Raw genomic sequence first — 57,671 nt, 5'->3', positions numbered from 1 at the left:
TCCGATACGAGTGCCAGTCCGATACCGGATCCTTCGATGCTGTGGGCACCCGATCGTTCGACTCGATGGAATCGATCGAAGATCAGCGGCAGGTCCTCTGCGGGGATCCCGAGGCCGGTATCCGCAACGACCAAGCGGACGACGTCGCTCTCGGTCCGCAGGCGCACGGAGATCCGACCGACCGGCGTGTATTTGACGGCGTTCGCGACGAGGTTGAACACGATCTTCGTCCACATCTCACCGTCGGTGAGGACGACGACGTCGTCGGCTACGTCGACCACGAGCTCGAGACCCTTGTCCGACGCCACCGCCTCGAACAGCGACGCGCAGTCGCGCGTCACCGCTCCGAGGTCGGTGGGTTCGAGGCGGGGACGCAGCTGACCGGCATCGGCACTGACCACGTCCAGGAGATCGTCGACCAGTCGACGCAGTCGAGTCGAGGCGCGGTGAACGACGTCCAAGGACTCACGATCGACGTCGGTCAGCGTCGAGTCGACACTCTCACGCACCGAATCCAACGGGCCGGCGAGCAAGGTCAGCGGCGTGCGGAACTCGTGTCCGACGTTCTCGAGCAGCCGTGTCTTCGCCTCGTCGGCTTCGGCGAGTGCCGCGACGCGTCGCCTTTCCATTTCGAAAGCATGCGAGGCGGTCAGGGCCGTGGACACCCGCTCGGCCACCGCGATCGAGAAGGACACGACGGAGTCGTCACGGGCGCGAAATTCGTCGACTCCGACCAACAGGGCTCCGATGGGCTGAGCATGTCCCGCGAGCGTCAGCGGAACGATGACCGCCTGCGCGACGGATCCGGCAATCTCGACCGTCGAACAGGGAACGCGTCCGTCACACACTTCGAGAACGTGGGCAAGGTCCCAGGTCGCGTCGTCGCAGCCGAGTGCGCCCGAGGTCGCGATGTGATCGAGCTGCCCGTCTTCGGCGAGGTCGCGGCGCAGGTAGGCCACCACGAGGGGAAACTCGCGGGCCTCGTCACCCAGCGTCTCGACCGCGGCGCGGCAGATGCCTACCGGTCCCTCGGCGCCGTCACCCGTCAGCGAGCCCAGGGCGAGCAGCGCGTGCATGCGGCGTTCGCCGAGTACCTGCATCGTGACCTCGGTCGTGGCGACGAACACGCCGAGTACCGTCCGTCCGGCCCCGAAGATCGGGCTGTACGAGAAGGTCCAGTACGTCTCCTCGGGGTAGCCGAACCGATTCATGACGAACAGCTGCCGAACGCCGTGCACGGGCTTGCGGTCCTCGACCACGTGGGCGCAGAGAACGCCCACGTCGTCCCATATCTCGGACCAGCTCTCGCTGGCTCGCTGACCTGCAGCCTGCGGAAACTTGTCCCCGAGAAAATCGGTGTACGTGTGGTTGAAGATCTGCACCAGATGCGGGCCCCACCAGATCAGCATCGGGATCGTCGACGGCATGACGGTGCGGACGGCCGTCACCAACTCCTGCGGCCAACTCTCCACCGGCCCCAGATCGGTCGCCGCCCAGTCCAGTTCCCGGAATCGCGCGTCGGTGGCGTTGTCACCCGGGAACAGCTCGTCCAGCTGGGCCGAACTGCCATCGGGTTGTGGGGAATTCATCGCCTCGTCCTTCGTACTGTCGTTCCGCTCCAGTCCGGCGGGCGCGATCTCGGCATCGATACTAGCCGAACGACCGGTATGCAGGCGTTTCGCTGATCCCCCACGGGGGTACTGCCGCGAGCATGCCCCTCTCATCAAGTCTCACGTACCCCTTGGGCGTCTCGCGTCTGTCGAACGACGGTGCCAACCTTGCCGTCTACTCCGAAACCGCGGACTCGGTGTCCGTGGTCGTGCTGAACGAAGACGGAACAGAGCGCAGTACAACACCGTTGACGCTGCGTACCGGCCACGTCTTCCACGATCTGGTTCCCGACGTCACGCCGGGTACACGCTACGGACTGCGTGTCGACGGTCCATGGGATCCCGCGTCGGGGCTGCGGCACAACTCCGCGAAGTTGCTCCTCGACCCGTATGCCACCGCCATCACCGGTCAGGTCGACTGGAACGAATCGGTGTTCAGCCACCTCCACGCCGAGCCGGAGACCCGCAACGACGAGGACTCGGCCCCGCACATGCCGTATTCCGTTGCCGTGGAGTCGAACTTCGATTGGTCCGGCGACGAGTCACCGCGCACACCACTCGATCGCACGGTCGTCTACGAGGTGCACGTCAAGGGCTTCACTGCCACCAATCCCGATGTGCCCGAGGATATTCGGGGTACCTACGCCGGTCTGGCGCATCCCGCCGCGATCGCACATCTCAAGCGCATCGGCGTCACCGCGGTGGAGCTGCTGCCCATCCACCAGTTCGTTCAGGACTCGCATCTGCTCGAGGAGGGGCGGCGGAACTACTGGGGCTACAACTCCATCGGCTTCTTCGCACCGCACAACGAGTACAGCAGCAGCGGCGACACCGGCGGCCAGGTGGACGAGTTCAAGGCATTGGTCAAGGCCATGCACGAGAACGGCATCGAGGTCATTCTCGACGTCGTCTACAACCACACCGCCGAGGGCAATCACCTCGGACCGACGCTCTCGCTCAAGGGAATCGACAACGGCTCGCACTACCGTCTGGTCGACGAGGACCGCAGCGCGTACTACGACACCACCGGCACCGGCAACAGCCTCAACGTCGGTCACCCCGCTGCCCTGGCACTGATCCTGGACTCGCTGCGCTACTGGGTGACCGAGATGCACGTCGACGGGTTCCGCTTCGACCTCGCCAGTACGCTGACGCGTCAGGACTCGGACCTGAACGTGCACAGCGCATTCCTGAGCCTGGTTCACCAGGACCCGACGCTCGCACCGGTCAAACTCATCGCCGAACCGTGGGACACCCAGGGCTACCAGGTGGGCGGCTTCCCGGCCCGCTGGTCGGAGTGGAACGGTAAGTTCCGCGACGACGTCCGTGACTTCTGGCGCGGCGAGAGCGGCGCACTTCCGGCACTGGCTCAGCGCGTCACGGGGAGCCCGGACGTCTACGAGAGCACTCGTCGACCCACGTTGGCCAGCGTCAACTTCATCACCGCACACGACGGCTTCACATTGGCCGACTTGAACTCCTACGACGACAAGCACAACGAGGAGAACGGCGAGGACAGTCAGGACGGCGAGTCCGACAACCGTTCGTGGGGTTGCGGAGCCGAGGGCCCGACCGACGACGAGGGCGTCAACGCACTCCGGGCCCGTCAGCAGCGCAATCACCTTGCGACGCTGTTGCTCTCGGCCGGCGTGCCGATGATCCTCGGCGGCGACGAGCTCGGCCGGACGCAGAACGGCAACAACAATGCCTACTGCCAGGACAACGAGGTCTCCTGGTTCGACTGGAGCACAGCCGATCAGGACCTCATCGACTTCACCACCCACTTGATCGCTCTACGCGACGAACACCCGGCTCTGCGCCCCACGTGGTTCCGCCACGACAGCGATTCCGACGAGGAAGGAGCCGGACCGGACACCGTCGACTTCTACCGCGCCGACGGCGAGAAGCTCTCCGACGAGGATTGGTCGGACGGCAATGCTCACAGCATTCTTGTCCTCATGCGTGCCGGTGAGTCCGATGCGTCGTTCGCGTGGATGGTCAACGCCTCGCCCGGCACCGTGGAATTCACTCTGCCGAAGGGACATTGGACTCAGTCGACATCGAGCGACCCCGATCAGGCATACGAGGCAGGCGGGCCGTCGATTCTGATTCGCGAACACTCGTTCACGTTGCTGCAGGGCTGACCCCGCAACAGCCGACAATGGCGGCAGTCCTCGTCACGAGGACTGCCGCCATTGTTCGTTTCAGCTCACCCCGGCGCGCACGTCCGGTGCTCCGAGTCGGTGTCACGCACTCGAATGTCCGCGAGGCTTGCGTAAAGAATTTTCGAGCCACCGAGCCAGCCGGGGAGTGACGGTCCCCAAATCGGGCTCCGCTTCGGTGTCGAGCAAGTCCGACGCGAATTGCCTCACTGCGTATATTGCCCCGATCATCGCGTCGACGGTGATCTCCGAGTCCAGTTCGGAGTCGACCGCAGCCTGCCGCTGCATCTCGTGATGCAGGACGGCGGCCAGCCCGCTGAGGGCCTGTCTACGACGCTCCCTGGCCGGTAGACTAGCCGCATCCATCTCCACTTGAAACGCCCGTGCAACCACCAGGTCCGATCCCAGCGTCGTCAGGTAGGTGGCCAGAACGGCGAACACATCCTCGCTGGCCCGATGGACGAGGCTGTTTGTCATTTTGTTCACCAGGACGGATATGAATCGGGCGTAGGCAGCATCCGCGCACGACTCTTTCGAGTCGAAGCACCCGTAGAACGCCGATCTCGAGACCGACGATCGGTCCACGATGTCCTTGACCCCAACGGCAGCGTATCCGCGCGAGGCGATGAGTTCGGTGAACGCGATCATCAGGCGCTCACGGTGGCTCTCGACCACTTCGTCACGGGCGAGACCGTGCGGTCCGCGTGGCAGCCGGGGCGGGGTGGTGAAGAAAACCCCCTCGACTATTCGCGGGATTTCCGGCATCGATTTCTTGGTCACGATGCTCCTTCGATGTGTAAGGTACGCATTCGTACTTTACTTGCAGACTGCCCTGGGGGGGACATGAGACACACGTCGAGACGAGCGTCGGCATTGATCGCGGCGAGTTTGATTGCGGTCGCTGCTGCGACCGTCGGACCGGTCAGCGCGGCAGCAGAGGAACCGACTGCGCTTTCACCCGACAACATCATGCGGACGATACGCAGTTTGACGGAGATGGCACCTCGGTCCACCGGATCACCAGGTGGTCTCGCTGCGGCGCAGTACGTTGCCGATCGCTACCGCAGCGCAGGTCTGTCGGACGTTCACTTCGAGGAGGTGACCTCGTACGACTGGACTCCGACGGACGCGGGCCTGAGTATCGGGAACGACGACATCGCCGCTTCACCGGTGAATCATTCGTTCATACCGGCCGATGCGGGCCCCGGAAGGCAAACCACCGGGCCGGACGGCCTCACCGCTCCCGTCGTCGACATCGGCCGGGGGAAGGTGGACGGTGTCGACGTCCGCGGACGGATCGTGCTCTTCGATCTCACCTTCCTGCTGCCGACCGCAGGCCTGCTCCCCTTCGCCGAGTTCATTCACGATCCGGACGACGCACGCTTCGACCCCGAGAAAATGCTGTCGTCCAACCCCTTCGTCACCACGCTGGAAGCGACCGTTCGTGCCGCACAGGAAGGCGGAGCGATCGGCTTCGTAGGAGTTCTCGCCGACTACTTCGATTCCAACCGCTACCACAACGAGTACTACCGCCGGCTGGCGATGAGCATCCCCGGGATGTGGGTGACCCGAGACGAGGGAATTCGAGTTCGGGATGCCCTGGCACGCAATGACAACCGCGCACGAATCGATCTCACCGTCGACCGCCGGGCAGTGACGGCGCGGACGGTCGTCGGAATGCTTCCGGGGCGGACGAACGACACCATCATGGTGCAGTCCCACCACGATTCGATCGGAACCGGGGCGGTCGAGGACGCGAGCGGCACCGCGGAGGTCATAGCGCTCGCCGACCATTACGGCCTTGCCGCAAAACACCCCGGGGCACCCCTTCGGGAGAAGAGTCTGATGTTCGTCACCTTCGACACCCATTTCACCGGCTACCAGAGCCACCTCGCCTTCATGAAGAAGTACCTGATCGACCGCGAGACCCCATGGAACATCGTCGCGAACGCGACGATCGAGCACGTCGGCAAGTTCGCGCGAACGACCGACGACGGGCAGCTGCAGACGCTCGACGAGCCCGAACCGAAGGGCATTTTCGAGAATCTCAATCTCCAGTTGAAGTTCGACATGGCAAATATTTTGCAACGCAACAATGTTCGGTCCACGTCGATGCTCAACGCGGTGATACCGAAGCAGTTGGGCGGAATTCCGACCGACGCTTCGTTCGTTCTCCTCGCCGGTGTACCCATCGTGAGCATGATCGCCGGACCGTTGTACATGTACGACGATGCGGACACCCTGGACAAGGTAGATCAGACACAACTCGAACCGGTCGCACACTTCTATCGAGATATCCTCGATCGATTGGACCGCGAACCCTCGCACGCCATCGGTCTGATCCCGGCTCCCATCCGATGAACCATCGACTGTTCGGGTGGGGGACGGTGCTCGTCGTCTCGGTACTGCTGGCCCCTGTCGCACATGCCGATTCGGGTGTAGGCCCGCGAATCGTGGCCGAGTCAGTCGTGATCGACGCACCGGTCGCGCATCCAGGGGCCTCCGTCACGACCGTCTTCCGATACACGTCGGTCGGCGTCGACGGAGGCCCCACCGAAATGACCGGGTCCTATTCGCTGCCGCGCACGCCCCCGCCGCCGGGTGGATGGCCCATCCTCGTGTTCTCGCACATGACGGTCGGCGGCGCGGACAAATGTGCGCCGTCGACAATTCGAGCCGGAGACCCCGAGGTGGTTCGCACCAATACCGGCGACGCTGTCGCCGGTCGGATGCTGGACGCCGGGTTCGTCGTAGTCAGGCCCGATTACGAAGGCATAGGCACTCCGGGGCCGCACCCGTATCTGATGGGTGCATCCCTCGCGCGAGCCGTGATCGACTCGGCTCGCGCGGTGCACGGGGCCGACAACCGAATCGGCTCGGACGTCGTGCTCATGGGCCACTCGGAGGGCGCCGTCGCGTCGCTGTTCGCGTCGGCTGCCGAACTCAGCGAATGGGGCCCGCTGCGACTGCGCGGCGTTACGGCGGTGACACCACCGACGGGGATGCGGCAGATCATCGAGGGGGCCACGGCCATCCCGCTGTCCGGTGCCGGTATCGGCGACCTCGTCAGCCTCGCCGCATTGTTCATCGTGGGGGCAGGCGCGGTCGACCCCGCTTTTTCGGACATTCTGCGGGACGGTGGTCTCTCCGCCGACGCCACCGCACTGCTGCCCGACGTCGAAAACCGGTGTTTCGGCGAGTTGTCGTCGCCGACCTCATTCGGTCGACTTGCGCCATCACAACTACTCGGCCCCAAAGGGAAGCCGGCGTCGGCGGCGCTGGCGAAGATCGCCGACGCCAACGACGTATTCAATCTCAACATCGACCCGGCGATACCGATACGAATCGACGCCGGTGCCGCCGACCCAGTTGTTCCAGTACCGGTCGCACTGGCATTGGCCACGCAATACCGATCCGACGGCAACGATGTCACCTTCGCGGTACAACCCGGGGGTCACACAGCAGTGCCCTCGTCACCCGAAGCGGCCGAGTCGATTGCGAATTGGCTCGTCGGAGTGGCCGGCTGAACTACACAATTCGGTCAGATTCTCGCAATAAGATCGAACAACCTTTCCCGCGGCGTCGACGACGACCGCAAACACAACGTCGGTACGGCTGCGAACGACCGATTCGAAGGCGCACACTGAAATATCGGGAAGAACGACGGGCCCCTCCCGTGGACCACCGAAGTGAAAGTTGCGCCATGGCTCCCTCCGACTCGGCTACCGTTACAGACGCGATGGAAGCGACTCGTGAACTCGAACGTTTACGCGGACTGCTCGATGGAGTGCCGGCCATGCTCGGCTACTGGGACAGGAACCTGCACAATGTCGTGGCAAATCATCGCTACCTCGACTATTTCGGGTTGACCGTGCAACAGATACGTGGCTTGCATCTTTCGGACCTACTCGGCGACACACTGTTCGAGCTGAACAGGCCGTTCATCGAGGGAGTGTTGCGCGGAAAGGAGCAGCAGTTCGATCGGGTTCTGACCGATACAACGGGAACGGACCGGCATACGCACACCACCTACGTGCCCGATGTCGTCGATGGCTACGTTCGAGGCTTCTTCGTTCAGGTAGCGGACATCACGGAGAGGGTCCAAGCCGAGCGCGAGCGCGACGAGGCTGTCGAGCTGTTCCGCGTAGCAATGGAGCACGCCCCTATCGGCAAAGGTTAGCTCGATACCAGCGGACGTTGGATCTATGTGAACACCGCTCTGTGCAGCCTGCTCGGTTACAGCCGGACCGAGCTACTCACGCTGAGTTTTCGAGACTTCGTTCACCCCGACGAAGTCGAGGACTCCGACGATCTCCGGGCGCAACTGCTCAGTGGAACCCGTACACATGTGGAATCCGAAAGGCGGTACGTCCGCAAGGACGGCACCGTGGTCTGGGTGCAGCGAAACGCCACAATAGTGAGGCGAACCAATGGCCCCGACGTATTCATTGCGCAGATCCAAGATATCTCCGCACGCAAACAGACCGAGGAAATGCTCGAACGGCAAGCGTCTACCGATGAACTGACCGGACTTGCCAATCGGCGGTTCTTCATGAGCCGGTTGACCGACCATCCACATCCTGCGTCCGCGTCCGCCATAGGCTTGCTCTTCATCGACCTGGACGATTTCAAAGCAATCAACGACACCTACGGTCACCTGGTAGGGGACCAAGTTCTGATCGAAGCCGGGCGGCGTCTCAGTGCTGCGGTGCGCGACTGTGACATCGTATGCCGTATCGGCGGCGACGAATTCGTCGTGCTCACAGACCTCATCGCTTCACCTTCCGACCTCGATCTCTTGGCATCGCGAGTTCGTCTCGAGCTCACCGGGCGATACACACCACCCGGAATACCAGGGGGCCTACAGGTGTCCGCGGCAGTCGGTTCGAGCTGGACCGACGCAGACACCCGCGATCGAGCCGATCTGCTTCGGAATGCAGACGCCGCCATGTACGGGATGAAGCGTCGCAATCGCGGAATCTAGCCGGACCCGGACCGGAGAGTCGAACTACAAGTGGCCTGGTGGGCGTGATCGAGGCCTAGTCGGTTCGGTGAGGTAGGGCCGACGGTGCGGCGCTACCTCACCGAATCCCTCGACTGACGGTTCAGCTCACCCCGGCGCGCACGTCCGGTGCTCCGAGTCGAGCTGCATCGGCGGTGTCGTCGTCGGGCTGCTCCTGCGAATCCCGTTCTGCCAGAACGCGAAGCCGGTAGTGCTCGATTTCCTCGGCAACATGCTGATCGTCCCACCCGAGGATGGGTGCAACCAGACGAGCCACCTCGATGGCCGCCGCTTCACCACGATCGGGAACCTCGATCGAGATTCGGGTCCGACGGGTCAGAATGTCGTCGAGATGCTGCGCGCCTTCGTGACTGGCCGCATAGACCACCTCTGCCTTCAAGTACTCCGGTGCACTCTCGAGCGGCTTTCCGAGCTCTGCATCGGCGTCGATCAAGTCCAGCAGCTCACCCATCAGAGTGCCGTACCGGCCGAGCAGATGCTCGACGCGTGAGACGCGCATACCGGTGCGTTCGGCCGTCAGAGCGCGGGAGTTGTACGCGCCGAGGTAGCCGTCCGCACCGACGAGCGGAATGTCCTCGGTGACGCACTTCGGTACCGTGCGTTCGAGTCCGTGTACCGCGGAATCGACTGCGTCCTTGGCCATCACGCGATAGGTGGTGTACTTGCCACCGGCGATGACCGTCAGTCCGCGGACCGGGCTGGACACCGCATGTTCCCGGGACAGGGTGCTGGTGGAATCGGATTCGCCGAACAGCAACGGGCGCAGTCCGGCATACACGCCGACGACGTCGGTGCGGTCCAACGGATCGGCGAGCAATTTGTTCACGTGGCCCAGGATGTAGTCGATGTCGCTCTGGCTCGCGGCCGGATGAGCCAGGTCGAGCTTCCAGTCGGTATCGGTGGTCCCGATGATCCAATGACTACCCCACGGGATGACGAACAGCAGACTCTTCTCGGTCCGCGTGATGATGCCGGTGGCACTGTTGATGCGGTTGCGCGGCACCACCAGGTGCACCCCCTTGGAGGCGCGAACCTGGAATTGTCCACGGCCACCGACCATCTGCTGCACCTCGTCGGTCCACACCCCGGCGGCGTTGATGACCTGCTTGGCCCGCACCTCGAAGGAACGGCCCGTTTCCAGGTCGCTCGCCACGACGCCGACGACCTTGTCGTCCTCCCGAAGGAAGCCCGTGACGCGAGTGCTGTTGGCGCACAACGCGCCGTAGGCGGCCGCGGTACGCGCGAGCATCATCGTGTGCCGAGCGTCGTCGACCTGGCCCTCGTAGAACTTCACCGCACCGCGAATCGCCGAGCGCTTGCCCGACGGGAAGGACTCGAGCGTCTTCTTCTTGCCGAGGTGCTTGTGGTGACTCGGGACGCCGCGTCCGGCACCCATGACGTCGTACACGCCGATGCCGAGCCCGACGTACGGACGGTCGATCACCTTCTCGAGCGGATAGATGAACGGCACCGGGCGAGCGAGGTGCGGGCACAGCTTGTTCAGTACCAGCGAACGCTCCTTGAGCGCCTCGAATACCAACGCGAAGTTGAACTGCTCGAGGTACCGCAGACCTCCGTGGAAGAGCTTGCTCGAGCGGCTGGACGTGCCGGCCGCGTAGTCACGCGCTTCGAGCAGACCCACTTTCAATCCGCGGGTCACGGCGTCCAGTGCAGTTCCGGCACCGACGACGCCGCCGCCGATCACCAGAATGTCGAGCTCTTCGGCTTCCATCCTCGCCAGCGCATCTGCGCGTGCCTGAGGACTCATGGCCGTTGTGGTGGAACTCATTCTTCATCAACCCAATCGAGAGTTCGTGTTACTGCCTTCTTCCAGCCGGCGTACAACTTCGCCCGCTGGTCTTCGTCCATGGACGGGGTCCATGTCTTGTCCTCGGCCCAGTTCTGGCGAATGTCGTCTTCGCTCTCCCAATAGCCTACGGCCAGTCCGGCGGCGTAAGCCGCTCCGAGAGCAGTGGTTTCGGCCACGACGGGACGGACCACGTCCACGTTCAGGATGTCGGACTGGAACTGCATCAGCAGTTCGTTGACCACCATGCCGCCGTCGACCTTGAGCACCTCGAGATCGACGCCGGAGTCGGCGTTCATGGCCTCGATCACCTCACGCGTCTGATACGCGGTGGCTTCGAGGACTGCACGCGCCAGGTGCCCCTTGTTGACGAAGCGCGTCAATCCCACGATGGCACCGCGGGCGTCCGATCGCCAGTGCGGTGCGAACAGACCGGAGAAGGCGGGGACGAAGTAGGCACCGCCGTTGTCGTCCACCGACCGTGCGTCGGTCTCGATGTCCGCGGCCGAGGAGATCATGCCCAGGTTGTCGCGCAGCCACTGCACCAACGAGCCCGTCACGGCGATGGAACCTTCGAGCGCGTACACCGTCGGCTGGTCGCCGATCTTGTAGCAGACCGTGGTCAGCAGACCGTTCTTGCTCATCACCTTTTCGGTACCGGTGTTGAGAAGCACGAAATTGCCTGTGCCGTAGGTGTTCTTGGCTTCACCGGGAGACAGGCAGGCCTGCCCGAAGGTCGCTGCCTGCTGATCGCCGAGGATGCCGGCGATCGGCACTCCACTGAACGGTCCACGCTCACGGCCGGTTCCGTACACCTCGGAGCTCGAGCGGATCTCGGGCAGCATCGACATCGGAATGCCCATGTCTGCACAGATGCTCTCGTCCCACTGCAGGGAGTCGAGATCCATCAGCAGGGTGCGTGAGGCGTTGGTCGGATCGGTGTAATGCAGCCCGCCGTCGACACCGCCGGTCATGTTCCACAGCACCCAGGTGTCCATGTTTCCGAAACACAGTTCTCCCGCTTCGGCTTTCGCCCGTGCACCGTCGACGTTGTCGAGGATCCACCTGATCTTGGGGCCGGAGAAGTAGGTGGCCAAGGGCAGACCGGTCTTGGCGGTGTACTTGTTGGCATCGCCCCCGCCCAGCGCGGTGGCGATGCGATCGGTACGGGTGTCCTGCCAGACGATGGCGTTGTAGATCGGCTTGCCCGTTGCGCGATCCCACACCAGCGCCGTCTCGCGCTGGTTGGTGATTCCGACGGCGGCGATGTCCTCGCGCGTCAGATCCGCTGCGGCCATGGCACCGGCCGCAACAGCGCGCACGTTGTCCCAGATCTCCGACGCGTCGTGCTCGACCCAACCGGCCTGCGGAAAGATCTGCTGGTGTTCCTTCTGATCGACCGCGACGACGGTGCCCGCGTGATCGAAGATCATGCAGCGTGAAGACGTGGTTCCCTGATCGATCGCGGCGACGTACTTTCCTGCGAACTCGGTCATGGCTTCTCTCCTGTGGTCTGGGTGTCTGCTGGGAGTCGTGATGGCGGCTCGGGCGTCGAACCTTCTTGTTTGCGTAGGTTCTTTCCGATGAGCAGGTCGTACAGGAACACTCCTATCGGTCCGCCTACGAGAGGTCCGACGATCGGGACCCAGAAGTACAGGCCGCCGTATTGATCTCGCCAGGCTCCACCGTATCCGGTGATGTACGACGCCAGGCGAGGTCCGAAATCTCGGGCCGGATTGATCGCGTAGCCGGCGTTGGTGGCCCACGCGAAACCGATGGCGACGACGATGAGGCCGACGATCAGCGGTGCCATATTGGCCATCGGCGCGGTGCCGAGCGAATCGGTCACGGCCACAATGAGGAACAGCAGGATCGCGGTGCCGATGATCTGGTCGATCAGTGCCGAGGACACGCTGACCGGCAGAGTTCCGTTACCGGGAAGCGTCGAGAAGATCGTCTGGGTGGCGGTGGTGTGCCCGGGGTCCACTGCGTTGATCATGTCGTTGTAGTTCCAGCGCACCAGCAGAGCGGCCACGAAGGCACCTGCGGTCTGCGCGAGGATGTACGGCGCAACCATCTTCCAGCTGAATCCGCGGAAGAGTGCGAACGTGATCGTGACCGCGGGGTTGAGGTGCGCGCCGGTGATCCGACCCGCGACGTAGATGCCGAACATCACGCCGAGCCCCCAGGCCCAGGCGATCGAGTCGTGGTCTCCGAGACTTCCCGATTCACCGCCCGAGACGACCTGCGCGACGACGCCGACGCCGAACAGAATGAGAATCATGGTTCCGGCGAACTCGGCAGCCATGTGCGCCGGTAGTCCCCATTCCGGTTCCTTACGAGCCATTGTGTAGCCTCCGCAAAGTTGGTGATGCACGCCACATTGCGTGCTGTTTGCCACGGTAGACGGCCTGCACTGCGTTGCACAGCTGATGCACATATGTGCAAAGCGGTCGTACACTGGCGATGGTGACGGACCAACGCATCGCACCCGAATCGGATCTGCGGACCGGCCATGCCACCCAGGCAGCGCGCCTCTACTACTTCCAGGACATGACGATGGCGGCGATCGGCCGTGAGCTGGGCGTATCTCGTTCGACGGTCTCCCGGCTCATCACGTTCGCGCGGGCATCGGGACTGGTGGAAATCAAGATCTCCACCCCTCTCGGTCAGGCACCACGAATCGAGCGGGCTTTCGCCGATCTGTACGACATTCGTGCACATGTCGTCCCTGTGTCGGAAACCGTCGACGAATTGCAGCGCCTCGACCGCGTCGCCACCTTCGCAGGCCGATTGCTGACGTCGTTCTTCGAGTCGGACATGGTGATGGGCGTCGCGTGGGGAACCACCGTCAGCGCCGTCAGTCGCAAGCTCGCACCCAAACGGACCCACAACTCGACCGTCGTGCAGCTCAACGGCGCAGCGAACACCCGCACCACCGGGGTCTCCTACGCCACCGACATCGTCCGAACGTTCGCCGACGCCTACGGCGCTGTGGCGCAGGGATTTCCGGTTCCCGCGTTCTTCGACTACCCCGAAACCCGCCGACACCTGTGGCGCGAGCGGAGCATCAAGCGAGTACTGGAACTGCAGGACCGGATGAACCTCGCCGTGTTCAGCATCGGTGTCATGAGCAGTGCCGTTCCTAGTCACGTCTACAGCGCCGGCTATCTCGAGCGCGAGGATCGAGCCGAGCTACAGCGCGACGGCGTCGTCGGAGACATTGCCACCGTGTTCCTGCGCTCCGACGGCAGCCACGATCGAATTGCGTTGAACGACAGATCCAGTGGACCGAGTCTGGACCGACTCAAGGTGGTGCCGCGCCGAGTCTGCATCGTCGCCGGGGCGTCCAAGCTCGATGCCCTCACCGCCGCGCTGCGCGGCGGATTGATCACCGACCTCGTCATCGACGACATCAGCGCGGCCCAGTTGATTCTCCGCTCGCGCGGCTGACCCACGTGAGCGGAACCTCGACCCCTGCTACGAAGTTTCGTGCACGTGCGCCTTGCGCTCACTGGATTCTCGTGTCACTCTTTTCTTCATGACAACCGGAAAGGCGGACACCGCCTCCCTCACGTGAGCGCCGTGCCGATGCCGTCGACATTTCCCCGTCGCGGCACATTCAGTGACAATCCCGAAGATTATGCCGAGAGCATTCGCGCAATCTGCGCGCAGCGCGATCGATGGCTCGCCTACGGCCTGAAGGCCGGCCCCTCCGACAGAACAGCCGCGGAATCGGCTGTGGCACAGCTGTATCGAAGATCGGGGCGTCCTGAGCCGAAATTCGTGTGGGTGGCATCTCCTGCAGCCGCCGCCGAATTCATGACATCTCGACCGATAGCGGACAGCGCAGGTGCAGGCTCCCTCATCGCATCACTGCTGTCGAGTTCACGCCGACGGATGGACCAGCGAATCGATCGACGACAGATCGAATGGCCACAGCAGTACTACTACTCCGACAACAATGCACAGCGTGATCTGCAGGCGCGTATCGATGTCGCACGCCGCTCACCGACAGACGCGGCCCGCGCCGGCATCAGTCCCGATCCGATCATTCGCCGAACCGTGCGAAAGTCTCTGCACACCAGCCTCTTCGATGGAGCGGCCACGGCTGTCCGAACCCTCGCTCCGCACCCCTTCGGCACCGTCAGCTGGTACGGACAACAAGAAGCCCATCGCGTCGCCTACTACGACATCTATCGCTCTTTCGGCCTCATGACGTTCGGCCGCGAGGACAACGAGCTTCTCGACATTCAATCCGCCCTCATCGAGTCGACGGGATGGTGGTGGGCGTTCGACGACATCGCAGTGATGTCCGAACGGCCGACGGCTCTGCACACCGAACCGATTCCCGATCCGGTGCACGGCGAAGTGCGACTGCATCATTCGACCTTCCCCGCGGTCGAGTTCGGCGACGGCAGCGGTGTCCATGTCCTCAACGGGACAGTGATTCCCGCTTGGGTGATCCATGATCCGACGGTCGAACGCATCACCGTCGAACGCAACGTCGAGATCCGGCGAAGCGCCATCGAACGGATCGGCTGGGACTTCTATCTGGACCAGGCCGGTTTACGACTGGTCGACACCGACGACGACCCGGGTAACCCAGGCTGCACCCTGCAACTGTTCGCCACCCCCGCAGGCTGGGGAGACGAGGGTCGAATACTGCTTGCCGTCAACGGTTCTCGCGAACGAGACGGGAAGCGCCGACGCTACGGGCTTCGCGTCCCCGGCGCATTCTCGTCCGCGGTCGATGCCGCGGGCTGGACCTACGGTCTGGCCGGAGCCGATTACGGCCGACTACTCCGCAGAACCTGACCCCAACCTGACACCACACCCCGACCACACACCCTTACAACACACCCAAGGTGACAAAACATGAACTCGAACATCACGCTGTCCGCACTGACCGACCTCACCGGCCTCGACGTATTCGACTATCTCGACAAGGAGATCTCCGTGCCCGTCATCGACGGCCTGCAAGCCCAGGGCGATCTGATCGTCGTACCGTACGTACTGCTCGACGGCATAGTCGTCCCCACCGAGCAGACCCGTCGCGAGGACGTGCCCTTGACGGGAATCGAACTGCTGCGCAGCGCTGCGGGCGGCAACCCGCACAGCCTGGTCGCCGACGGCGGCATCTGCACGTGGCTCAGTCCCGTCCACGACGTCCGAGGTCTCGCCCTGGGAATTCTGGCCAACTCGCAGACGGCGTACCTCATTCACCCCGAACACGGAGCCACCGGAATCGCTCCGGGTCGATACGTCATCGGCCGTCAGCGTGAAGGCGGACAGGGCGGCTGGTTCCATGCGCCTCAGTTGATCGCCGACTGAGAATCAGTGGCTCGCATCACATTGTTGCCGAAGTGCTAGGTCCATCTCACAAAGCAATCTTCGGTAGTAAGTGTGACGTTGTGTACCACTAAGGTTCGCGACATGACTGCTGTCGTCGTTGCGACTCATCCATGACCGGCTCCCCCTCGCCGGTCCAGAACCGACTCCTCGGAATCGGTCTCGTCGTACTCATCGTCATGTTCGTCGGGTGGAGCGTCACCTCGTACAACAAGACGTTCAAGGACGTCGTGACGGTCTCCCTCGAGACCGATTCCGTCGGGAACGCACTTCCCCGCAACGCAGACGTCAAGGTTCGCGGCATGATCGTCGGCGAAGTGCGATCGGCGACGACGGCCGGTGGCGTCGTGACGTCGGAGTTGGCCATCGAACCGGACATGGCCGAGATGATTCCGTCGAACGCCACCGCGCGACTGCTGCCGAAGACACTGTTCGGCGAGCGATACGTCGCGTTGGAGTTGCCGGACGGCAGGCCCGGGTCGCCGATCACCGAGGGAGCGGTGTTGAAGCAGGATCGCAGCGGCAACGCCATCGAGGTCGGACAGGTGCTCGACGGCCTGTTACCGCTGCTCCAGGCCGTGCCACCGGAGGATCTGTCGAACACCCTCGGTGCGCTGGCACAGGGTCTGAGCGGTCGCGGCGAGGAACTCGGCCTCACGATCGACCGACTCGAGAACATATTTGCCGGGCTCAACACCGAGCTTCCGGCTATCCAGGAGGACCTGCGCGGACTCGCCGACTTCTCGCAGACCTACGCCGACGCGGCACCCGAACTGATCGACGCACTCGACAACCTGCGGACCACCGGCAACACCGTCGTCGAGAAGCGCCCGGCACTCGAAACGCTGTACTCCTCGGTCACGTCGGCCTCGAGCACGACCGCTGACTTCCTCGACGCCAATGCCGCCGACATCATCGGACTGGCCGCGAACTCACGCGAGGCGCTCGAGGTGTTCGCCGAGTTCTCCCCGGCTGTCGGCTGCACCGTTGCCCAATTCGCCGAGGGTGCCAGACGCGGCCGAATCGTCACCGGCGTCGGCGACGAGTATCCCGGCATCAACGTCTCGATGCCTTTCGTCAACCCGAAGGGGCGGTACCTGCCGAACCAGGACGAACCGCGACTGTTCGAGCAGAACCGGCCCCCGAGCTGCCCCAGCCCCCTCGACCGTTCGGCGGGCGAATACTTTCCCCAGTACTCGGGCGGCTCGTCCAACGACGGCTCGTACCAGGTGCCGTCGAGAAACCCCGGTCAGCAGGACCTTCCGTCACTTCCGGCTCCGCAGCTCTCCCCCGTACCGGCTTCGTACGCGAACTCGGTCACCGAGCAACAGACCTTGGCCGTCGTCTACGGCGGGGCCACTGGAATCGAGCCCGACGCAGTGCCGTCCTGGACCACGACGGTCGGCGCTCCCGCACTCAGAGGAACGCAGGTCACGTTCAGGTAGGACCTACTGATTGAATGGACCGCAGACCCCGTCGACGAGCGCGGCGGGTAACGATTCAGGAGTACACACATGCCAGCCGATACGAACACCGCCGGATTTTCCATCCAGTCCAGCAACGACGGGCGCGCAGCCGTCATCGCGGTCGCCGGTGAACTCGACGTCACCACGGCCCCCGCGCTGTCGTCCGCGATCGAAGCGCAGATTTCCACCACACCGGCTGCCCTGATCGTCGATCTGAGCAAGGTCTCGTTTCTAGCCTCGGCTGCCATGACCGTGCTGGCGTCGACGCAGAAGGATCACGGAGACACCGTTGCCTTCTCGGTCGTCGCCGATGGGCCGACCACCAGCCGCCCGATCAAACTGATGGGTCTCGATCAGGAATTCGCGCTGCACGCCGATCTCGCGTCAGCTCTCGCCGCTCTCGACTGACGCCACTCCCAGCGCCATCACTGCTGCGTCGTCGGCCAAGCCGTCGCCGAAGCTGTTCAGCAGTACCCGTAGGTCCTCGACGATGACCGCAGGCGACGCCGGGGCATGGGCCGTCGCGAATTCCAACAGCGCGCCCTCGTCGTCGTATCGACCTGTGCCCACCTTGGCCTCGGTGAGGCCGTCGGTGTAGAGCATCAGGGTGTCGCCCGCGCTCAACGTCACGGTGGCAGGCACGAAGCGCGCATGACGCAGAATCCCGACGAGTTGCCCGCCCGTCATGTGGACGTAGTGCGCACTGCCGTCGGCACGCATCACCAGTGGCGGCGGATGACCGCCACTGGCCATGCACACCTCGAATCCATCGGCCGAACGACTGAGCACCCCGAACACCGCCGTGCAGAACTGCGCGTTGTTCTCGCGGAATTCTTGGCGCAGAACCGAATCCAGATTGTGCAGTACAGCGACCGGGTCGTGGTCGTACACCGCGGCAGCGCGCAGGGTGTACCGCGTCAACGACGTCACGGCTGCAGCCGACGCACCCTTGCCACACACGTCGCCGAGAAAGAATCCCCAGCGATCGTCCGACAGCGGGAACAGATCGTAGAAATCTCCACCCACCTCGTCGCTCGATGCCGCGTGATAGTGCGCGGCAGCGGTCATTCCCGACGGCGGCAGCAGGGCAGGCGGCAGCAGCGACCGCTGCAGTGTCTTGGCCAGCAGCTCTGCTCGCGTCCGGGACTCGAGCAACTCGCGTTCGTAGGTGCGACGGTCCCTGGCGTCGAGCGCGGTGATGCGAATGAGCACCGGCGTGTCCGACTCGTCGGTCTTGACGTTCGCGGTCATGAACACCGGCAGCCGACGTCGATCGGACGTCACGAAATCGAGCGCGATGCCGTCGAGCTGACCGTACATCCGCAGAATCGGACCGAAATGGGTCTCGTAGTGGATGCGGCCACCGGCGGTGAGAAGTTGGGTGAAGTCGGTCCCGATCAGGGCGTCGACCTCGAAGCCGAGCCAACCCGCCAGCGTCGCGTTCAGCCTCGCGATCCGCATGTCGGGATAGACCGACAGGTAACCGCACGGCGCGTTCTCGTACAGGTCCTCGATGTCCAGCTCGTGCATTACGCCGGTCTCACGAAGGCCGCAATCGCCTCGGCGGTCTGTTCGGGTTGAGTGACGTGCGGGCAGTGCCCGCTGGCGTCGAGCGTCTGCAGAGTGCTGCCGGCGATGTGTTCGTGCACGTATCTGCCGACCTGCGGCGGAGCCAACGAATCCCGTGCGCAGTCGACGATCATCGTGGGCAGGGTGACCCCGGCCAGATCGGCGCGATTGTCGGACAGAAAGGTGGTGCGGGCGAACACCCGTGCGCACTCGGGATCGGTTCGGCAGAAGCTCGCGGACCACATGTTCTCGAGATCCGGCCGATCCGGCGCATTGACCACGATCGGTGCCATCGAAGCGGACCAGCCCAGATAATTGCTGTCCAACGACTCGAGCAGCTCGTCGATGTCCTCGCGGCTGAAACCGCCGCGATAGTCACCGTCGTCGATGTATCGCGGAGACGGCGTCAGGAGAAAGAGCTTGGAGAATCGCTCGGGTGCCGCCTGAACTGCGAGAACGCCCATCATCGACGCCACCGAATGCCCGACGAACGTGACGTCACGAAGGTCGAGTTCCTCGGCGATGTCGATGATGTCGTCGGCGTAGGCCTCCAGCGGCGCGTACTTGTCGGCATCCCAGGCCGCCGGGTCCGACGCTCCTGATCCGACGTGATCGAAGAGCACGACCGAGAAATTCGGGGCCAGGATGTCGGTCACCGAGCGCCACAGCGTCTGGTCACATCCGAAGCCGTGAGCCAACATCACCACGGGACCGTCGGCAGCCCCCACGACCTTGACGTTGTTCCTGATGCGCGCACTCACCCGCACAGTCTGTCACCTGGCTACGACAGCGGGGAGTGAGACTGCCCCGACCGGGTATGGCCTGTACCTACAGAAACGAGAAATCTCATGCGAGTACTGGTCACCGGTGCAACCGGATACATCGGATCCCGGCTGATCCCGGTCCTTCTCGAGCAGGGCCACGAGGTGCACGCGGCCATGCGCGATCCGAGCAAGAAATCACGTTTCGCCTGGGGCGCGCACGTCACCGCGGTGCACTTCGACCTCGACGATCACGAGACCTTCGACACCGCGACCGAGAATGTCGACGCCGTCGTCTACCTGGTGCACTCGATGGACGAGGGCGACTTCGTCGAAAAGGATCGCCACGCCGCGCAGTCCATGGCCGCCGCCGCCGAGCGCAACGGCCTGCGCCGGATCGTCTACCTCTCCGGCCTCATCCCCGACGACGGCACCCCGCTGTCCGATCACCTGCGCTCTCGCCTGCAGGTCGAGGAGGTGTTCCTCGACAGTTCGGTCGACGCCACCGTGCTGCGCGCGGCGATCATCCTGGGTTCCGGATCGACGTCGTTCGAGTTGGTGCGTCGCATGACCGAGCGTCTACCGCTGACACCGATTCCGACGTGGATGCGCAGGCAGGTGCAGCCCATCGCCGTCGTCGACGTGGTCGCCATCATCGCCCGCGCCCTCGGCGACACCGCACGCCCAGGAACGTTCGACATCGGCGGAACCGAAACGATGAGCTACCCGGAGCTGCTGCAGGCATACGGCAGCGTTGCCGGTCTGCGTCGCGCACAGATTCCGGTGCCGCTGTTGCCGACGGGATTGGTGGGGCGCGCCGTCGCCATCATCACCGGCATGCCTCCCGGCACGGTGATCTCGTTGGTCGACAGCCTCACCCACGACATGGTGGTGCGCCGCGGGAACGCGGCAACGGAGGTGTTCGCCGAGCCCGGTACCTCGCTGATGAGCGTCGAGGAAGCACTGGAGCGTTCGATCACCGTGACCGCCGAGGAGGGCACCGATGCCCACGCCGATCCCCAGGCTGCCGCCGACACCGATCCCGAGTGGGCAGGAGGGGTCGTCGACATCGTCGACGGCCAGGTGCGGCAACGGCCGTCGGGCATCCTCGGGAAGGCTCAGCTGGGGGCTACCCGCTGACCGATATCGGCGTAGTGGTGGGCCCACGGCACGGCTCGTTCCAACTGTCCGGCCAGTTGGACGAGCAATGCTTCGCCGCCCAGCGGAGCGGTGAAGTGCGCACCCATCGGAAGTCCGCTCGGCGTCCAGTGCAGCGGAAGCGACAGCGCCGGGCGGCCGGTGACGTTGGCCAGTTGGGTGTACGGAATCCACGAGATGTTGTCGTCGATCATCTGGTCGACGATGCCGGTGTGCCGAAGCAGACCGGCGGTTCTACTGCGCAACAACAAGTCCGACGCCATTTCCAGTGGCTTCGCGAGATCGAATGCACCGATCTTGGGCGGTAGCTCGGCAATCGTCGGGGTCAGCAGCAGATCGTAGGTCTCGAAGTACGTGGCCAGAGCCCGCACGTGCACGTGGCGACCTTCCACCGCCTGGAGGTAGTCGACGCCACTGGCGGATCTTCCCAGCGCCGCCATGATCCGGGTGTCCCGCTCGAAAGAGTCGTCACCGCAACCGGTTCGACGCTTGACCTCGTCCATCTCGTAGGCCAGGTAGGTGAACCAGGCCAGCAGGAACTCGCGATTGAGGCGGGCATCGTCGTACGGCGGGGCGTCGAGAAGTTCGACGGTGTGGCCGAGTTCGGTCAGTGTCTTGGCGGCAGACTCCATCGCAGCGACGGCCTGCGGATCCGGGCTCGGATTCACCGACGTCGCCGCATACATGCCGACTTTTAAGGCCTTGGGGTCCTGCTCCGTCCGTGACAGGAAGCTCCCGTCCGGCCGGGCGGGCGAGTAACCGGACGTCGCCTCGCCGCCGGCCAACACGTCGAGCATCGCGGCGGTGTCGCGTACCGATCTCGACACGACGCCCTGCACTGCCGCTCCGTGCATCGCCTCACCGAACGTCGGTCCCGACGGCACCAGCCCGCGGCCGGGCTTGAGGCCGACGAGCCCGCAGCACGACGACGGAATGCGGATCGAACCGCCACCGTCGCTGGCCCCTGCCACCGGGACGATCCCGGCCGCGACCGCAGCGGCCGATCCGCCCGACGAGCCACCGGGAGTTCTACTGTGGTCCCACGGGTTTCGAGCCGGGCCGAACACGGTCGGCTCGGTGATTCCCTTGGCACCGAACTCCGGGGTGTTGGTCTTGCCGAAGATGACCAGGCCTGCGTCGAGCCAGCGCTGCACCACCGTTGCGTGCTCGGGCATCGGCAGATTCGTCAACGAGCGGGATCCGCTCGCGGTGGGCACCCCGGCGTAGTCCTGCGAGAGATCCTTGATCAGAAACGGCACACCGGCGAACGGCCCGTCGAGCGTTCCCGTCAATTGCACGTCCGCCTGCTCCGACATGAGGCGCACGATCGAATTGAGCGAGGGGTCGATCGATGTGGTGTGTGCCAGGGCACAATCGAGCAACTCGCGCGGCGTCACCTCACCGTTCGCTACCAGTTCCGCCAGGCCGAGGCCGTCGTACTTGCGATACTCGTCGATACGCATGGCGTCAGCCTAGGTCCCGGGACCGTCGCCGGAGTGCCGAACTCGCAGTTGTGCAGGGATTTCGGCCCGATATCGTGCACAACTGCGAGTTCGACGAGGCGAGGGTCAGAACGGGAACGTATGCGCGTGGTCTCGCACGGTGAGCCACTGCCACTGCGTGAACTCGTCCCAGCTGCTCTGGGTACCGAATCGCGCACCGTTGCCCGAGGCCCCGGTTCCACCGAAGGGTGCGTACGCGTCGTTGTTGAGCGTCTGGTCGTTGACGTGCACGATGCCCGTGGTGAGTCGATCTGCCAGGTGCCTGCCCCGGTCGGCCGATCCGGTCTGGATCGCCGCCACCAGACCGTATTCGGTGTCGTTGGCGACGGCAACGGCCTCGTCTTCGTCGCGCACGACCACGACGGGAGCCACCGGGCCGAAGATCTCTTCGCGGAATGCCGCCATCGACGAGGTGACCCCCGCGAGAACCGTCGGCGCATAGAACAATTCGCGGTGTGTCCCCCCCGGCGCGAACCTCCGCTCCGGCCGCCACGGTCTCGGAGACGATCCGGTCCACGTTCTTCAGCTGCGTCTCGTTGATCAACGGTCCGAGTGCAACCTGTTCGGTGAACGGGTCCCCCACCGGCAGGTTCTTCGCCCGAGCGGCCAGGCGATCGAGATACTCGTCGGCCACGGACTCGAGCACGATGTGCCGACCGGCCGTCATGCACACCTGACCCTGGTGCAGGAACGATCCCCACGCGCCCGCGGAACTGGCCGCCTCCAGATCGGCGTCGTCGAGCACGATCAATGCGTTGTTGCCTCCGAGTTCGAGGGAGATACGTTTGAGCGTGCGTCCTGCTGCCTCGCCGACTTTCCGGCCGACGGCGGTGGATCCGGTGAACGAGACCATGCCGATGCCCGGGTGCTCGGCAACCGCGGCTCCGGGCTCGGCGTCACCCGGCAACACGTGGAACAGACCGTCGGGAACACCGGCTTCCTCGAAGAGACGGGCGAACAGCACCCCACCGGACACCGCGGTCTGCACGTCCGGCTTGAGCACCACGGCATTACCGAGGGCCAGTGCAGGAGCGACAGCGCGAATCGACAGGATCTGCGGAAAGTTCCACGGACTGATGACACCGACGACGCCGATCGGCACGCGACGGCCGATACTCGAACGCCCGGCTTCGCTGGTGGGCAACAGATGCCCGTAGGGCTGAGTGGGCAGAGCCGCCGCTTCCCACAGTTCGCCGAGCACGAGACCGACCTCGAAGGCGGCCTTCCCCGGAACCGACCCACCTTCCCGGATGAGCCATTCCTCGAATTCGCCGCGGTGCGCATCCAGCGTCTTCGCGATCTCCCGGATCACTGCCGCACGCTCATGACCGGGTAGGGCCGCCCACGCCGGTTGCGCGGCGCGCGCCCTGGCCACGGCGTCGTCGACGTCAGTGGCGTTCGCCAGACCGATCTCACCCAAACTCGCACCGGTCGCCGGCTCGACAGTGGTCGTGGTCCCACCACCACCCGCACGCCAACCGCCGCTGTAGATCTGGCCGTGCCATTCGGTACCCAACAGAGTGTTGCTCACGTCGAATCTCTTCTCTCTCGTATTCGTTGTCTCGAAATGCCCTGCAGCTCAACCGATGAGATCGGCGGCCTTCTCGGCGACCATGACCGTCGCAGCATTGGTGTTGACACACACGACCCGCGGGATCACGGATGCATCCACCACGCGTAGGCCGTCGATGCCGTGCACCCGAAGGTCCGGCCCGACGACGGAATCCGGCCCTGTCCCCATGGCACAGGTACCCACCGGGTGGTAGTAGGTCCCCGTGCCCCGAGCGACGTAATCCCGCAGCGCAGCATCGGAATCGACCTCGGCACCGGGAAGTACCTCGGTCAGCTCCCACGCCGCGAACGCATCGGTCGCCGCGATGGTGCGGGCCACCGCAATGGCGTCGACCAGACGATCCACGTCCGACGCCGCAGTCAGATAGGCCGGGTCGATCAAAGGCAGATCGTCCGGATCCGCCGATGCCAGTCGAACACTGCCGCGACTGTCGGGCACGGTGGTGACACCGAACGTGATGCTGTCCTCCGGCGCACGGAGCGACGGTTGATGGAACGGCACATGAATGAACATCAGTTGCATGTCCGGACCGTCGAGCTCGTCGTTGCTGCGCCACAGCATCGACACCTCGGCGTGGTTCGTGGTCGCAAACGGAACCGGTTGCGCTGCCTCGTACACGACACTGCACAGAGGATGGTCGTGCAAGTTCCGTCCCACACCGGGGAGATCGTGCACGACGGCAATGCCCAGCTCCCGGAGCTCCTCGGCCGGTCCGATTCCGGACAGCAGCAGCAGTCGTGGCGAGTCCACGGCTCCGGCGCTCAGAACGATTCTCGTGCCGCGCCGACGCGGTCATCGGCTCGCCGTCACGTCGGTACCTCACCGCGACGCAGCGGCCGTCCTCGACGACGAGGGACTGCGCTCTCGATCCGGTCGACACGGTCAGGTTGGGGCGATGCGCTTCGACCGGTGCCAGGTACGCCGATGCCACGCTGAGACGGGCACCGTCCGAGATCGCCAGATCGTGCCACCCCGCACCTTCCTGCTCGGTGCCGTTGAAATCGTCGGTGATCGGGTGGCCGGCCTCGGCGGCCGCCTCGAGAAATGTCTGCGACACCGGATTCGGCGAGGACGACGGAGCCGGGCGCAGCGGGCCCTTGTCGCCGCGAACCTTGGCGTCTCCGCCGATCACGGTCTCGGACTTCATGAAGTACGGCAGCACCGCGTCGTACGACCACGATTCTCCTGCGACCTGCGCCCAGGTGTCGAAATCGTTGCGATGACCGCGGAGGTGAACCATCGCGTTGATGGAACTGCTGCCGCCCAGAGTGTGGCCCCTCGGCCAGTTGTGGGCACCGCCGCCTGCTGCGTGCTGCGGAACCGTGTCGTAGGAGTAGTCCACGTTGCTGCCCCAGAGCGATGGCCAGGCCGGCGGGACGGCGAGGTCCGGATGATCGTCGCGGCCACCGCTCTCGAGCAGCAGCACTGTCACATCGGGGTTTTCACTGAGCCGTGACGCGAGTACACAGCCGGCGGATCCGCCACCGACAATCACGTAGTCGAATACTTGGTCCATCTCGTTCGATCCTCTCGCAAGTGACCGGCACCACACCGGTAGAGCACCAGTGTGCGGAGCGCGGAGGCGTCGCAGTTGACGATTTCCGCCCTGGTTCTTGCCGATTCGCGTCGAATGTCGGCGGATCCGTTGCCGAACAACCTCGTTCGCGGCCAGAGGGTCAGCGCAGCGCCGCACGTTCTGCAGACGGGCTGCGACCGAACCTGCTCTTGTAGAGCCGACTGAAATGCGCCGCATCGGAGAAGCACCAGCGCCCGGCAACGGCACCGACAGTGGACCTCAGCGTTCGATCCGCAAGCAGGTCCCGCCTGGCACCGTCGAGTCTCATCTCGCGAATAGTTGCTGTCACAGTGGAACTCTCGTCGCCGAACAGGCTGTCCAGACTGCGCACGGACATACCGAACGCACTGGCAACGGACTGATGGCACAGCGCGGGGTCCAGGAGGTGTCGATCCAGGTAGGTGAGGACCGCCAGTTTCCTCGCCTGCTCCCCCGGTTCGTCGAGAACGATCTGTGCGTCCGCAGTGAGGGCACTGCTGATGAGGCTGAGCCCGGCATCGGCGAAGCGCAGAGCCGAGCCGGGATGGATCGAGTCGTCGGCGGCCTGCGTCAGCGCAGCCCGGACGAAGGACTCGAGCACGGCACCGGGACCGGAACCGATGTCGTGCGCATGCTGCATCGCGCCGTCGATCCACCTCTGCGGCAGGCGAAGAGCGTTGGGCGGGAACACCATCACCGCACAGCGCCACTGACCTTCCAGCCGCAGATCGTAGGCACGCCGAGTGTCGTAGATTCCCAGCTGCCCCGGCCGAATGACCAATTCGTGCTCGCCCTGACGCACCACCGCTCGACCCTGCAGCTGCACACAGACTTTCACGGCGTCGGTGGGTAATCTCTTGACCGCCGCACGGGTGCGCCGGACCGTCTGGGGTGAGCCGTTGACCTCGAACGCACCCAGCTCACCGAGCGTGACGCCCTCGATCGACCCGGTCAACGGACGATCGTCGATGTGCTCGGGTACGAGCCCGGCGAACACGTCGCCGAGCTCGTCCCGCCACTGCTCACCCTGCCACACCACGATTCACCCCGCGGCGATGTCCGAAGGGTGCGCGGCGAGCGGAGTCACGTCGATGCTCATGTACGGAAACAGCGGCAGATTCCACAGAATCTCGTGGAGTCGCTCGTTGTCCCGCACATCGAAGATGCTCAGATTCGAGTACTGGCCCACGAGCCGCCAGATGTTGACCCATTCGCCGTCGCGCTGCAACTGCTGCGAGTACGCCTTCTCTCGGGCGAGAGTGTCGGTTCGCACGTCCGCATCGAGATCCTGCGGGAGTGCGACGTCCATCTTCACTGCAAACAGCATGTCGCTCAGGCCTTGTCGAGAACGAAGTCGTAGGTGACTTCCTGTCCGCCGTCGACGTCGTGCGGGTCGAGAATGAGCTCGGGCTTGACCGCACTCGCGACGTCGTCGTCGTTGTGGGCGTCGCCGGGGAAATAGAGCTGGGTGGTGATCTGCTGGTGGCCTGCTGCGGCGACCTTGAGGTGCAGGTGCGCCGGACGCCACGGATGCCAACCGGCAGCGGAGATCAGGTTTCCACACGCTCCGTCGGTCGGAATCTGGTACGGCGCCGGCTTCATCGTGTGAATCCAGAACTGTCCCTGATCATCTGCAGTGACCGTGCCGCGCAGGTTCCACTCCGGGATGCCGGGTGCGAACTGCGAATAGAAGCCGTCGGCGTCGGCATGCCAGATCTCGATGACTGCATGGGGCAGGGCGGCACCGTCGACACCGCGGACCTGCCCTTTGAACAGCAGCGGGGTGCCTTTCTCGCCGTCGCGGGTGGGCAGGATCGCGGCGGAACCGAGTTCGGGTGCATCGGGAACGTAGTAGGGGCCCTCGATGGTGCCCTTGCTGCCCTCGCGGGACTCTCCTGCCACCTCCTCGACGACGTGTTCCACCCATACGTCGAGGAAGAGCGGCCACTCTCCGGTCTGCCCGACGTTGATCAGCCATGCCTTGAGGGCGTTGTACTCGTCGTACGTGACCTTGTGTTCGCGGACGGTGTCGTGGATCGCGGAAATGACCTGGCGAGCAAGCAGACTCACGCGCTCGGGTGGGGTGTCGGCAGCGGCCTGCTTGTCGGAGGTGAAGCGCTGGGTGGCGTTCGCGCCGGACGCGGCGGCGGTGGCCACCTCCGCGGACAGATCTGTCGATGCTGCGTGGTCGATACTCATGGTGAAACTCCTCGTTCTCGGGGCTAGGTGTCGATGCGGTAGGTGGAGAGTTTGTGGGGGTCGATGTCGATGCCGTGACCGGAACCGGTGGGGACGGTGAGTTCTCCGTCGCGGATCTCGAGCGGCTCGGTCACCAGGTCGTCGCTCATGTCGAGGAAGTTCGAAAGTTCCCCGGCTCGACGCGACGTCAGGTCGAAGGCGGCACCGAAGGCAACGGTGCAGGCCGAGCCGAGTTGACCGTCGATCTGGTTGCCCATCACCACATCCAGGCCGAGGCCCTCGCACAGGTGATGGATTCGCGTCGAGTCGGTGAACCCCGTGCGGGCGGTCTTGATGCTCACCGCCGTCGCCGATCCTCCGAGGATCTCGCGAGTCACTTCGGCAGGCGTGGTGGCCGATTCGTCCGCGACGAAGGGGACATCGAGTTGCTGCACCAGCCAGCGGCGACCGAGAACATCGTCGGCCGGGCACAGTTCCTCGGCGAGGGTGAGTCCGAGATCGGCCATGTCCTTCATGGCGCGTGCCGATTCTGCAGCAGTCCAGCCGCGATTGCCGTCGACGTACAGTTCGACGCCCTCGCCGAGACCTTCCCTGAGCGCGCGCACGACGGCGGTGTCGAGGGCTACGGGCCGGCGACCGACCTTGATCTTGAACACCTCGATTCCGTAGGTCTCGCGCATTCGAGTCGCCTCGTCGACCATCGCTGCCGGAGTGTCGAATCCGAGCATATGGCTCACCCGCATCCGGTCGGTGTATCCGCCGAGCATCTCGGTGACGGACAGGTCGAGGGTGCGGCCGAGCGCGTCCCAGACGGCCATGTCGATCGCAGCCTTCGCCACCGGGTTGCCCACGGTGCGGGTCAGCCTGGAACGAATCACTTCCCGATCGAGCAGGGTCAGTCCGAGAATCGCTGGGGTGAAGAGGCTTTCGATTACCGCGACGATTCCGCGCTGAGTTTCGCCGTAGGTGAAGGGACGCGGGGGCGCGTCTGCGGTGCCGACGATACCGTCGTCGGTGTGCACTCGAACCAGCACGTGCTCGGCGGCGTGCACCTCTCCGCTGGCGAACTTCAACGGCTTGACATACGGAATGCTGTACGGAATCGCCTCGACTGCAACGATCTTCATAGAACTGCCTTCGGGTCGGGTGATGGAGAAAGCGTGTCGACGCGGGGCAGGACCCCGGCCTCTTCGAGAGCGCCGACCAATGCGTCGACGAGGGCCGACGGTCGGTCGCGATGCCAGGCCAATGCCAGATCTATGGTGCTTGCGCCCGCGATGTCCCGGAAGACGACCCCGGTGAGTTGCAGTGCTCGGACGGATTCCGGAACGAGAGCCACCCCGAGCCCGGCAGCGACCAGGGCCAGCAACACGGACGTGTCGGGGGCCTCGTGCTCACGCCGGGGGCTGAAACCCGCTGCGCGGCAACTACGTAGAACTGCCTCGTTGACCACCGAATGCGAGTCCGCGTACATCACGAAGTCCTCGTAGGCGAGGTCGGCTACCTCGAGTGCGGCCTCGGCGGCGTACCGATGGTCGACGGGCACTGCCAGCAAGAGAGATTCGGTGGTGATGGTGCGGATGACCAGATCGTCGCCCGCCACGGGCGGCCGCAGTACCGCCACGTCGAGTTGCTCGGAGCGCAGCCCCTCCACCTGAGCAGGAGTGAGCAGATCCCCGTGGACCTCGAGTGCGAGCCCGGGCAGGCGCTGCTTGATCGCTCTGGCGATCGGCGGCAGCTGATCGAAGGCAGCGGTACCGGTGAAACCGATACGAACCAGCCCGTAGCGCCCCTCGGCGATGCGTCGAACACCGTGGGTGCTTCGCTCGATGTTCTCCAGGTTTCGGACCGTCTCGCGGTAGAAGAACTCCCCCGCAGGCGTCAGACTGACCTGCCGTGTGGTGCGAGTGAGCAGCGTGACGCCGAGTTCTGCCTCGAGTTGACGAACCGACTGGGAGAGCGCCGGCTGCGCCAGATGCAGGCGCTTGGCAGCCTGACCGAAGTGGCACGTCTCGGCCACCGCCACGAACTGATACAGGTGCCGCAGCTCCACGGTGACTTCCTCTCCGATATCGCGTTCCGAGCCGAAGTACTCCTCGGCGTGACCCTGCCCACAGTAAGCCGCACATCCATCGACGGCAAAGACCTATTTCCGGTCGATTGATAAGTGAAAGCGATCAATAGGCACCCTGGTCGAGCCTAGGCAAAGCCCTGGTGTGACCGGTGCCACTCGGTGTCAGAGTCGGAGACAACCGCCACGCGACTTGCACCGCCGCGGAATCGAACGACAGCGAGGACACGACCATGACGGAAATCTTGGATCAGGCGCACGCCGCCATCGACGGAGCGGTGATCGACGATGCCGACGCCGGCATCTATCGAGCCAATCGGAGCATCTTCACCGACGAGGAGATCTTCGAGCTCGAGATGAAGCACATCTTCGAGGGCAACTGGATCTACATCGCCCACGAGAGCCAGATTCCGAACAACGGCGACTACTTCACCGTGCACATGGGTCGTCAGCCGGTGGTCATCACCCGCGACAAGGACGGGGAGCTGCACTGCCTGATCAACGCCTGTGCGCACCGTGGTGCGATGCTCTGCCGCCGGAAGACCGACAATCGCCCCACCCTCACATGTCCGTTCCACGGCTGGACTTTCCGCAACGACGGCACACTCCTCAAGGTCAAGGATCCCGAGGGTGCCGGCTATCCGGATACGTTCGATGTCGACGGCTCGCACAACCTCACCAAGGTGCCGAGGTTCGAGAGCTACCGAGGGTTCCTGTTCGCCAGTCTGAACGACGACGTGTCGACGCTCGCCGAGCACCTCGGCGACACCACCAAGGTCATCGACATGCTCGTCGATCAATCACCGGACGGTCTCGAAGTACTGCGGGGTTCCTCGACCTACACCTTCGACGGCAACTGGAAGGTGCAGGCCGAGAACGGTGCCGACGGATATCACGTCAGTGCCGTGCACTGGAACTATGCCGCGACCACCTCGCGGCGCAACAACGGCGAATCGAAGAACACCACCAAGGCCCTCGACGCAGGCGGCTGGGGCAAGTCCGGTGGCGGCTACTGGTCCTACCCCAACGGGCACCTGTGCCTGTGGACGTGGGCCGCCAACCCCCAGGATCGGCCGCTGTGGGACCAGATGGATGCGCTCAAGGAGCAATTCGGCGATGCCAAGGGCGAATTCATGGTGAAGGGCTCACGCAACCTGTGCCTCTACCCGAACGTCTACCTGATGGATCAGTTCAGCACCCAGATCCGGCACTTCCGCCCGATCGCGCCGAACAAGACCGAGGTCACCATCTACTGCATCGCACCCAAGGGTGAAAGCAAAGAGGCTCGGTCGCATCGGATTCGGCAGTACGAGGACTTCTTCAACGCTTCCGGCATGGCCACCCCCGACGACCTGGAGGAATTCCGCTCCTGCCAGCTGACGTTCCAGGCGACCAATGCGCCGTGGAACGACATGAGCCGCGGTGCCGAGCACTGGTTGACCGGGCCGGATCCAGTGGCCGAGGCACTGGACATGCACGGGGTGATCTCCGCGGGAGTCAAGAACGAGGACGAGGGACTCTTCCCCGTTCAGCACGGCTACTGGCGCAGCACACTGCTCGCTGCCATCGACAGGACAGCTACCGAGAGCCGGGTGAAATGACATGACCTCCACCGAAACTCGCATCACGCAGAGCGCGATCGAGCAGTTCCTCTACCGCGAGGCCCGATACCTCGACGACCGGGAGTTCGAACTCTGGCTCACCTGCTACGCCGACGACGTCGAGTACTGGATGCCCTGCTGGGGCGACGACGATCTGCTCACCGAGGATCCGCAGACCGACATCTCGCTGATCTACTACGAGAACAAGGGTGGCCTCGAGGACCGCGTGTTCCGCATCCGCACCGAGCGCTCCAGTGCCACCTCGATTCCCGAGCCGCGCACGAGTCACAACATCAGCAACGTCGAGGTGATCGAACGCCGAGGCGACCTGGTCGATGTGCGTTTCAACTGGCACACGATGTACTTCCGATACAAGACGATCGATCCGTACTACGGGACGTCCTTCTACACCATCGACTTCTCGGGCGAATCACCGTTGATCCGCCGCAAGACCGTGGTGCTCAAGAACGACTACATCCACCACGTCGTCGACATCTATCACTTCTGATCAGGAAAGGAGACCCCTCGTGAGCCATTCCGTCGCACTGTCCTTCGAGGACGGCGTCACCCGATTCATCACCTGTTCCGACGGCCAGACCGTCGCCGACGCCGCCTATCGGTCGCGAATCAACATCCCCCTCGACTGCCGGGACGGGGCGTGCGGAACCTGCAAGGCACTGTGCGAATCCGGCGACTTCGACGGCGGCACGTACCTCGACGACGCGCTCAGCGCCGGCGAATCGGAGCAGGGCTACTGCCTGCCGTGCAGCATGACTCCGAAGTCCGACCTCGTACTCCAGATCGCCAGCACCTCCGCGGTTGCGAAAACCCGAGCGGCGACGCACGAAACCGTGGTCACCGCAGTCGATCGACTCTCACCGACGACGGTCCGCCTCGCCGTCGAGGCACCGCAGGGCGACGAACTCACCTTCCTACCGGGCCAGTACGTCAACATCACCGTGCCCGGGTCGGAGCAGACCCGGTCGTACTCGTTCAGCTGCGTGTCCGGGTCCGACGAGCTCGAGTTCCTGGTGAAGCTGACCCCCGACGGTTCGATGTCGACCTACCTGGCCGACGCCGCAGCCGTCGGGGACAAGATCTCGTTCACCGGGCCGCACGGCAGCTTCTTCCTTCGGGAAGCGCAACGGCCCGCGCTGCTGTTGGCCGGCGGAACCGGCTTGGCTCCCATCCTGTCGATTCTGCGCACCTTGGCGGCCGAATCATCCTCGCGTCCCGTGCATCTGGTTTACGGCGTCAGCACCGACGAGGACGTCGTGCTCCTCGACGAGCTGGCCGCACTCGCCTCGCAACTCGATGCGTTCACTTTCGATCACTGTGTGTCGGATCCGAACAGCACGGCCGCGAACAAGGGCTACGTCACGTCGCTGCTGAGGGAGGAGCACCTGTACGACGGCGATGTTGCCGTCTACCTGTGCGGTCCTCCGCCGATGGTGGAGGCCGTGCGTGCGCACTTCGCCGAGTCGGGAATCGAACCGACCGGCTTCTACTACGAGAAGTTCGCGCCGTCTGCCCCGGCCGTCGAGCGTCCTGATCCCGTCGAGGAGCCGATTGCTGCGGACTCCACGCCCGTTGCGGTCGAACGGGTTCCCGCGACGGGTGCCGAAGCGCAAGACCTCGTCACCGAGGACCGGCCTACCACCGACGCTCGATCCGTCTGCGGCCGAACGCTCTTCGATGCTCGCGACGAGAATCCCCTCCGCGCCGGCACTGCGATCTCGGCGAGCGACGAAGCCCTCGCCATCACCTCGATCGCCCGGCAGCGCATCGTCTCCCACGGCACCGGAAGCGCCGACCCACTCGACGAGGCCTCGGACGGTCTCGCCGTCACACCCGATGCCCAGTCGGTCGCCGGTCAACGCATATGGCCGGACCGAGATATCGAGCCGTTGTTCGACCGGGTCGAGCCTGCCGCAGCCACCGTCGACTACGAGATCGGCGAGGAACATCCTTCGGTGCACGAATCCGATGCGGTGTTCGAGGCCCGACGCGCACTCGAACTCGGCGCACTGGAGTTGGTCATCGGCAGGCTCAGCTCCCAGCAGATCGCGGGCTACCGATTGCTCGCGGAGGCCACCACCCGCTACGTGGACGGCGATCGCTTCGTCGACGCCGCCGCGTACACCGAAACCAACGCCGCCTTCCACGACTACCTGTTCACCCAGACACGCAACGAGCATCTGCTGCAAGCATATCGGGCCCTCGGGGTCGAAGCTGCGATGGAGGACGTGCTCCGCAACGCGACATGGTGTGACCCGTTGTGCGCCCAGGATCATCTCGACATCGTCGACGCTTTCGAGGCAGGCGACCGAGAACGCGCTCGCACCTTGATCGCCGACCATGCCGACCGCTCCAAGACCACGATGAAGCGTGCCATGCACGACTCGGCCGCGAGCAAGCGACCCAGATTCGTCAGCCCGGGCCGGTTCGCCGGGAAGGTCGTCCTGATCACCGGTGCGGCGCAAGGCATCGGAGAGTGCGTCGCACGCAGGATCGCCGCGGAGGGCGGCACCCTGATGCTGGCCGATCGCTCCGAACTCGTCGAGGAACTGAGCGCCGAGCTCGGCCGCGACGGCACCGAATCATCCAGTGTGCTGGCCGATCTCGAAACGTGGGCCGGTGCGTCGAGCGCCGTGGACGCGGCGCTGGCAGCGCACGGACGAGTGGACGTGTCGATCCATGTGGTGGGCGGGACCATCTGGGCCAAGCCGTTCGCGGAGTACCCACCGGAACAGGTCGAGAAGGAGATCTCGCGCTCGCTGTTCCCCACACTCTGGTCGTGTCGCGCGGTGATCCCGCACATGATCTCGAAAGGCACCGGAACCATCGTCAACGTCTCCTCGGTCGCGACCCGCGGAGTGCACCGAGTTCCCTACGCCGCGGCCAAGGGTGGAGTCAACGCCATCACCTCGGCACTCGCACTGGAGGCGGCTCCGCACGGGGTCAGGGTGGTCGCGACCGCGCCCGGAGGGACCGAGGCACCGCCGCGCCGAGTCGCTCGCGGACCTGCGCCGAGCACCGATCAGGAACAGCAGTGGTACCAGGCCATCGTCGATCAGACCGTCGACTCGTCCCTGCTCAAGCGCTACGGGACACTGGACGAGCAGGCCGCGGCGATCTGCTTCCTGGCCTCCGACGAGGCGTCGTACATCACCGGTACGGTGCTCCCCGTCGCCGGCGGCGACCCGGGCTGAGTGTGCGCGATGTCGGTTCGATTGCCGGACGTACCCGCACGTCACCGCTACGGTGAGCTCATGTCCCCCGCGCCGCTCGTTGCCCGTGGCGAGCTGCTCGATGCGCTGGTGGACGAGGTGCAGAACGCTGACGCCCGATCGAGGTTCGTCGTCGTGGACGGCGCGGCAGGTGTCGGCAAGACCGCGGTGCTGCGAGAGCTGGCTGCCCGCCTCGACGCGGCCGAGCCTCGCCCGCGCGTCCGGCAGGTGTCCGCCGTACCGTGGGAGACGAGCAGGCCGTGGGAGATCGCGCATCAGTGCTTTCCCGAGATCGACGTCGCCGACGGCCGGACGCTGCCGGAGCGAATCGCAGGCAGCAACGGCCCCTCGGTGACCGCAGTGTTGATCGACGACGCTCAGGACGCCGACGCAGATTCGCTTCGCGTACTTGCCTCTACCGTCCGACGCCACCGCGACTCGAAGATCGCCGTGGTGTGCATCCGTCGAATTCTGCCCGCGGGGAGCATCGAATCGCACGAGATACTCGATCGCGCAGCCGATACCCGGTTCGTCGTCGAGCCGCTGGGAAGCGACAACGTCGCAGAACTCGCTGCGCTGCGCCGCGTCATCCTCTCACCGTCGTCGGCCGCGCACCTGACCGCGCACACGGGTGGACGCCCGAAACAGGTGTCGGCGCTGCTGTCCGAACTGCCCGGCCACATGTGGACGGGCGTGCGGCCCGAACTACCCGCACCCGAGTACGTGCAGGCATCGGTGCGAGCGGCACTGAGCGAGAGTTCGGCGGACACAGTTCGGTTGGTGCAGGCCGTGGCCGTGCTCGATGGTGCTCGACCGGTCTCGACGGTGTGCGAGGTAGCAGAGATCGACGATCCCAGTGCTGCACTCGATCTGGCGGAGGCATTGGGCCTTGTTCTCGTGCGTCGTCGATCGGGTATCACCCTGCTCGAGTGCCCGGACGGCATGATTCGCGCAGCCGTACTGGCCACCATGAGCAGAACCGGCGTCGCCGACGTCCACAGAGCCGCGGCGTCCGCCGAAGCCGACCCGGCCGATCGGCTTGCGCACCGCGCCGAGGCGGCGCTCCTACCCGAGCCACACATGGCCGACGAGCTCGAATCACTTGCCGCAGAACGCGCGCGGACCGGAGAATGGGCTACCGCTGCCAGGCTCTTCATGCTCTCGAGCCGAGCGTCCGGCGACGCAGGCCTACGCGAGGATCGACTCGTGCGCGGCGTCGACGCCCTCATCGGTGCCGGTGACGTTCGCGGAGCATCGGACTACATCGCCGAGATCGAGAGTCTGCACGAAACACCGAGCCGCAACGCCGTTCTCGGCTATCTCGCCATTCTGCGGGGCCGCCCGCAGGAGGCCGACGCCCGATTGACACGGGCGTGGCAGCTTGTCCGAACCCGCCACGATCGCGACGTCGCCGCCGTCATCTGTCATCGCCAGGTGCTGCACAATCTCGCCCGATGCGACGGCGGCGCACTGGTGTACTGGGCCGACCGCGCCGTCGAACTCGTCGGCTCGGACCATCCGACTGCCGTCGAAGCACAGGCCATCCGGGGGCTCGGTCTGGCCGGAACCGGCCGCGTCGCAGAAGCATTGGCCAGCTACGAGGATCTGTGGGGACAGGCCGGTACCGGAGCCGTGGGACAGCGAGTGCAAATGGGTGCCGGCTGGCTGCACCTGGCCACCGACTCGGTGGAGCTGGCGAGGTCCGAACTGGAAGCCGCGGCACCGACGGACTTCCTCGGCGGCTCCACCCGAATCGCACTGTGGGCCAATGCCTGGTTGGCCCGCACGTATTTCGTCACCGGAGAATGGGACGCGGCGCTGCGGATAGTCGGACGCGCCTCCGACCTGGCCGACAGTTCCGGTGCCGCCCTCATCGTCCCGCTCCTGCAGTGGACCGCTATGCAGATCCACGCGCTTCGGGGTGACTGGGATGCCGCCGCGGCGAGTTCACGACGAGGTGAATCCGGCGCTCGAGATTACGAGATCATGCGCGTCCCCACCGCTCTGGGCCGCGCAGCGATCTCCGAGGCTCGGGCCGACTATGCCGGTGTCCTGCGCGCCCTGAGTCCGCTGACACAGCAGTGGGCACACGCCGACGTCTCCGAGCCGGGCTTCTGGGCCTGGCCGGACGTGTACGCCAACGCGCTGATCGTGGAGGGCAGGCTCGACGAAGCCGATGCCTTCCTCACTCCCCACGAAGCCCGGGTGGCAGAGCGCGGCCACCGATCGGCACATGCCCGGCTCGCGTGTGCGCGCGGTAGATGGCACGGCGCAACCGGCGACATGGATTCTGCGCGAGCATCTTTCGAGAATGCATTGGATTCGCTCATGCCACTGCCCCTGGTGTACGACCGCGCCCGCGTGAACTACGCGTACGGCCAGACGTTGCGGCGGGCAGGGAAGCGACGCGAAGCCGACGTGGTGGTCACCGCAGCCCGTGACGACTACCTCTCCCTCGGCGCTACGACGTACGTCCGGCGGTGCGATCGCGAGCTGAAGGCGGGTGGAGTGCACGCGATCCTCAAGGACAGGCCGCACAACGCGCTGACGCCACAGGAGGACGCGGTATCCAGCCTTGTCGCAACGGGTCTGACCAATCGAGAAGTGGCCGCGGAACTGTTCCTGTCGGTCAAGACCGTGCAATTCCACCTCACGCGTGTCTATGCCAAGCTCGGCGTTCGATCCCGTTCCGAACTCGCCGCGGCCCGCGCATCCGAGAGCACGCCACCATGATTGTGCAACAGCGCTTTTCGGCACGAACCCTGGGTCGATCCTAGGCATTTACCCGGTGTGACCCAGGGCACAGTGCGACACACTTGCCGTACTGCACCGACCGGGTGCCGCATTCGCCCGCCACGACGGGCCCTCTACCGAAGGACAGTCGATGACCTCACCGACAATTCCGACGCCCCGCAGCGCAGCCGCCGGCTGGGCCAGCGACCGTCACCGACGTAGCGTGATCTGGATCGTCGCACTCTCCACCGCAGCAATCGTTTTCGACGGATACGACCTCGTCGTGTACGGAACCGTCCTGCCGACACTGCTGGCCGACTCGACCCAACTGGGTGCTCTCAGCCCCGAGCAGGCCGGTGCCCTCGGTTCGTACGCTCTCATCGGAGTCATGGTGGGTGCATTGACGGCCGGAGCCTTCGGCGATCGCATCGGGCGTCGGCGCACGATGCTGACGTGCATCGTGTGGTTCTCGGTCGGGATGGGGGCCACCGCACTGGCCCAGAACATCACCGCTTTCGGAATCCTTCGATTCGTCACCGGAATCGGAGTCGGCGGACTCGTCGCCACGGTCGGCGCGATGATCGCCGAGTTCGCACCGGCAGGCCGTCGAAATCTGTTCAACGCCATCGTCTACAGCGGTATCCCCGCCGGCGGCGTTGTGGCTTCTCTGGCCGCAATCGCTCTGCAGGACAGCATCGGCTGGCGCGGACTGTTCTGGATCGGAGCACTGCCGCTGGTCATCCTGCTGCCCCTCGCGGTGCTCCGTATGCCGGAATCACCGCGGTGGTTGCTCGCGCACGGACGCGTCGCCGATGCCCAGCAGATCTGTGCGAAGACCGGAATCCCGATGCCCGAGGCCGAGCCCGCCGTCGCCGGCGATCGCGTCGGATTCGCCGCGCTCGCCCGCAAACCACTGCTGCGCCCGACGGCACTCCTCGGGTTGATGAGCTTCTCCGGCCTGCTGCTGACCTACGGACTCAATACTTGGCTCCCGCAGATCATGTCCGAGGCCGGATACAACGCCAAGGGGTCACTGTCATTCCTGTTGGTGCTCAACGGTGGTGCCATCATCGGCGGATTGATCGCCTCTCGCGTCGCCGATCGGACCGGACCACAGCGCGTCATCGCCGCCACCTTCTGCCTCGCCGCACTGTCGTTGGTGTTGCTGACGTTGAACTTCCCGCTCGGCGTACTGCTCGTCGCCGTGGCCGGTGCCGGCATCGGCGCTATCGGCACCCAGGTGCTGATCTACGGCTTCGTCTCGAATTACTACCCCACCACTGCCAGGGCGGCGGGCGTCGCATGGTGCGCCGGTTTCGGACGCCTCGGCGGCATTCTCGGACCACTGCTCGGCGGTATCCTGCTCGGTGCGGGAATCGCGTCCTCGCAGGCGTTCTACATCTTCGCCGTCGTTGCCCTGCTCGGAGCTCTCGTCACCACAGCCGTCCCTGCGGTTCGGGCACTGCGTCGATCCGATCCAGCAATCGAAGAACCGGTGAAAGTGGCTGAATGACAGATATTTTCCAGAGGCCGACCTCGAGCGACCTACCGGAACGTCGCCCGCCGAATCTGCGTGCTCTGCGCGCGGACTTCGGCGGGCTGTACGTCGGTGCAGGGGCGACCGGCGTGCTGTTCAGCGCGACCGGGCCCGTTGCGGTGATCATGGGTGCCGCGGCAGCAGGCTCGCTCACCGCCGCGCAGACGGCGTCGTGGGTGTTCGGAGTGTTCGTGCTCAACGGCATTCTCACCCTGGTGGCGAGCTGGGTCTACCGAATGCCGCTGAGCTTTTTCTGGACCATTCCGGGCACTGTTCTGGTCGGTCAGTCGCTGGCGTCGCTGACCTGGCCCGAAGTCGTCGGGGCTTATCTCGCGACCGGGGTTCTCATCATCGTGCTCGGTGCCACCGGTGTCGTCGCGAAGCTGATGGCCTTTCTGCCGCACAGTGTGGTGATGGCGATGGTGGCCGGCGCGTTCCTGTCGTTCGGAACCGGACTGGTGCAGTCCGTTTCGTCGAACGTACTGGTCGCGGGCACCATGGTCGTGGCGTGGTTGGCCCTGACACGATCCGATGTCTGGTCGAGGCGCATACCTCCGGTGCTGGCGGCATTGGTGGCCGGTCTCGCTGCGCTGGCGGTCACCGGCGGATACACCCCACTGACCGGCCCCGCGGCCGAGCTACCTCTGATCGGTCTGCCCGAACTCGTTGCGCCGTCGTTCAGTGGGGCAGCAATGGCGCAGTTGGTGATACCGCTCGCCATCACCGTGGTCGCGGTGCAGAACGGTCAGGGCGCTGCCGTCCTGAGCTCCGCGGGCCATCGGCCTCCGATGACCGCTGTCACCATCGCGTGCGGGGTGTGGTCGCTTCTCGTCGCACCGCTGGGTGCAGTGTCGACGTGTCTCGCCGGTCCGACCAACGCACTGCTCGTCGCTGTGGGTGAACGGTCGCGGCAGTACATCGCCGGAATGACCTGCGGCGCACTGGCTATCGTCGTGGGCGTACTGGCACCGGTGTTGGTGCGCGGACTGGCCGTGGTGCCCGCGACGTTCATCGCCGCCCTCGCCGGTCTGGCCATGCTCGAGGCACTGCGCGGAGCCTTCACCGCCGCATTCTCCGATTCGACCGGCCGTCCCGTACTCGCGCCGCTGATCACCCTGCTGGTCACCGTCTCGGGAACCGACGTCGCGGGCCTGGGGGCTCCGTTCTGGGGACTGGTCGCCGGTGTGGCGGTGACCTACGTGTTGGATCGTCGACGGTAGTTCCCGCCGAACTCGACGTTATGGATGGATTCCGGGCATATTCCGTCCACAACTTCGAGTTCGGCAGAGTTCGAGGGTCAGAATCCGATCGGCAGACCGGCGTAGTTCTCCGCCAGTCCCGTTGCTCCGGCCTCGCTGGAAGCAACCCATTTCAACTGCGAGAGCTGCAACTGCGCATCGAACGGGTCGTCGCCGGTGTGCAGCATCGTCGTCATCCACCAGGAGAAGTGCGTGCAGCGCCAGACGCGTCGGAGTGCGTCGTCACTGTAGGCATCGGCGGCGCGGCAATCGTTCTTGCCCAGCAGTGACGTCAGTGCCGGTGCCAGCAGGGCGACGTCGGCCACTGCGAGGTTGAGGCCCTTCGCTCCGGTCGGCGGCACGATGTGCGCGGCGTCGCCGGCCAGAAAGAGGTTGCCGTGTCGCATCGGCGTCTGCACGTAGCTGCGCATCGGTAAGACGCTTTTCTCGGTGATCGGTCCAGGAGTGAGCTCCCAGCCGTTCTGCCCGTGACCGAGCCTGCGTGCCAACGCATCCCAGATTCGGTCGTCGGACCAGGTGGCGATGTCGGTCCCGTTCGGCACCTGCAGATACAGCCGACTGACCGTCGACGATCGCATGGAGTGCATCGCGAATCCGTCCTGATGCCAGGCATAGATGAGCTCGTCGGTCGAGGGCGCGACGTCAGCCAGCACCCCGAGCCAGGAGAACGGATACGTTCGCTCCCAGGTGTTGCGCACCGAGTCCGGCATCGCAGCGCGGCTCGGACCGAACGAACCGTCGCACCCGGCAACGACATTCGCGTCGATCCGCATCGGAGTACCCGAGGCGTCGGTGAACGTGACGTACGGGGAGTCGGACTCGACGTCGTGCAACGCGGTATCGGAGACGTCGTAGAAGATCTGCTGGCCTGCCTTCTCCCGGGCTGCGACGAGATCCTTGGTCACCTCGGTCTGCCCGTACACCCACACGCTTCGGTCCGCCAGGTCGCGAAAGTCGATGTGGTGCCGCTCTTCCGGCCACTGCAGATAGATTCCGCGATGCTCGTGGCCTTCGCGATGCAGCCGCTCCCCCAGTCCGTGGTCGTCGAGCAGCTGAACCGTCGAGTGTTCGAGAATGCCGGCGCGAATGCGCGAGAGCACGTACTCCTGCGTGCGTGACTCGATCAGAACGGAGTCGATTCCCTGCTCCCCGAGCAGGTGGGACAGCAGCAGACCCGCGGGCCCTGCACCGATGATGGCGACCTGTGTACGCATGCATCGAGTACACCGCGCATCGGGGCCGCGAACAAGACCGTGTTTCCACTCAGCGAAAACGCCGATCTCATCCCCGCAGACTTCGCTCGATTCCTCGGGCGGCAACCTGCAGAGCGGCAACCAGTCTGGCTCGATCTCGTCCGATGCTCGGAACCACGATGCCCAACGCCGCCACCACTCGTTCGCCCTCGCCGCGGACCGGTACGGCCACCGAACACGCCCCCAGCGTCATCTCCTCGACCGTCTGCGCATACCCCTCGCGATGCACTCGGCGTAGTTCGCTGTCCAACTTCCCCGGATGAGTCACCGTGTACGCGGTGATGCGGGTCAGGTTCCTCAGCACACGATCGTGCACCTCACGCGGGGCGTAGGCCAACAACACCTTGCCGACTCCGGTCGCATACAGGGGCAGGCGTGCTCCGACCCGGCTGACCGCAGGTACCGACGCGTGTCCGGCAAGCCGGTCGAGATAGAGCACCTCGTCGCCGTCGCGAATGGCCAGATGCACCGTGGCGAGTGTCGCGCCGTAGATGTCGTGCAGAAACGGTGAGGCGATCTCTCGCAGGTCGGCTTGATCCGGTGCCAGCAATCCCAACTTCCACAGTCGACGCCCCACCACGTAGCGGCCGTCCTCGCCGCGAACGAGCGCGCCCCAATCGACCAGTTCACGCACCATCCGATGCGCGGTGGCGATGGGCAGGCCTGCGCCGTCGGCCAGTTCGGACAGCGTCAGTGCAGGGGTCTTCTCGTCGAACACAGCCAGGAGCGCGAGCAGCCGCGAGGCCACCGACACCCCTGGATCCCGCGCATTGCCCGCCACCCGGACGACGATAGCCTCCCCGACCACCCGCCGAACTCGAAGTTATGGATACATTTCGGCCGCAAACCGTCCATAACTTCGAGTTCGGCGGGAATTACACCGCGGCCGCCGCGAAGCCGATTCTGTTGAATCGCTTCTCGCGGGCGATCATCCGCATCGATGGGTCCTGAGCAATCAGTTCGGCGAGCTCGCGGTGCAGTACCGCACCCACCCGGTCGCAGAACTGCTGCGATTCGTCTGCCGCGTCGGGCAATTCGGGAATGATGATGTCGACAACGCCTGCCCTGAAGAGATCGAGCGAGCGCACTCCCTGCTTCGTCGCCATCTCCGCGGCATGGGCGGTGTCGCGGTGCACGATGGCCGACGCCCCCTCGGGCGGCAGCGGCGAAAGCCACGCGTGCTGTGCGGCGAGAACGCGGTCCGCAGGTACCAGAGCGAGTGCGCCGCCACCGGTCCCCTGCCCCAACAGCAATGACAGAGTGGGGTTTTCGAGGTCGACCATGTCTGCGATGCACCGTGCGATCTCGCCGGCCAGGCCACCTTCCTCCGCCTCCTTCGACAGTGCGGCACCCGCCGTGTCGATGACGGTGACGAGCGGAAGCTTCAGATCCTGGGCCAGACGCATACCGCGTCGAGCCTCGCGAAGCGCTGCGGGACCGAGCGGCGTTTTCGTCGTCTGACCGCGTCGGTCCTGCCCGAGCAGGACACAGGGCATGTCGCCGAACCGGACGAGGGCAAGAATCAGACCCGGATCCCACTCACCCTGACCGGTTCCGTTGAGCGGCAGCACATCTGCCGCGGTACTGAACAGCAGCTCACGGACCCCGGGGCGATCGGCCCTGCGCGAGGCCAGAATGGACGTCCACGCGGGCACGTCCTCGATCTTCCATTCGAGGGCCCCGACGGTGCGCGGGCGGTAGGACGGGATGTCGGTCATGATCCGCAGTGCGCGATCGACGATCTCGCCGAGTTGCTCAGGCGGACGGATGGCGTCGATGAGCCCGTGGGCCTGGAGGTTCTCCGACGTCTGCACACCGGTGGGGAACTTCGCGTCGTAGAGCGCCTCGTACACGCGGGGGCCGAGGAATCCGACGAGAGCACCGGGCTCGGCGACGGTGACATGACCGAGCGATCCCCAGGACGCGAACACTCCGCCGGTGGTGGGGTGCCGCAGGTAGACGATGTACGGCAGGTTCGCCGCCTTGTGCGCGGTGATCGCGGCGGTGATCTTGACCATCTGCAAGAACGCGACCGTGCCCTCCTGCATTCGGGTTCCGCCGGACGTCGGCAGCGCCAGCAGCGGCAGCCGCTCGTCGGTCGAGCGGTGTACGGCGTTGACCAGGCGCTCGCCCGCCGCGACCCCGATCGAGCCGGCCAGGAACGCGAACTCGCCGAGCAGGATGGCCACCTTGCGGCCGCGGATGGTCGCGGAGCCGGTGAGCACGGACTCGTCCAGGCCGGTCTTCTCACGTGCCGCCGCGAGTTCGCCCGCGTACTCGTCGTCGACGACGTAGTCGGCCGTCGGGGTGTCCCAGGAGTCGAAGCTGCCGGGATCGATCACCAGATCGAGGAGTTCGAGGGCGGTCATTCTGGTCATCGTGTCGCCTCTTTCAGCCAGTCGCGGACGAGCTCGTCGTCGGCACCGAGCACCGGCGGTGCCAGGTGATTGGTTTCGGTGACCTCGGTGCCGTCGGATTCGAAGAACCGCAGTGGCGGCCCCGGCAGTGTCACCGTGCCCAACGTCGCGTGTTCGACGTCCACCAGCAGGCCCTGGGATTTGGTCTGCTCCCACTCGTAGACTTCCTGGACGTTGCGCACTTTGCCTGCGGGAACACCGATCTCGTCGAGAAGGGCCAGCAGCGGCTCGGTCTCGTACGTGCGGAAGATCTTGGACACCAGTTCGATGACGTCGTCGCGACTGTTCACCCGTTGCGGGTTGGTTGCCATGCCTTCGAGATCGGGGTCGATGCCGAAGCCCTCGCAGAACCGATGCCACAGCCCCTCGCTGCCCACCGAGATCTGCACTGCGCCATCCGATGTCGGGAACAGGCCGTACGGGCAGATCGACGGGTGGTGATTGCCCTGCGCCGCGCCGACCTCGCCTGCGACGGTCCACTTGGTGCCCTGGAAGGCGTGCACTCCGACGACGCTGGCGAGCAGCGAGGTACGGACGACCTTGCCGCGGCCGGTGCGATCGCGTTCACGCAGTGCAGCGAGAACCCCGAAGGCTCCGTACATTCCGGCCAGCAGATCCGCGATGGGAACGCCGACGCGCTGGACGTCCTCGGGACCCGAGCCGGTGAACGACATCAGCCCGGCCTCTCCCTGAGCGATCTGGTCGTAGCCGGAGCGGCCGCCCTCGGGGCCGTCGTGACCGAAGCCGCTGATCGACAGCACGACCGTGCGCGGGTTGATCTCGGCGATGCGCTCGGGTGAGAAACCGAGGCGGTCGAGCACGCCGGTGCGGAAGTTCTCGAGCAGCACGTCTGCCCGTTCGATCATGTGCTCCAACGCTTCTCGGCCGTCGTCGGTCTTGAGGTCGAGCGCGATGGACCGCTTGTTGCGATTGGCCGAGAGGAAGTACGTCGACTCGCGCTCGGCATCGCGCGGGGTGACGAAGGGGGGACCCCAGACGCGGGTGTCGTCGCCGCCCTTCGGGGTCTCGACCTTGATGATGTCTGCGCCGAGATCGCCGAGCATCATCGCCGCATGCGGGCCGGCCAGGGCGCGGGTCAGATCGACCACCACGGTGCCTTCGAGCGGTCCGGTTCTGCCTGTCGTGTTGAGGGGCATCGAATTGATCCTTACGTCGAAGCGAGGTGGGAGCCGGACCCGAAGTCCGATTGGATTACTGGGCCAGTGGCCTAGCCAATTCAATTGGACCAGCGAACCACGGCGATGTCAAGTAACGATGCATGTGCCTTTGCCCAGCTCAGACGCGTGATGGCGGCACGTCGAACACACGTGCCGCCATCATCGAGCGTCTGTTCTGAGCTGCAGTGCCGCTACATCCAGCCGGGTACGACCAGCAATGCCCAGGCGATCAGCGGGCCGATGACCACCACCAGTGCGCTGTACTTGAGGATCTGCTTGTAGAAGACGTCGCGGTCGATGTCCTGGGCATTGGCGAGCACCAGGGCTCCGTTGGTCGAGAACGGACTGACGTCGACGATGGTCGATGCGATGGACAGAGCCACGATGACTCCGATGGCTCCCACCTCACCGGCGAGCAGGAACGGAACCGCCAGCGGGATGGTGACGCCGAGGATCGCGGTGGACGACGCGAAGGCCGAGACGATGGCACCGATGTAGCAGAGCAGCAGCGCCACCAGAAGCGGGATGCCGATGCTGGCGACCGAATCGCCGACGTACTCGACGGTTCCGGCTTCCTGCAGCACCCCGACGAACGTGAGCACGCCACCGATGAGCAGCACCGTCGACCAACTGATCTGGTTGATCGCGCCCTTCTGGGCCTTGGGCGATGCGAGAGCGAGGATCACGGCCACCGTCATCGCGATGAATCCGACGTCGAGGTCGAGCACGAGGGCGAACAGAGCCAGCGAGGCCAGGCCGACGAGCGTGAGAATCTGATCGAAGGTGATTGCCTTGACCGCGGTGGCCAGGGGTGGCGCGTTCTCGACCGTGACCGTCTGACCGGACGGACGAGGCGTCGATGCGCCGAAGCCGCGCATGACCGTTCGCGAACCCGAACCGCCGACTCCGCCGGTGTCACCGTCGGGACGCGTGCCGTCCTCGTCGTGCACGCTGCGTCCGATGAGGGAGCGGCCACCGAGGAACATGAACAGCAGCGCGCCGATCGCGGCGTTGAAGAACAGGCTGCCGAGGAAGAGTGTGAGCGGACTGTTGACGAGTCCCGCGTCGGCGGCGATGTTGTTGACCGTGACGCCGTAGATGCTGATGGGCGAGAATCCGCCTGCCTGCGCGCCGTGGATGACCATCATGCCCATGAGCAGGGCGTTGATCTTGTAGCGCGCGGCGAATCCGAGGGCGATCGGGGCGACGATGGCCACCGCGGCCGGTCCGAGCGCACCGATCGAGGTCAGGACACCGGTGATGCCGAACATCACCCATGGAATGAGTGCCACCCGGCCTCCGACGAGTCGAACGGCTCCGCGGACCAGCAGGTCGACCGTGCCGTTGTTCTGCGCGATGGCGAACAGGTAGGTGATGCCGACGAGCGTGAGGAAGAGACTGCTCGGGAAGCCGGCAATGATGTCGTCGGCACCCATGCCCACGGCAAGTGTTCCGACGAAGAACGCCGCCACGAACCCCAACGCGCCCATGTTCACGGGGAACACGGTTGCGGCGAGGAACATGACGACGAGCGCAAGGATGGGTATCAACTCGGTCGACATCGAAGGTCTCCGGTCCGTCTGTGGTGTCACCCGAGCGGTTGCCCAGGATCTCCAGTGGCTAATTGGACTGGCCACTGAGTCAATAGGGACTCAACCAGTGAAGTGGATCACTTGTCAACCCCCGATGTGTCCGCCGTTACGTGCATGGCGGCGACTAGGGTGGAGGTCCAGAGGAACAGAGAGCGAGTGACACAGTGGCTGAGCAAATTCGCCCCGTGACCCGACCACGGCTGTACGAGGTCATCGTCGAACAGCTGTGCAAGCACATCGCCGACCGCGAGATGAACCCTGGCGATCGACTTCCGCCCGAGCGCGAACTGGCCGGACACCTCGGGGTCAGTCGAGCATCCTTGAGCCAGGCCCTCGTCGCCCTCGAAGTACAGGGCATCCTGTCGGTCCGGCACGGCGACGGCGCAGTGCTCGTACGACGGCCCGTGGGAGACATGGCAATTCGTGCTCTACGCGAGCACGCAGACCGGCTACCCGAGGTGATCGAGGCCCGCGAGGCACTCGAGGTCAAGCTCGCCGAACTCGCTGCCACGCGTCGCAGCGACAGTGAAATGGCCGCGATCGACCACGCCCTGTCCGTCATGGCCACCGAGATCACCGACGGCGATCGAGGAGACTCCGGCGACGAGTTGTTCCATCACGCCATCACCGAGGCGGCACACTCACCGCTGCTCGCCAGGCTCATGGGGGAAATCGCCGGTCTCATTCGCGAGACACGCATCGAATCGCTGTCGCAGTCGAACCGTCCACAGACCTCACTGGAACACCACCGCCGCATCGCCGAGGCCGTGCGCAATCAGGATCCGGCCGAGGCAGGACGGGCCATGGCCGACCACATCCGACTCGTCTCGGATGTGGCACTGCTGCGTTCGGTCGACAGCTAGAACTCCGGCAGCAGTCCCCGGGGAGCACTACCTGGTTGACATCCGCGGCAACCCCGCGCCATCATTATTGGCACAGCGCCAATAACCCACAGGTGCGCTTCGAGCCAAGGACCCACCATGACTGCACTCGCAGACCGCACCCCCAGCGACCTCACCACCGAGCTCGCCGACGTGCGACAGCTCGCCCGAGGATTCTTCGAGAAGGAAGTCGCGCCCCACCGCGAGGAGTTCGCGGCTGCCGGACGCCCCAGCCGCGAGGTCTACCGCATCACAGGCAGTCTCGGACTGCTGGGCATGTCGGTACCCGAGCAGTACGGCGGAGGCGGAGGCGACTTCCGCCACGAGGCGGCGCTGTTCTCCGAGCAGGTGCGCTCCGGCGACTCGTCCATGCAGCTGGGTGTGCACAGCGGCATCGTTCCGCACTACATCCTGGCCTACGCCTCCGAGGAGAAGAAGCAGCAGTGGCTGCCGAAGCTGTGCTCGGGAGAGTGGATCGGTGCCATCGCCATGACCGAACCGGGCACCGGCTCGGACCTGAAGGGCATCACCACCCGCGCAGTGCGTGACGGCGACGACTACGTGGTGACCGGCGGAAAGACGTTCATCTCCAACGGAGCTCACTGCGATCTGATCATCATCGCCGCCAAGACCGATCCGTCCGCGGGAGCCCGGGGACTGTCGCTGCTCGTCGCCGAGGTCTCCGACGACACCGAGGGTTTCCACCGCGGACGCGTGCTGCACAAGATCGGCCAGAAGGGCCAGGACACAGCCGAACTCACCTTCGACGGGCTTCGTGTCCCCGCGGGCAACATCTTGGGTGAAGAAGGTCGTGGCTTCGCGCAATTGATGCAGCAGCTCCCCCAGGAACGGCTGATCTGCGGCATCGCCGCCGCCGCGATGATCGATGCCGCCGTTGCGCAGACAGTCGAATACACCAAGTCGCGCAATGCGTTCGGCAAGACACTGTTCGATCTGCAGAACACCAAGTTCGAGCTCGCCGAATGCGCAACGATCGGCCGCGTCGTGCGCACCTTCGTCGACGACGCGATGGCACAGCACATCTCGGGCAGCCTCGACGTCGCCACCGCAGCGATGGTCAAGTACTGGACCACCGACCGACAGTTCGAGGTGGTGGACCGCTGCCTGCAGCTCTTCGGTGGGTACGGCTACATGGAGGAATACCCCATCGCTCGCATGTTCGTCGACGGCCGCATCGCGCGCATCTACGCCGGTGCCAACGAAGTCATGAAAGACCTCATCTCTCGTTCCCTGTAGTACTCGGTAATCTTGTTGCCCCAGAAAGGCACCCCATGGAGGCATTCCTCTACGACGCGGTTCGCAGCCCACGTGGCCGCGGCAAGAGCTCCGGCTCACTGCACACCGTCAAACCGGTCGATCTGGCCGCGAACACGTTGTCCACGTTGCTCTCTCGCCACTCACAGCTCGATCCTGGCCTGATCGACGACGTCGTGCTCGGTGTCGTCACCCCGGTCGGCGACCAGGGCTGCGATATCGCCCGAACCGTCGCGATGGTTGCCGGACTGCCGGACAGCGTTGCCGGCGTCCAGCTCAACCGCTTCTGCGGATCGGGGCTCGAGGCCGTGAACACTGCGGCGCAACGTGTTCGGTCCGGTTGGGATCAGCTCATCGTCGCCGGCGGCGTCGAATCGATGTCTCGGGTTCCGCTCGGCGCGGACGGCGGTGCCTGGCCGTGCGACCCACTGACCAACTACGGCAGCTACTTCGTTCCGCAAGGGGTCAGTGCAGACCTCATCGCGACGATCGAGGGATTCGACCGCGACGAGGTCGACGCCTTCGCGGTGCGCAGCCAGCAGCGCGCGGCGCATGCCTGGTCGATGGGCCACTTCGAGAAGTCGGTCATCCCGGTCTTCGACTCGAACGGCCGGCTGATGCTCGATCACGACGAGATCATGCGACCCGAGACCACCATGGCCGATCTCGCCACCCTGACACCGTCGTTCGCCCTGATGGGCGCGCTCGCCGGGTTCGATGCCGTCGCGATGCAGAAGTACACCGAGGTCGAGCGCATCGATCACGTCCACCACGCCGGGAACTCCTCCGGCATCGTCGACGGCACCGCGATGGTGCTGATCGGCTCCGAAGAAGCCGGGCGCGCAGGTGGATTGACCCCGCGCGGACGCGTCGTGGCCGGGGTCGTCGCCGGATCGGACCCGACGCTGATGCTCACCGGCCCGGTTCCGGCCACCCACAAGGTACTGGCCGCGGCGGGGCTCACTCTCGACGACATCGCGGTGTTCGAGGTCAACGAGGCTTTCGCTTCGGTGGTGCTCAATTACGCGAAGAAGCTGGACATCGACCACGAGCGCATCAACGTCAACGGTGGCGCGATCGCGATGGGCCACCCACTGGGCGCAACGGGCGCGATGCTCACCGGAATGGCCCTCGACGAGCTCGAGCGCCGGGGCGAGCGCTACGCACTGATCACGCTCTGCATCGGTGCCGGAATGGGCGTCGCCACCATCATCGAGCGCCTGTGACCATCACGCGAGAGAACAACGACCCGAGGACCTCGATGACCACAGCTGCTCTGCGGACCCCCACGATCACCGGTGAGATCGGCACCGACCGCGTACTCGTGCTGACGATGGACGACCCTACGCAGTCCACCAACACGATGAACGCCGCGTTCGGCGAGTCACTCGCGCAGACGGTCGATTGGCTCGAGACCAACCTCGATGCTTTCGACGGCATCATCGTCACCTCGGGCAAGGATTCGTTCTTCTCCGGTGGCGATCTGGAATTGCTGCGGGACGCCGGTCCGTCCGACCACGCGGCGATCGCCGACGCCCTCGATTTCACCAAGGACAAATTTCGTCGCCTCGAAAAGCTGGGCAAGCCCGTGGTGGCTGCGCTCGGCGGCACCGCACTCGGCGGCGGTTTCGAGATCGCACTGGCGTGCCATCATCGAATTGCGCTGAACAACAGCAGAGCTCGCTTCGGGCTTCCCGAGGTCACTCTCGGGCTCCTCCCCGGGGCCGGCGGCGTCACCCGGACGGTTCGGATGTTCGGCATCGTCAAGGCTCTGACACAGGTGGTGGGCCAGGGCCAGCGGTACCGGCCGGCGCAGGCCCTCGAACTCGGACTGATCGACGAGGTCGTCGACACCCACGAGCAGATGATGGCACGTGCACGTGCCTGGGTTTTCGCCAATCCCGAAGCGTCACAGCCCTGGGACAGGAAAGGATTCACGATTCCCGGCGGCACCGCGGCCTCACCCGCATTGGCTGCGCAGCTGCCCGCTTTCGCTGCAACGGTACGCAAGCAGGTCAAGGGCGCACCCATGCCCGCTCCGATCGCGGTGGTTGCTGCGGCCGTGGAAGGGTCGGTACTCGACTTCGAGTCGGCCTCGCTGGTGGAAACCCGGCATTGCACCTCGCTCGCCTGCGGAGCGGTCTCGGGCAATCTGATCCAGTCGATGTTCTTCGATCTCGGATCCATCGACAAAGGTGGCTCTCGTCCGAGCACCGAACCGCACCGGGTACCCGAGAAGGTGCTGGTGATCGGTGCCGGAATGATGGGTGCCGCCATCGCCTACGTCGTCGCCTCGGCCCAGATTCCCGTCGTGCTGCGCGATGTCTCCCTCGAATCCGCCGAACGCGGAAAGGATTATGCTCGTTCGATTCTCGCCAAGGCCGTGGGGAAGGGACGCAAGACCCAGGCCGACGCCGATGCGGTGCTCGCGTTCATCACACCCAGTTCCGATGCAGCCGACGCCGAGGGTTGCGATCTGGTCGTCGAGGCCGTGTTCGAGGATCCCGCCGTCAAACGGGGTGCTTTCGAGGCCGTCGACAAGTATCTGACGGCCGACGCCCTGCTGTGCTCGAACACCTCGACGCTGCCCATCACCGACCTGTCGACGGGAGTCTCGCGCACCGAGGACTTCATCGGCACACATTTCTTCTCCCCGGTGGACAAGATGCCGTTGGTGGAAATCGTTGTGGGAGAACACACCAGCGACTCCGCGCTGGTCCGCGCGTTCGACTTCGTTCGGCTGATCGGTAAGACTCCGATCGTCGTCGGAGACAGTCACGGCTTCTTCACCACCCGCGTCATCGGCCGGTTCATGGACGAGGCGATCTCGTTGGTCGCCGAGGGCGTGCACCCGGCCACCGTCGAGCAGGCCGCCCTCCAGGCCGGCTACCCGTCCGGAGCGCTGGCTCTGATGGACGAAATTTCGTTGACTCTGTCTCGGCACATCCGCGAGGGCATGGCGCAGGCCGCGCGCGCCGACGGTCGACCGTGGATCGTCTCGAAGTCCTATGCCCTGGTCGATCGCCTGGTCGACGAATTCGATCGCCCCGGACGCAAGGCGGGACGCGGCTTCTACGAGTACACCGAGGACGGCACCAAGGCAGGATTGTGGCCGGGCCTGGTGGAGCACTATCACCGTCCCGATCACGGAATTCCGTTCGAGGACATGATGGATCGCATGCTGATCGCGCAGTCGCTCGACTCGATCGCATGCCTGGACGAGGGTGTTCTGCGGACCGTCGCCGATGCGAACATCGGCTCCATCCTCGGCATCGGCTACCCCGCGTGGACCGGTGGCGTGCTGCAGTTCGTCAATCAGTTCGACGGCGGCATTCGGGGATTCGTCGAGCGGGCCGACCACCTGCGGGCACGGTACGGCGATCGGTTCGTCGTGCCGAGATCACTGCGCTCCCGCACCGAGCGGTACCTCTGACGCCTCGCGACGTCGGTTCGGTGCAATCATGACAACCATGCCGGCTGCAAGTACACCCAAGTGGAATCGACTGGAACCGGACGAGCGACGGACGCAGATTCTGGCTGCCGCCGTTCGCCTGTTCGGCGACAAGCCTTATGCCGAGGTCTCGATGTCGGACGTCGCTGCCTCGGCCGGCGTCGCACGCGGGCTCATCCACCACTACATCGGAAGCAAACGCGACCTGTACCTCGAGTGCGTTCGCTTCCTGGTCACCGTGCCGCCGATCGAGGACGTGCACCTGCCGACGGGCTCGCTCGAGGACCGGGCCCGGGGCAGCGTCCACTGGTTGGTCGGCGTCATCGAGACGCACGGTACGGCCTGGGTGTCGGTGGCGAGCGGATCGGGTGTCGACGAGCAGGTTGCTCGGATTCTGGACGAGGCCGATGACCTGGCCGCCGAACGCGTCTTGGACGCAACAGCATTCGAGGGCAGGGGCGGTGACCGTCGAATCGCTACCTCGGCCGTGCGCGCGTTCGGCGGCATGGTCAAGGCCGCGGGCCGCGAATGGTTGGTGCGCGGCACACTGACCCGCGAGCAGGTCGAGATTCTGTTGACCGATGCGCTCGTCACCGTCCTCGGCACGGCTCGCTCCCTGGACGACGCCCGAGACCGTTAGCCGGACAATCCATTTCGGCGGTCCTTGCGAGTGGTAACCACCCGAATCGCCTATTGACACTGTGCCAACAAGGTGAAACTGTGGCGGTACTCACCTCGGGCACCCTCGCCCCCACTCGCACAAGGGACTCGCCATGTATCTCACTCAGGGCCTTCACCGCTCCGCGTCGACCACACCGAACCGGGCAGCAACGGTGTTCGGCGATCGCGTTCGTACCTTCGCCGAGCAACTCGACAGAGTGGCAAGACTGGCTGCGGGCCTGCACTCCATCGGCGTCGAGGCCGGCGATCGAGTTGCGATGCTGGCGTTCAACAGCGACCGGTACTCGGAGTACCTGCTCGCAGTGCCGTGGGCCGACGCCGTGCTCAACCCCGTGAACATTCGGTGGTCGCCCGTGGAGGTCGCGTACGCACTCAACGATTCCGACACCAAGGTCCTACTGGTCGACGACACCTTCGGTGCCATGGTCCCGGCACTCCGTCCCGCATGCGCCGGCCTGCAGACCATCGTCTACTGCGGAGACGGTGCCACCCCCGAGGGCATGGTCTCGTACGAGGACCTCATCTCGTCCCACGATCCCGTTCCCGACGCTCGCCGCAGCGGCGACGCCCTCGCCGGCCTGTTCTACACCGGTGGCACCACCGGCTTCCCCAAGGGCGTCATGCTCTCGCACGCGAACCTCGTCACCTCGGGCCTGGGAACGGTGGCAACCGGACAGCTGCTCGACGACGCGTCGATCCTGCTCCATGCCGCCCCGATGTTCCACCTCGCCGATCTGGCCGCATGGGTGGGTCAGGTCATGCTCGGCGGCACCCACGTCATGGTTCCGTTCTTCGAGCCGACTGCCGTGCTCGGTGCCATCGCGCCGCATTCGGTCACCGATGTGCTGCTGGTACCCACCATGATTCAGCTTCTCGTCGACCACCCCACGCTGAGCGAATTCGATACCTCCTCGCTCAGCCGCGTGCTGTACGGAGGATCCCCGATCTCCGCAGGCGTCCTCGAGCGCACCCTCGCCCGGCTCCCGCAGGCCCGCCTCACCCAGGCCTACGGCATGACCGAGCTCGCACCGGTCGCGTCGTTGCTCTGGCCGGAACACCATGTGAGAGAACGCATCGGCTCGGCCGGTCGCGCGGCCCCGCACTCGGAGATCCAGATTCTCGGCCCGGACGACGAGCAGTTGGCCACCGGATCCGTGGGCGAGATCTGCGTTCGCGGTGGACACGTGATGCTGGGCTACTGGAACAAGCCGGACGAGACCGCCGCGGCCATTCGGGACGGTTGGATGCACACCGGTGATGTCGGCTACCTCGACGCCGACGGATTCCTGTTCGTCGTCGATCGACTCAAGGACATGATCATCACCGGCGGCGAGAACGTCTACAGCGCCGAGGTCGAGAGTGCACTGAGCCTGCACCCCTCGGTGTTGGCGTGCGCCGTGATCGGTGTTCCCGACGGCGAGTGGGGCGAACGCGTTCACGCCTGTGTCGTGCTGGCCGAGGGGTTCTCGCCGAGTGTCGAGGAGCTCCGCGATCACACCCGCACTCTCGTTGCCGGATACAAGACCCCGCGCACCATCGAGTTCGTCACGGCACTGCCCATGAGCGGCGCAGGCAAGATCCTCAAGCGCGAACTGCGGGACGCCCACGTTGCGAAGGATGCGCTCGGAGCTTCCCTGTGACCAGCCAGGTCCGTACGCGAGCCACCTTCGATTCGATCTCGCCCATCGACGACAGCCCGATCGCCTCGTTCACCGTCGATTCGGCGGAGTCCGTCGCGCGAACGGTCGGCCTCGCGCGGAGGGCGCAGCGCACCTGGGCGGCACTACCGCCGCGCACTCGAGCCCGGCACCTGCGGGCCTGGCGACACGAAATCTGGAGTCACCGCGCCGAATTCATCGACCTGATCCATCGCGAGAACGGCAAACCGGCCGACGATGCGCTACTGGAGATCGTCCTGACTCTCGAACATATCGCCTGGGCAGAGAAGCAGGCACCGCGACTCATGCGATCGCGCAGGGTGAACCCCGGCGTGCTGCTGGCGAACTACTCCGCACACGTGGACAAGGTCGCTCTCGGCGTGGTGGGCGTCATCGGCCCGTGGAACTACCCGCTCTACGCACCCAACAGTGCGATCGGTTCGGCTCTGGCCGCAGGCAACTGCGTGGTGTTCAAGCCCAGCGAGTACACCCCGCGGTGGCGGCTCGCTACGTTCGCGCCTTCCATGAGGCCAATCCTGCTCTTCCGCTGGGCATTCTGTCTCTGGTGACCGGCTACGGCGACACCGGTGCCGCACTGTGTCGCTCGGGTGTGGACAAGATCGCGTTCACGGGCTCGACGAGAACCGGATCGAAGATCATGGCCACGTGCGCCGAGACGCTCACCCCGGTGGTTCTCGAATGCGGCGGTAAGGATCCGGTGATCGTTGCAGCCGACGCCGATATCGCAGCGGCTGCCGAGGCGGTGGCCTGGGGTGCATTCACCAACGGCGGCCAGACGTGCGTCGGAGTGGAGCGGGTCTACGTCGAGCGCAGTGTCGCAGCACAATTCACCGGGACCCTCGTGCAGCACGCCCGCGCCATCGCGCCCGGTGGCGATGCGTCGGCCACCTACGGACCGATGACGATGCCCAGCCAGATCGACATCGTCCGGCGCCACCTCGCCGACGCCGAGGCGGCCGGTGGACGAGCACTGATCGGCGGACTGCCGTCGATCGGCGAGCGATTCGTCGGACCCACCGTGTTGGTGGACACGCCCGAGAACTGCTCGGCCGTTCGCGAGGAAACGTTCGGCCCCACGGTCACCGTCCGTGAGGTCGACAGCATCGAGGAGGCGATCGAGCTGAGCAACCATCATCGGTACGCCCTCGGCGCATCGGTGTTCTCCCGCTCGCACGCTGAAGAGATTGCGGCGCAACTGGTGTGCGGTCAGGTCACCGTGAACTCGGTGATCGCGTTCGCCGGAATGGGATCGGTTCCGATGGGCGGCGTCGGTGCCAGCGGCTTCGGCCGCGTACACGGCGACGAAGGGTTCGCAGAGTTCTGCCGCACACACAGCCGCGTCACGAAGCTGTTCGACATTCCCGGATTCGAGCTGGTGACGCTGCGACGCCGACGGTGGGTCATGCCGCTGATCGACCGTGTGCTGGGGCTGCGTCACCGCCGCTGAGAGATCAGCGCACCGATTTCACCTGCCAGGTCACCGCCGCCCCGAGTGCCGCCAGTACCCCGACCGCCGTGAACAGTGCCGGGTATCCACCGACGGTGGAGAGGAACACACTGGCGAGCAGCGGTGCCAGGGCAGGTGGAACGATCGCCCCGATGTTCATCACGCCGAGATCGGTCGCCCGACTGTCGGCGGACGGAAGGACCCCGGTCACCAGTGCCTGATCGACGGCCATGTACGCGCCGAATCCACCGCCCAGCAACGCCGCCGAGACGAACGTCGCGTCCATCGTGGGATGTATCGCCAGGACGAAGCCGGCGACGGCCTGCATCGATGCCGCAACCGCCACGAAGATCTTTCGGCGACGCATCCGATCCGACAACGGCCCGAAGGTGAACGTGCACACCACACAGGCGATCAGGTAGACGACGGTCACCTCGAGCAGCGATCCCGTCGGATCGGCGACTCGAAGACCGTCGGTGAGGAAGAACAGCAGGTAGCAGGTGCCGAGCGAGTTGGCCACGTTGACCAGGATTCGACCCCCGAAGGCCCACGCGAAGTCGCGGTGACGCAACGAATCGAGAAGTGAGGCAACGATGCTGTGCAGGCTCAACAGCGCTGTCGGTGCATCGGTTTCGCGATACGTCAGCAGAAACGGCACCGAGCAGATCACCAGGGCGAGCGCCACGGCGAGGTAGCCGCCCAACACCGACAGAGCAAGCGTGGACACCAGCGCCAGGCCCGCCACCACGCCCAGTGCCTGCGGTGCATAGATCGCACTCGACACCGTTCCGCGCTGCTCGTCCGGCACGCGATCGGCCACCACGGCCGTCAACCCCGCTGTGGCAGCACTCAATCCGAGCATTGCCACCGACCACGCCATCCCGATTCCGAGGACGGTACTCTGCAGCCCGGTGACCACCAACCCACCGGCGAAGAACAGGACACCGCCGCCGAACCAGACGCGCCGTCGCCCCAACCTGCTGCGAGTTCGATCGCACAGCGACCCGCACACGGGTAGACCGATCAGGAGCACCACGGCAGAGACCGCGTTGATCACCGCGAAGTCGAACACCTTCGATTGCGGATCGATCTCTTGCAAACGCTCGGGCAGAAGCAGCTGCAGTGGAACCAGATTGGCCATCCAGTAGCCCAGCCACGCCACGGAGAACACGGCAATCCAGAGCGGGCGTACCCGGGTGGTCATCGATCAGTCCCCTCGCACGGGTGCCGCGGTTCCGTAGGCACGGCGGACCACCTCGTCGAGGGTCGCGGCCAGCTGCACTTCGGTCATGGTGCGCGGCGTCGCCACCGACGCAGCGGAAAGATAGACCCCGCAGAGCCATTCGAGCAGTTCGATGTTCGACAGTGCCGAATCGAGATCGCGACCGGTGGCCACCGAGCCGTGGTGGGCCATGATGACCGCAGACCTCGAACGCATCGCCGCCACCACCGCGTCGGCGAGCGCGGTGGTACCGAACGGCGCGAACGGCACCACCGGGACGGTCCCACCCAGGGCGAGTTGCGCGTAGTGCACGGGCGGCAGTTCGTCCGCGACGAGCGAAAGAGCAACGGCCGCAGAAGAATGCGCATGCACCACAGCCCGAACCTCGGACGACGCGTAGATGCCCAGGTGCAAGCCCAGTTCCGAG

At 65.1% G+C, this 57,671-nt stretch carries 44 protein-coding genes and 4 pseudogenes (2 of these 48 cut by a window edge); 25 read left to right on the top strand and 23 right to left on the bottom strand.

Annotation, left to right across the window (positions count from 1 at the left end; genetic code table 11):
• Positions 1 to 1,589: the 5' portion of an ATP-binding protein gene (locus QM590_RS09955; protein ID WP_269594707.1), read on the bottom strand. It extends 793 nt beyond the left edge of the window; only the first 1,589 of its 2,382 coding nucleotides appear in the window; the start codon lies at positions 1,587 to 1,589; its stop codon lies off the left edge, out of view.
• A gap of 122 nt (positions 1,590 to 1,711) precedes the next feature.
• Here QM590_RS09955 and glgX point away from each other — a divergent pair, with 122 nt between their 5' ends.
• Positions 1,712 to 3,754 (top strand): glycogen debranching protein GlgX, encoded by a 2,043-nt coding sequence (glgX, locus tag QM590_RS09950; RefSeq protein WP_269594708.1) that lies wholly within the window; start codon positions 1,712 to 1,714, stop codon positions 3,752 to 3,754.
• A 102-nt stretch (positions 3,755 to 3,856) separates the two neighbouring features.
• On the opposite strand, the gene QM590_RS09945 is transcribed toward glgX, so the two are convergent.
• Complete coding sequence (locus tag QM590_RS09945) at positions 3,857 to 4,552, bottom strand: TetR/AcrR family transcriptional regulator (protein WP_269594709.1); 696 nt, start codon at positions 4,550 to 4,552, stop codon at positions 3,857 to 3,859.
• Positions 4,553 to 4,615: 63 nt separating this feature from the next.
• On the opposite strand from QM590_RS09945, the gene QM590_RS09940 reads away from it, so the two are divergent.
• From QM590_RS09940 to QM590_RS09920, 5 genes and pseudogenes are all read left to right on the top strand, one after another.
• Positions 4,616 to 6,133: a M28 family peptidase gene (locus QM590_RS09940; protein WP_269594710.1), complete on the top strand. Its 1,518-nt coding sequence runs from the start codon at positions 4,616 to 4,618 to the stop codon at positions 6,131 to 6,133.
• Positions 6,130 to 7,299: a lipase family protein gene (locus QM590_RS09935; protein WP_269594711.1), complete on the top strand. Its 1,170-nt coding sequence runs from the start codon at positions 6,130 to 6,132 to the stop codon at positions 7,297 to 7,299. Before QM590_RS09940 ends, QM590_RS09935 begins: the two co-directional genes overlap by 4 nt.
• 176 nt (positions 7,300 to 7,475) lie before the next feature.
• Positions 7,476 to 7,952, top strand: a complete 477-nt coding sequence (locus QM590_RS09930; protein WP_269594712.1) for a PAS domain-containing protein — start codon at positions 7,476 to 7,478, stop codon at positions 7,950 to 7,952.
• 12 nt (positions 7,953 to 7,964) lie between these two features.
• Positions 7,965 to 8,258, top strand: a pseudogene (locus QM590_RS09925) (PAS domain S-box protein); the annotation flags it as partial.
• Between the two features lie 6 nt (positions 8,259 to 8,264).
• Positions 8,265 to 8,756 (top strand): GGDEF domain-containing protein, encoded by a 492-nt coding sequence (locus QM590_RS09920; RefSeq protein WP_269594772.1) that lies wholly within the window; start codon positions 8,265 to 8,267, stop codon positions 8,754 to 8,756.
• A gap of 121 nt (positions 8,757 to 8,877) precedes the next feature.
• Here QM590_RS09920 and QM590_RS09915 read toward each other — a convergent pair whose 3' ends face one another.
• From QM590_RS09915 to QM590_RS09905, 3 genes are read right to left on the bottom strand one after another with little or no spacing between them, the layout of a single operon-like run.
• A complete protein-coding gene (locus QM590_RS09915; protein WP_149407166.1) occupies positions 8,878 to 10,584 on the bottom strand; it encodes a glycerol-3-phosphate dehydrogenase/oxidase in 1,707 nt (568 codons plus the stop codon).
• Positions 10,581 to 12,098, bottom strand: a complete 1,518-nt coding sequence (glpK, locus tag QM590_RS09910) for a glycerol kinase GlpK (RefSeq protein ID WP_269594713.1) — start codon at positions 12,096 to 12,098, stop codon at positions 10,581 to 10,583. Before glpK ends, QM590_RS09915 begins: the two co-directional genes overlap by 4 nt.
• Positions 12,095 to 12,949, bottom strand: a complete 855-nt coding sequence (locus tag QM590_RS09905) for an MIP/aquaporin family protein (RefSeq protein ID WP_032379865.1) — start codon at positions 12,947 to 12,949, stop codon at positions 12,095 to 12,097. Before QM590_RS09905 ends, glpK begins: the two co-directional genes overlap by 4 nt.
• A 122-nt stretch (positions 12,950 to 13,071) precedes the next feature.
• Between QM590_RS09905 and QM590_RS09900 the strand changes: the two genes are divergently transcribed.
• The 5 genes from QM590_RS09900 to QM590_RS09880 all read left to right on the top strand — a co-directional run bounded on the left by QM590_RS09900 (position 13,072) and on the right by QM590_RS09880 (position 17,828).
• Positions 13,072 to 14,055, top strand: a complete 984-nt coding sequence (locus QM590_RS09900; RefSeq protein WP_094638970.1) for a sugar-binding transcriptional regulator — start codon at positions 13,072 to 13,074, stop codon at positions 14,053 to 14,055.
• A 123-nt stretch (positions 14,056 to 14,178) separates the two neighbouring features.
• On the top strand, positions 14,179 to 15,420 hold the full coding sequence (locus QM590_RS09895) for a DUF6745 domain-containing protein (RefSeq protein ID WP_411741321.1): 1,242 nt from the start codon (positions 14,179 to 14,181) through the stop codon (positions 15,418 to 15,420).
• A gap of 60 nt (positions 15,421 to 15,480) precedes the next feature.
• Positions 15,481 to 15,936, top strand: coding sequence for a DUF8820 family protein (locus tag QM590_RS09890; protein ID WP_068054403.1), 456 nt, complete (start codon positions 15,481 to 15,483; stop codon positions 15,934 to 15,936).
• 131 nt (positions 15,937 to 16,067) lie between these two features.
• Positions 16,068 to 17,399, top strand: coding sequence for an MCE family protein (locus QM590_RS09885; RefSeq protein ID WP_269594714.1), 1,332 nt, complete (start codon positions 16,068 to 16,070; stop codon positions 17,397 to 17,399).
• Between the two features lie 69 nt (positions 17,400 to 17,468).
• Positions 17,469 to 17,828 carry an STAS domain-containing protein gene (locus QM590_RS09880; RefSeq protein ID WP_068054398.1) on the top strand — a complete coding sequence of 120 codons (360 nt, stop codon included), beginning with the start codon at positions 17,469 to 17,471 and terminating at the stop codon, positions 17,826 to 17,828.
• On the opposite strand, the gene QM590_RS09875 is transcribed toward QM590_RS09880, so the two are convergent.
• Positions 17,805 to 18,950: a PP2C family protein-serine/threonine phosphatase gene (locus QM590_RS09875; protein WP_068054393.1), complete on the bottom strand. Its 1,146-nt coding sequence runs from the start codon at positions 18,948 to 18,950 to the stop codon at positions 17,805 to 17,807. The two genes, QM590_RS09880 and QM590_RS09875, sit on opposite strands and share 24 nt — an antisense overlap.
• A complete protein-coding gene (locus QM590_RS09870) occupies positions 18,950 to 19,750 on the bottom strand; it encodes an alpha/beta fold hydrolase (protein ID WP_188078764.1) in 801 nt (266 codons plus the stop codon). The genes QM590_RS09875 and QM590_RS09870 overlap by 1 nt, the downstream gene beginning before the upstream one ends.
• Before the next feature lie 87 nt (positions 19,751 to 19,837).
• Between QM590_RS09870 and QM590_RS09865 the strand changes: the two genes are divergently transcribed.
• Positions 19,838 to 20,890 (top strand): NAD(P)H-binding protein, encoded by a 1,053-nt coding sequence (locus QM590_RS09865; protein ID WP_149407163.1) that lies wholly within the window; start codon positions 19,838 to 19,840, stop codon positions 20,888 to 20,890.
• Here the strand turns inward: QM590_RS09865 and QM590_RS09860 are convergent.
• From QM590_RS09860 to QM590_RS09820, 9 genes and pseudogenes are all read right to left on the bottom strand, one after another.
• On the bottom strand, positions 20,869 to 22,371 hold the full coding sequence (locus QM590_RS09860) for an amidase (protein ID WP_269594715.1): 1,503 nt from the start codon (positions 22,369 to 22,371) through the stop codon (positions 20,869 to 20,871). The two genes, QM590_RS09865 and QM590_RS09860, sit on opposite strands and share 22 nt — an antisense overlap.
• Before the next feature lie 105 nt (positions 22,372 to 22,476).
• Positions 22,477 to 23,941, bottom strand: a pseudogene (locus tag QM590_RS09855) (benzaldehyde dehydrogenase).
• 48 nt (positions 23,942 to 23,989) lie between these two features.
• Entirely contained in the window at positions 23,990 to 24,733 is a 744-nt protein-coding gene (locus QM590_RS09850) for a GMC family oxidoreductase (RefSeq protein WP_269594716.1), read from the bottom strand.
• 106 nt (positions 24,734 to 24,839) lie between these two features.
• Positions 24,840 to 25,499, bottom strand: a pseudogene (locus QM590_RS09845) (GMC family oxidoreductase); the annotation flags it as partial.
• Between the two features lie 160 nt (positions 25,500 to 25,659).
• Positions 25,660 to 26,577: an AraC-like ligand-binding domain-containing protein gene (locus QM590_RS09840; protein ID WP_269594717.1), complete on the bottom strand. Its 918-nt coding sequence runs from the start codon at positions 26,575 to 26,577 to the stop codon at positions 25,660 to 25,662.
• Between the two features lie 3 nt (positions 26,578 to 26,580).
• Positions 26,581 to 26,865: a muconolactone Delta-isomerase gene (gene catC, locus QM590_RS09835; protein WP_068054383.1), complete on the bottom strand. Its 285-nt coding sequence runs from the start codon at positions 26,863 to 26,865 to the stop codon at positions 26,581 to 26,583.
• A 5-nt stretch (positions 26,866 to 26,870) separates the two neighbouring features.
• Positions 26,871 to 27,737, bottom strand: coding sequence for a catechol 1,2-dioxygenase (gene catA / locus QM590_RS09830; protein WP_068054380.1), 867 nt, complete (start codon positions 27,735 to 27,737; stop codon positions 26,871 to 26,873).
• Positions 27,738 to 27,760: 23 nt separating this feature from the next.
• Positions 27,761 to 28,864 (bottom strand): mandelate racemase/muconate lactonizing enzyme family protein, encoded by a 1,104-nt coding sequence (locus QM590_RS09825; protein WP_269594718.1) that lies wholly within the window; start codon positions 28,862 to 28,864, stop codon positions 27,761 to 27,763.
• Positions 28,861 to 29,790: a LysR family transcriptional regulator gene (locus QM590_RS09820; RefSeq protein WP_068054375.1), complete on the bottom strand. Its 930-nt coding sequence runs from the start codon at positions 29,788 to 29,790 to the stop codon at positions 28,861 to 28,863. Before QM590_RS09820 ends, QM590_RS09825 begins: the two co-directional genes overlap by 4 nt.
• A gap of 251 nt (positions 29,791 to 30,041) precedes the next feature.
• Here QM590_RS09820 and benA point away from each other — a divergent pair, with 251 nt between their 5' ends.
• The 6 genes from benA to QM590_RS09790 all read left to right on the top strand — a co-directional run bounded on the left by benA (position 30,042) and on the right by QM590_RS09790 (position 40,129).
• Entirely contained in the window at positions 30,042 to 31,409 is a 1,368-nt protein-coding gene (gene benA / locus QM590_RS09815) for a benzoate 1,2-dioxygenase large subunit (protein ID WP_094638972.1), read from the top strand.
• A gap of 1 nt (position 31,410) precedes the next feature.
• Positions 31,411 to 31,917 (top strand): benzoate 1,2-dioxygenase small subunit, encoded by a 507-nt coding sequence (benB, locus tag QM590_RS09810; RefSeq protein WP_094638854.1) that lies wholly within the window; start codon positions 31,411 to 31,413, stop codon positions 31,915 to 31,917.
• Positions 31,907 to 34,621, top strand: a complete 2,715-nt coding sequence (gene benC / locus QM590_RS09805; protein ID WP_411741323.1) for a benzoate 1,2-dioxygenase electron transfer component BenC — start codon at positions 31,907 to 31,909, stop codon at positions 34,619 to 34,621. Before benB ends, benC begins: the two co-directional genes overlap by 11 nt.
• A gap of 60 nt (positions 34,622 to 34,681) precedes the next feature.
• Positions 34,682 to 37,372 (top strand): LuxR family transcriptional regulator, encoded by a 2,691-nt coding sequence (locus QM590_RS09800; RefSeq protein ID WP_269594720.1) that lies wholly within the window; start codon positions 34,682 to 34,684, stop codon positions 37,370 to 37,372.
• 151 nt (positions 37,373 to 37,523) lie between these two features.
• Positions 37,524 to 38,885, top strand: a complete 1,362-nt coding sequence (locus tag QM590_RS09795; protein WP_269594721.1) for an MFS transporter — start codon at positions 37,524 to 37,526, stop codon at positions 38,883 to 38,885.
• Positions 38,882 to 40,129 carry a benzoate/H(+) symporter BenE family transporter gene (locus tag QM590_RS09790; protein WP_068054365.1) on the top strand — a complete coding sequence of 416 codons (1,248 nt, stop codon included), beginning with the start codon at positions 38,882 to 38,884 and terminating at the stop codon, positions 40,127 to 40,129. Before QM590_RS09795 ends, QM590_RS09790 begins: the two co-directional genes overlap by 4 nt.
• Positions 40,130 to 40,206: 77 nt before the next feature.
• On the opposite strand, the gene QM590_RS09785 is transcribed toward QM590_RS09790, so the two are convergent.
• From QM590_RS09785 to QM590_RS09765, 5 genes are all read right to left on the bottom strand, one after another.
• Positions 40,207 to 41,382 (bottom strand): 4-hydroxybenzoate 3-monooxygenase, encoded by a 1,176-nt coding sequence (locus tag QM590_RS09785; RefSeq protein WP_269594722.1) that lies wholly within the window; start codon positions 41,380 to 41,382, stop codon positions 40,207 to 40,209.
• Positions 41,383 to 41,449: 67 nt separating this feature from the next.
• A complete protein-coding gene (locus tag QM590_RS09780; RefSeq protein WP_068054358.1) occupies positions 41,450 to 42,202 on the bottom strand; it encodes an IclR family transcriptional regulator in 753 nt (250 codons plus the stop codon).
• 94 nt (positions 42,203 to 42,296) lie between these two features.
• The gene (locus QM590_RS09775) at positions 42,297 to 43,799 is read right to left on the bottom strand and encodes a carboxyl transferase domain-containing protein (RefSeq protein ID WP_269594723.1); all 1,503 of its coding nucleotides are present in this window, start codon (positions 43,797 to 43,799) and stop codon (positions 42,297 to 42,299) included.
• A complete protein-coding gene (locus QM590_RS09770; RefSeq protein WP_094669687.1) occupies positions 43,796 to 44,995 on the bottom strand; it encodes a CaiB/BaiF CoA transferase family protein in 1,200 nt (399 codons plus the stop codon). The genes QM590_RS09775 and QM590_RS09770 overlap by 4 nt, the downstream gene beginning before the upstream one ends.
• Positions 44,996 to 45,207: 212 nt before the next feature.
• Positions 45,208 to 46,578: an SLC13 family permease gene (locus tag QM590_RS09765; protein ID WP_269594724.1), complete on the bottom strand. Its 1,371-nt coding sequence runs from the start codon at positions 46,576 to 46,578 to the stop codon at positions 45,208 to 45,210.
• 194 nt (positions 46,579 to 46,772) lie between these two features.
• Here QM590_RS09765 and QM590_RS09760 point away from each other — a divergent pair, with 194 nt between their 5' ends.
• From QM590_RS09760 to QM590_RS09725, 7 genes and pseudogenes are all read left to right on the top strand, one after another.
• Positions 46,773 to 47,471 carry a FadR/GntR family transcriptional regulator gene (locus tag QM590_RS09760; RefSeq protein WP_269594725.1) on the top strand — a complete coding sequence of 233 codons (699 nt, stop codon included), beginning with the start codon at positions 46,773 to 46,775 and terminating at the stop codon, positions 47,469 to 47,471.
• 117 nt (positions 47,472 to 47,588) lie between these two features.
• Positions 47,589 to 48,746 carry an acyl-CoA dehydrogenase family protein gene (locus tag QM590_RS09755; protein WP_269594726.1) on the top strand — a complete coding sequence of 386 codons (1,158 nt, stop codon included), beginning with the start codon at positions 47,589 to 47,591 and terminating at the stop codon, positions 48,744 to 48,746.
• A gap of 35 nt (positions 48,747 to 48,781) precedes the next feature.
• Complete coding sequence (locus QM590_RS09750) at positions 48,782 to 49,990, top strand: acetyl-CoA C-acetyltransferase (protein WP_269594727.1); 1,209 nt, start codon at positions 48,782 to 48,784, stop codon at positions 49,988 to 49,990.
• Positions 49,991 to 50,025: 35 nt separating this feature from the next.
• The gene (locus QM590_RS09745) at positions 50,026 to 52,197 is read left to right on the top strand and encodes a 3-hydroxyacyl-CoA dehydrogenase NAD-binding domain-containing protein (RefSeq protein ID WP_269594728.1); all 2,172 of its coding nucleotides are present in this window, start codon (positions 50,026 to 50,028) and stop codon (positions 52,195 to 52,197) included.
• Positions 52,198 to 52,225: 28 nt separating this feature from the next.
• Positions 52,226 to 52,855 (top strand): TetR/AcrR family transcriptional regulator, encoded by a 630-nt coding sequence (locus QM590_RS09740; protein ID WP_317813313.1) that lies wholly within the window; start codon positions 52,226 to 52,228, stop codon positions 52,853 to 52,855.
• Positions 52,856 to 52,988: 133 nt separating this feature from the next.
• Positions 52,989 to 54,536, top strand: coding sequence for a long-chain-fatty-acid--CoA ligase (locus QM590_RS09735; protein WP_269594729.1), 1,548 nt, complete (start codon positions 52,989 to 52,991; stop codon positions 54,534 to 54,536).
• Positions 54,533 to 56,022: pseudogene (locus QM590_RS09725) on the top strand (aldehyde dehydrogenase family protein). The gene QM590_RS09735 and the pseudogene QM590_RS09725 overlap by 4 nt, the downstream one beginning before the upstream one ends.
• Positions 56,023 to 56,026: 4 nt before the next feature.
• Here QM590_RS09725 and QM590_RS09720 read toward each other — a convergent pair.
• Both QM590_RS09720 and QM590_RS09715 read right to left on the bottom strand, forming a co-directional pair.
• Positions 56,027 to 57,226, bottom strand: a complete 1,200-nt coding sequence (locus QM590_RS09720; RefSeq protein WP_269594730.1) for an MFS transporter — start codon at positions 57,224 to 57,226, stop codon at positions 56,027 to 56,029.
• A 3-nt stretch (positions 57,227 to 57,229) separates the two neighbouring features.
• Positions 57,230 to 57,671: the 3' portion of a class II aldolase/adducin family protein gene (locus QM590_RS09715; RefSeq protein ID WP_269594731.1), read on the bottom strand. 221 nt of this gene lie beyond the right edge of the window; only the last 442 of its 663 coding nucleotides appear in the window; the start codon falls outside the window, past its right edge — the gene reads right to left on this strand; it ends in the stop codon at positions 57,230 to 57,232.

The organism is Rhodococcus sp. IEGM 1372, assembly GCF_030056835.1.
Classification (GTDB): Bacteria; Actinomycetota; Actinomycetes; order Mycobacteriales; family Mycobacteriaceae; genus Rhodococcoides.
Note: the sequence above shows the minus strand (reverse complement) of the source record. Positions and strands in the feature narration are given on the sequence as shown.

What these genes read in the sequence shown, in the direction of transcription:
- benA (WP_094638972.1), top strand. Translation starts at nt 30,042, where the DNA reads ATGACGGAAATCTTGGATCAGGCGCACGCCGCCATCGACGGAGCGGTG.
- QM590_RS09770 (WP_094669687.1), bottom strand. Translation starts at nt 44,995, where the DNA reads ATGCCCCTCAACACGACAGGCAGAACCGGACCGCTCGAAGGCACCGTG.
- QM590_RS09865 (WP_149407163.1), top strand. Translation starts at nt 19,838, where the DNA reads ATGCGAGTACTGGTCACCGGTGCAACCGGATACATCGGATCCCGGCTG.
- QM590_RS09790 (WP_068054365.1), top strand. Translation starts at nt 38,882, where the DNA reads ATGACAGATATTTTCCAGAGGCCGACCTCGAGCGACCTACCGGAACGT.
- QM590_RS09775 (WP_269594723.1), bottom strand. Translation starts at nt 43,799, where the DNA reads ATGACCAGAATGACCGCCCTCGAACTCCTCGATCTGGTGATCGATCCC.
- QM590_RS09915 (WP_149407166.1), bottom strand. Translation starts at nt 10,584, where the DNA reads ATGAGTTCCACCACAACGGCCATGAGTCCTCAGGCACGCGCAGATGCG.
- QM590_RS09765 (WP_269594724.1), bottom strand. Translation starts at nt 46,578, where the DNA reads ATGTCGACCGAGTTGATACCCATCCTTGCGCTCGTCGTCATGTTCCTC.
- QM590_RS09750 (WP_269594727.1), top strand. Translation starts at nt 48,782, where the DNA reads ATGGAGGCATTCCTCTACGACGCGGTTCGCAGCCCACGTGGCCGCGGC.
- QM590_RS09740 (WP_317813313.1), top strand. Translation starts at nt 52,226, where the DNA reads ATGACAACCATGCCGGCTGCAAGTACACCCAAGTGGAATCGACTGGAA.
- QM590_RS09940 (WP_269594710.1), top strand. Translation starts at nt 4,616, where the DNA reads ATGAGACACACGTCGAGACGAGCGTCGGCATTGATCGCGGCGAGTTTG.
- QM590_RS09825 (WP_269594718.1), bottom strand. Translation starts at nt 28,864, where the DNA reads ATGAAGATCGTTGCAGTCGAGGCGATTCCGTACAGCATTCCGTATGTC.
- QM590_RS09860 (WP_269594715.1), bottom strand. Translation starts at nt 22,371, where the DNA reads ATGCGTATCGACGAGTATCGCAAGTACGACGGCCTCGGCCTGGCGGAA.
- QM590_RS09880 (WP_068054398.1), top strand. Translation starts at nt 17,469, where the DNA reads ATGCCAGCCGATACGAACACCGCCGGATTTTCCATCCAGTCCAGCAAC.
- QM590_RS09800 (WP_269594720.1), top strand. Translation starts at nt 34,682, where the DNA reads ATGTCCCCCGCGCCGCTCGTTGCCCGTGGCGAGCTGCTCGATGCGCTG.
- QM590_RS09930 (WP_269594712.1), top strand. Translation starts at nt 7,476, where the DNA reads ATGGCTCCCTCCGACTCGGCTACCGTTACAGACGCGATGGAAGCGACT.
- catA (WP_068054380.1), bottom strand. Translation starts at nt 27,737, where the DNA reads ATGAGTATCGACCACGCAGCATCGACAGATCTGTCCGCGGAGGTGGCC.
- QM590_RS09755 (WP_269594726.1), top strand. Translation starts at nt 47,589, where the DNA reads ATGACTGCACTCGCAGACCGCACCCCCAGCGACCTCACCACCGAGCTC.
- QM590_RS09920 (WP_269594772.1), top strand. Translation starts at nt 8,265, where the DNA reads ATGCTCGAACGGCAAGCGTCTACCGATGAACTGACCGGACTTGCCAAT.
- glpK (WP_269594713.1), bottom strand. Translation starts at nt 12,098, where the DNA reads ATGACCGAGTTCGCAGGAAAGTACGTCGCCGCGATCGATCAGGGAACC.
- QM590_RS09890 (WP_068054403.1), top strand. Translation starts at nt 15,481, where the DNA reads ATGAACTCGAACATCACGCTGTCCGCACTGACCGACCTCACCGGCCTC.
- benB (WP_094638854.1), top strand. Translation starts at nt 31,411, where the DNA reads ATGACCTCCACCGAAACTCGCATCACGCAGAGCGCGATCGAGCAGTTC.
- QM590_RS09935 (WP_269594711.1), top strand. Translation starts at nt 6,130, where the DNA reads ATGAACCATCGACTGTTCGGGTGGGGGACGGTGCTCGTCGTCTCGGTA.
- QM590_RS09795 (WP_269594721.1), top strand. Translation starts at nt 37,524, where the DNA reads ATGACCTCACCGACAATTCCGACGCCCCGCAGCGCAGCCGCCGGCTGG.
- glgX (WP_269594708.1), top strand. Translation starts at nt 1,712, where the DNA reads ATGCCCCTCTCATCAAGTCTCACGTACCCCTTGGGCGTCTCGCGTCTG.
- QM590_RS09785 (WP_269594722.1), bottom strand. Translation starts at nt 41,382, where the DNA reads ATGCGTACACAGGTCGCCATCATCGGTGCAGGGCCCGCGGGTCTGCTG.
- catC (WP_068054383.1), bottom strand. Translation starts at nt 26,865, where the DNA reads ATGCTGTTTGCAGTGAAGATGGACGTCGCACTCCCGCAGGATCTCGAT.
- QM590_RS09735 (WP_269594729.1), top strand. Translation starts at nt 52,989, where the DNA reads ATGTATCTCACTCAGGGCCTTCACCGCTCCGCGTCGACCACACCGAAC.
- QM590_RS09885 (WP_269594714.1), top strand. Translation starts at nt 16,068, where the DNA reads ATGACCGGCTCCCCCTCGCCGGTCCAGAACCGACTCCTCGGAATCGGT.
- QM590_RS09720 (WP_269594730.1), bottom strand. Translation starts at nt 57,226, where the DNA reads ATGACCACCCGGGTACGCCCGCTCTGGATTGCCGTGTTCTCCGTGGCG.
- QM590_RS09875 (WP_068054393.1), bottom strand. Translation starts at nt 18,950, where the DNA reads ATGCACGAGCTGGACATCGAGGACCTGTACGAGAACGCGCCGTGCGGT.
- QM590_RS09745 (WP_269594728.1), top strand. Translation starts at nt 50,026, where the DNA reads ATGACCACAGCTGCTCTGCGGACCCCCACGATCACCGGTGAGATCGGC.
- QM590_RS09905 (WP_032379865.1), bottom strand. Translation starts at nt 12,949, where the DNA reads ATGGCTCGTAAGGAACCGGAATGGGGACTACCGGCGCACATGGCTGCC.